Below are 56,622 nucleotides of genomic sequence, written 5' to 3'. Positions count from 1 at the left end.
CGGCATCAACATTATCGATGTCGGCGGCGCGCTGGCGCTGATGCAGCAGGCCTTCGACGATTATCGCACGAACAATCCTAAGGTCGTCTCGCGGATCACCTATGTGAAGGCGCCGGCGCCGGAACTGGCGAGCAAGATCAAGGCGCAGCAGGATGCAGGGCGCTCCGATCTCGACCTCGTGCTGACCGGCTCGGACGGTCTCGCGGCGGGCCTCGAGCAGAAGCTCTGGCTCAAGATCTTTCCGGATTTCGCCGAGAAATTCCCGAAGATCGAGGAGAATTACGAGCCGGCGGCGCTGAACCTGCACAAGGTCCAGGGCGCGGGCTTCGGCACGGTGGTGAACTACTATCCCTCCGGCCCGCTGCTCGAATACATGCCGGCGCGCGTCAAGCAGGTGCCGACCACGGCCGAGGAGCTGCTCGCCTGGGCCAAGGCCAATCCCAACAAGTTCATGTATGCGCGCCCGACCAATTCCGGGCCGGGCCGCACTTTCATGATGGGCCTGCCCTATATCCTCGGCGACAAGGACCCGCAGGACCCGGTCAATGGCTGGGACAAGACCTGGGCCTATCTGCAGGAGATCGGCGAGCATATCGAGTACTACCCGGCCGGCACCGGCGCGACGATGAAGGAGTTCGGCGACGGCTCGCGCGACATCATCATCTCGACCACCGGCTGGGACATCAATCCGCGCGCCCTCGGCATCGTGCCGAAGGAAGCGAAGATCCAGACGCTGAAGGGCTTCCACTGGGTCTCGGACGCCTTCTTCATGTGCGTACCGAAGGGCATCCCGAACGATCGCCTCGCCGTCGTGCTCGACATCATGGCGCATGTGCTGACGCCGAAGATGCAGGCCTATTCCTATGACGAAGGCTATCTCTATCCGGGTCCGGCGGTGAAGAACGTGCCGCTCTCGCTGGCGCCGCAGCGCAGCCAGGAGGTGATCGCGGAGTTCGGCCGGCCCGAATATGCCGACCTCATCGCCAAGAACCCGATCGAACTGCCGCTGAAGCCCGACAAGATGGTCGTCGCCTTCCGCAAATGGGACGAGCTGGTCGGCGCCAAACGCAAGCGCTGATCTGACGCCTCGCTTCCTTCGCTCCGCGCCGCCGCGGAGCGAGAGAAAGGCCCGGAAACCCGCAACGGTGCCGCCACCGGGGAGGGCTTCCGGGCCGATTTGCTTTCAGGCTTCAGCCGACCATCGAAGCGTCGTTCTCGGCCCGCCTCCAGAAGAGCCTGACGCCGCCTTCTGGTGTGCTTTCCAGCCCCGGTACGGCGGCCAGCAGCTTCTGGGTATAGAGGTGCTGCGGATTGTCGAAGATGTCGTCGCGGGGGCCTTCCTCGACGATGCGGCCGTCCTGCATGACGATGACGCGGTCTGCGACCTGCTCGACCACGCCGAGATCATGGCTGATGAACAGGCAGGAGAAGCCATGCTTCTTCTGCAATTCGTCGAAGAGCTCCAGCACCTGCGCGCGCACGGTGACGTCGAGCGCCGAGACCGGCTCGTCGGCGATGACGAAGCTCGGCCGGCGCACGATCGCGCGGGCGATCGCGATGCGCTGGCGCTGGCCGCCCGAGAGCTCGTGCGGATAACGCTCGGCGAAGCCGTCGCCCAGGCCGACCTCGGTCAGAACTTCGGCGACGCGCGCCTTGCGATCGGCCGGGGTCATGTCGGGCACGAGCCGTAGCGGTTCCGCAACGAGCTGGCCGATCGTCATGCGCGGATCGAGCGAGGAATAGGGGTCCTGGAAGACCATCTGGCAGTTCAGCCGGTAGTCCCAGTAGGCGGTCTCGCTCCTGGCGATCGGCTTGCCGTTGAAGCGGATCTCGCCGCCGGCCGGCTTGACGAGGCCCGCGATCGACTGGCCGAGCGTGGTCTTGCCCGAACCCGAGCCGCCGACGACCGCGACGACCTCGCCGGGCTGAACGTCGATGCTGATGCCGTGCAGGGCGCGCTTGACCTCGCCCTTGCGAAAGAAGCCCTGCCGGCCGGGATATTCGACGACGAGGTCGCGGACCGAGACGATTGGCGTCTTCGCTTCCGGCAGCAGGCGCGCCGGCAGGCGATGCGGCATCGCCGAGAGCAGCTTGCGGGTATAGGGGTGCTGCGGCCGGGCGAGGATGTCCTCGCTCAGGCCCTGCTCGACCACGTCGCCCTGGCACATCACGACGATGCGGCTGCAATAGCGCGCGACCATGCCGAGATCATGCGAGATCAGCAGCACCGCGGTGTCGTTGGCCTTCGTCAGCTCGACCATCAGCTCCATGACGTCGCGCTGGACGACGGCGTCGAGCGCGGTGGTCGGCTCGTCGGCGAGCAGCAGGGCCGGCTTCAGCAGCATCACCGAGGCCAGCATGATGCGCTGGCGCATGCCGCCGGAGAACTGGTGCGGATAGGCGGTGAGCGCCCCTTCCGGATCGCGCAGGCCGACGCGCCTGAGCATGTCGAGGATGAGCGCCCGGCGCTGGTTCGCATCGAGTTTGCGGTGCAGCGCCAGCCCCTCGTCGAGCTGGCGCCCGATCAGCATCGAGGGGTTGAGCGAGGTCATCGGCTCCTGGAAGACCATGCCGACCTTGGAGCCGCGCATGGCGCGCAGGTCCTTCGGGCTCATCGCCATCACGTCCTGGCCGTCGAAACGGATCGTGCCGCCCTCGAGTCGGACCGCCGGCGGGATGAAGCCCATCACGGCGCGGGCCGCGAGCGTTTTCCCTGAGCCGGATTCGCCGACGATGCCGACGATCTCGCCCGGGAAGACCTGGAAGGAGACGTCGTTGACGACGGTCCGGCCGGAGCCGCCGATCTTCAAGGTGAGATTGGCGACGTCGAGGAGAGGAGCGACCTTGGTGTTCATCGCGAGCCCCTCATCCGCGGGTCGAGCCTGTCGCGCACGGCGTCGCCGAGCAGGTTGATACCGAGCAGCGTCAGCGAGATGCACAAGCCCGGGAAGATGCCGAGCCAGACGGCCTGGCCGATATAGGGCCGGGAGCCGGCGAGCATATTGCCCCAGGTCGGGGCCGGGGGCGGCACGCCGAGGCCGAGGAAGGAGAGCGCGCTCTCGGCCAGCAGCACATAGCCGAACATCGAGGTCGCCAGCACGGTCAATGGCGCGATGCAGTTCGGCAGGATGTGGCGGGCCATGGTGAAGCCCTCGGAATTGCCCATCACGCGGGAGGCCGCGATGAACTCGCGCTCGCGCAGCGACAAGACCGTGCCGCGCACGACGCGGGCGACCGAGGGCGTATAGGCGATGCCGAGGGCTACGATGATGCCGTATTTGTTGGCGCCGACCACCGCGAGCAGGCCGAGCGCCAAGAGGATGCCGGGGAAGGCGAGCAGCGCATCGTTGAAGGCCATGATGATCCGGTCGGTCCAGCCGCGCATATAGCCGGAGAACAGGCCGATCGTGGTGCCCGCGATGACGGCGAGCGTCACCGTCAGGATCGAGATCCAGACCGAGGTCGCCGCGCCCGCCATCAGGCGCGAGAGCACGTCGCGGCCGAACTCGTCGGTGCCGAGCCAGTGCAGCGCCGACGGCGCGACGAGCTTCTCGCGGAACGAGAGCTTCAGCGGGTCATAGGGCGTCCACAGCGCGCCGATGCAGGCCGTCGCGAGCAGGATGCCGATCAGGGTGCCGCCGACGATCGCATTGGGGGCGGGGAGTTTCATGCGGCGAGCCTTCTTCACGGCGCCGCCGGTGCTCAGAGTGCTGTCACTGCTCATTGCGCCGTCACCGTTCATTGTGCGGTCACCCTTGGATCGAAGACCGGATAGCAGAGGTCGATGACGAGGTTCACCAGCACATAGGTGAAGGCGACGAAGAGCATGCAGCCCTGGATCACGGGGTAGTCGCGGGCGAAGATCGCATCGACCAGCAGGCGGCCGAGCCCGGGGATGGTGAAGACCGTCTCGACCACCGCGATGCCGCCGAGCAAATTGCCGAGCACGAGGCCGATCAGGGTCCAGGTCGGGCCGAAGGCGTTCTTGAAGGCGTGGCGCCAGAGCACGGCGCGCTCCGACAGGCCCTTGGCGCGGGCATGGGTGATGTAGTCGAGCCGGAGCACCTCCAGCGTCGAGGCCCGCGCCATGCGCAGGATCACGCCGATCTCATGCAGGAATAGCGTCATGATCGGCATGACGAGATAAAGGATGCCGGCCCAGGGGTTCTCGGCGATCGAGACATAGCCAACGACCGGCAGCCATTCGAGCTTGAGCCCGAAGAACAGCAGGAGTAGCAGGCCGAGCCAGAAGGTGGGGATCGAGAGCAGGAGCGTCGCGGTGGCGACGAGGCCGAGGTCCAATGCCGAATCCTGCTTCCAGGCGGCGATGACGCCGGCGGGCACCGCGACGCAGCTCGCCAGCAGCACTGCGACGAGCACGATCTGCGCCGAGACCCAGAAGCGCTGCAGGATCAAGGGCAGCACCGCCTGCTGCGAGGAGATCGACTGGCCGAAATCGCCGGTCAGGACATTGCCGATCCAGATGCCGAACTGAACCGGCAGCGACTGGTCGAGCCCCAGCCGCGCCCGAAGATCGGCGAGGCTCGCCGGTGTCGCCAGGTCGCCCAGCATCAACTGGGCGGGGTCGCCCGGGATCAGGCGGATCAGGACGAAGACCGACACCGCAACGATCAGCAGCGTCGGCAGCGCCATGACGATCCGCGTCAGCGCAAAGCGAAACATCGAAGGCCCTCCCAAGCCTCAGGACCGGCCCCGCCGCATGGCGGAGCCGGCAACCGCATCACTTCGTGACGCTGACTTCCCAAAGGCGCAGCTGGGACGCCCAGGGCGTCACGCCGTTCACGCGCTTGTTGTGGGCGATGATGTCCAGGTCGTTATGGGTGAAGATCGTCGGGACCTCGGCGATGAAGCGCTTGTTCAGGTCGTCGAAGATCTTCTGGCGCTCGGCCGTGTCGGTGATCACCATCGACTTCTGGATCAGGGCGAGCGCCTCCGGCTCCTCCCAGATCTTGCGCGGCTGCTTGTCCTTGGGGCCCGAGATCTGCTCATAGCCGAGCGCGGGATCGAAGCGGCTCGAATAGGAGAAGGACTGCATCTGGTAGTTGCCCTTGTTGTAGCGGTCGAGCTGGGTTGCCCACTCAAGGACCTCGATCTCGGCATTGATGCCGGCGGCCTGCATCATCGCCTGCGCGATGACGGCGGTGTTGAAGCTCGGCACGCTGGAGCGCTTATTGGCGAGGATCGTGATCTTCTCGCCCTTATAGCCGGCCTTCTGAAGCAGGGCCTTGGCCGCGGCGGGATCGTATTTGAAACCCTGCTTCTCGACATCGCCGTAGTATTTCGAGGTGGTGTAGACCGGCGAGTTGTTGGGCTTGCCGAGGCCGTTCGAGACATTGGCGACAAGCTCGGGGAAGTCGATCGCGGCGGCGATCGCCTGGCGCAGCGCCTGGTTCTTCATCACCGGATCGCGCGTCTGGATGATCAGGCTGTGCCGGACCGGGTTCGGCGCGATGGCAAGCGTGAGGTTCGGCGCGTTCTTGAGGTCGGGGACGTCCGATTCCGGCATCAGCGCCATGTCGAGCGAGCCCGCGAGCAGGCCGGCCTTCACCGTCGCGGCATCGGGGATGACCATGAAGCGCGCTTCCTTCACCAGGGGGCGTTTCGAGCCGATATAGCCGTCGCGCTTGTCGCCCTTGGGCGAGACATACTGGTCGAAGGCGAGAAGCTGGACCGATTGGCTACGCTTCCAGTCGCCGAGCATGAAGGGGCCGGTGCCGATCGGCTTGTCCCAGCTGCCATCGGCCTTGACCGAGTCCTTGTGGATCACGGCGGTGCCGCCGCAATCGGCGCGGGCGAGCGAGTCGAGGAAGAGGCCGTTCGGCTCGTTGATCTCCATGACGAAGGAGTCGGCGTCCGGAGCGGTGGTCGAGATGACCTTGAGGCCGTTGCGCCCGTCGAAATCGGAGAGGCAGCGCCAGTCCGTCTTCGGATCCATGTAGCGGTTCCAGCTCCACAGCACGTCGGCCGAGGTCATGGTGGCGCCGTTGTGGAACTTCACGCCCTTGCGCAGGCGGAAGGTATAGGTCTTGCCGTCGGGCGAGATCTCGACTGTCTGCGCCAGAAGCGGGCCGACCGAGCCGTCCTCGGCATAGCCGACGAGACCCTCGACCATGTGCATCATGACGGCATCGGTGTTGCCGTCGCGGTTTACGCCCGGATTGGTCGAGCGGATATCGGCGTTGAGCACGGCCGTCAGCGTCTGGGCCTGCAGGGCGCCGGCCGAGAGCGCGAGCGCGGCGGCGGAGGCGAGAAGGCGCTTCATGGTTCTTCCCCTGTTGTGGTTATGGGTGTTCACGCCGCCTTGCGGGCGGCGCGGATGCGGCGAAGCTCGCCGGCGAAGAAATCCTCGACGACCGGCACGACCTTGACGCCGTCATGCGGCGTGTTGGGCACGAGGTCGAAGCGGGCGGCGATGCCATGCTCGGCGAAGTTGTCGCGCAGGCTTGCCAGCCGCTCCGGCCGGTTGGTGCCGGCATGGTTGGCGTCCGGCATCCAGTTGCGGCCGCCCGGCTTGTGCGTGATTTCCCAGGTCTCGAGATCGGCGGCGCCGACGACCATCTGCACCGCGACCTGCTTCATCGCGGCGATGTCGAGCTCCTGGCCGAAAAGCGCGGCGAAGTTGCGCGTGCCGACCCACCAGTCGCGGCTGGGGTCGAGCAGGGTGACCGAGCCGGGCGCGCCGATCGAGACGCCCCAGAGCTTGTTCGGCTGCAGCATCAGGAAGCGATGGGCAAAATGGCCGCCGCCGGAATAGCCGAACAGGCCGAAGCGATCGAAGGCGATGCCATAGCGCTCCGAGACCTCCTCGACGATGGCGAGCAGCACATGGTCGTAACGGAGGTTGCCCTCGCGCATGTACTTGAAGCCATCGCGATAGCCGTCACCCATCACGCCGATCGGGAAGAGCGGCGCCAGGATGATGCAATTGTTCCAGCGGGCGAAGGACGAGAAGGCATCGCGATAGCCGGTAAAGCCGCGGCCGGTGCCATGCATCGCGACGATCAGCTCCGGCTTTTCGCCACCCTGGCCCAGGGTCGGCGGGACATAGAGGCAATAGGGGAAGCGCGGGTCGTGCTTCGAGGAATAGATCGAGGTTGGGCCGTACTCGTAGAGCGCCTTGGCGCGGGCGGCCGCCTCCGCATCGGGCTTGGCGGTCTGTTCTGCCACGGCGTTCACGGGCATTCTCCTATGGCGAAATTATTGGCGCCAATTTTGTTGCATGTTATGGTTCGCTTCGCAACCAACTTCTGTCGCAACGCGCGAATCCTGCTAGAGAACCCCTCATGACGGAGCGGAAACGCAAGAACACCAACACGCGGCGCGCCCTGCTCGCCAATGAGATTGCCCAGGCGATCCGTTTGCGCGCGTTCAGGCCGGGCGAGTGGCTGCGCCAGATCGACCTCGAGGAGCGCTTCCAGGCGACGCGCTTCGACGTGCGCAGCGCGCTCGACGAGCTTGCCGTGCGCAAGACGATCGAGCATGTCCCGAACCGGGGCTATCGCGTCGCCGAGGTCGACATGAAGACCTATGAGGAGATCCTCGCGGCGCGGATCATCCTGGAGAAGGCGACGGCGGAAAGCGTGGTCGCGCGGATCGACGACGCTGCGATCGCGCGGCTGGACGCGCTCGCGGCGCAGTTCTCCGCCGCGGTCACGACCGGCAGCCGGACCGAGCAGAGCGAGATCAACCGCGCCTTCCATCAATTCATGTACTCCTTCTGCGGCAATGCCGTGCTGGAGGAGATGATCTGGGGCCTGCGCGACCGCGGGCGCGGTTCGCAGATCACGGTGTGGAGCTCGCATGAACTGCTCCAGAAGAGCGACCGCGAGCATTACGAGATGATGGCGGCCCTGAAGGCGCGCGATCCGGGGCGGCTGGCGGCCCTGATCGCGACCCATATCATCAAGGGTGCGCCCGTCGGCCCGGCTCCGATCGAGCCGGGCTGAGCGGCCACCGCCTCACTTGGCGATGGCGACCTCCCAGAGGCGCGGCTTGGAGGCGACCCAGGGTGCGAAACCCTGCAGACGCTTCGAAACGACGGCCGTGTCGACCTGATTGTAAAGGAAGATCAGCGGTGCATCGGCCAGCATCATCACATGGAGCTGGTCGAAGATCTTGCGACGCTCGGCCTCGTCGTTGACCAGCGTCGCCTTCTCGATCAGCGCATCGGCCTCGCGATTGTCCCAGACCTTCGAGGGCAGCTTATCCTTCGGACCGGAGAACTGGTTGTAGCTCTGGGCCGGGTCGATGCGGGCTGAGTAGCTGAAGGACATCATCTGGTAGTTGCCCTTCGAGAAACGGTCGAGCTGCGTCGCCCATTCCAGAATCTCGATGTCGGCCTTGATGCCGGCGGCCTGCAGCATGGCCTGCGCCATGATCGCGATCGGATAGCTCGGCACGGTCGAGCGCTTGTTGGCGATCAGCTTGATCGTCTCGCCCTTGTAGCCGGCCTCGGCCAAGAGCTTCTTCACGCGTGCGGGGTCGTGCGTGTAGCGCTTCTTCTGGACCTCGTCGTAATAGGGCGAGGTGACATAGATCGCCGAATTGTTCGTCTTGCCCAGGCCGCCCGAGACGGCGCCGACGATCTCGTCCTGGTCGAGCGCTGCGACGATCGCCTGCCGCATACGGACGTCGCCGAGCAGCGGGTCGCGGCTCTGGAGCAGGATGCCGTGCTTGGTGGCGCTCGGCGCGCTCAGCACCTGCAGGCCGCTCTTCTTCATCTCCGGCACGTCTTCGTCCGGCACATCGGCGACGTCGAGCGCGCCCGACATCATGCCTGCCTTGACGGTCGCACCATCGGCGATCGACAGGAACTTGACCTCGGACACCAGCGGCCGCTTCGAGCCGACATAGCCGTCGCGCTTGTCTCCGGCAGGCGAGGCATAGGCGTCGAAGCGCTTGAGCAGGACGAATTCGCCGCGGCGCCAGTCGGCGAGCTGGAAGGGGCCGGTGCCGATCGGCTTGTCCCAGCTTCCGTCGGGCTTCACCGAATCCTTGTGCAGGATCGCGACCATGGCGCAGTCGGTGCGGGCCATCGTGTCCAGGAAGAGCGCGCTCGGTTTTTCCAGCTTCATCACGAAGGTCGCGGCGTCGGGAGCGGTGGCTTCCGTGACCTTGAGACCGATACGGCCGTCGAATTCCGGCTTGCAGCGCCAGTCGGTCTTCGCGTCCATGTAGCGGTTCCAGCTCCACAGCACGTCGGCGGAGGTCATCTCGGCGCCGTTATGAAACTTCACGCCCTTGCGCAGGTGGAAGGTGTAGGTCAGCCCATCCTCCGAGACGTCGATCTTTTTGGCGAGCAGGGGCGCGACCGTGCCGTTCTCGCGATAGCCGACGAGCCCCTCGACCATATGCAGCACGACGGCATCGGTGTTGTCGTCGCGGTTGACGCCCGGATTGGTCGAGCGGATATCGGCATTGAGCGCGACATTGATGGTCTGTGCCTGTGCCGCGCCGGCCATAAGCGCGAGCGCCATGGCGGCGGCCGAAATGCGGATCATTCCCGTTTCCTCGTTGTCTTGTCGGTCGGGCATGCCCGTCGGGGCATGCCGTGCTGTCGAAGCTCGAAGCGAGGTGCGCGGCCGCTACGGGCCGACGCTGACTTCCCAGGCGCGGGGCAGCGAGCTCAGCGTCGAGACATAGCCCTGGGTCTTGGCGCCCATCGCGCCGCCGACGATGCCGTTATAGAGCATCACCATGGGGACATCGGCGAGGAAGCGCTTGTGCAATTCGTCGAAGATCTTCTGGCGCTCGGCCTTGTCGTTCACGACCATGGACTTGTCGAGCAAGGCCTGCGCCTCCGGATTGTCCCAGAGCTTGCGCGGCTGCTTGTCCTTCGGGCCGGTCATCGACTCGTAGCTCAGGGCGGGGTCCATACGGCCGGAATAGGGGAAGGCCTGGATCGTGTAATTGCCCTTGCTGTAGCGGTCGAGCTGCGTCGCCCATTCCAGCACCTCGATCTCGACGTTGAGACCGACAGCCTGCAGCATCTGTTGGGCGACGACGGCGGCGTCGAAGCTCTCAGGATAGCGCTTGTTGGCGAGCATGACGATCTTCTCGCCCTTGTAGCCGACCTCGGCGATGAGCTTCTTGGCGGCGGCGGGATCGTATTTCCAGCCCTGCTTCTGGACCGGACCGTAATAGGCGGAGAGCGCCGGCACGATCGAGTTGTTGGGCGAGCCGATGCCGTCGGTGACGGCATTGACCAGTTCCTTGGAATCGATCGCGGCGGCGATCGCCTGGCGCAGCTTGACGTTCTGCAGCAGCGGGTCGCGCGTCTGGATAATCAGGCCGACGAGGCCCATGCTGGTGACGACGGAGGTCTTGACCTTGTCGTTCTTCTTGAGCTCGGCGATGTCGGTATTGGCGATGTCCGGGACGACGTCGATATCGCCCTTCAGCAGGGCGGCCTTGGCCGTCGCGTTGTCGGGGATGACGAGGAAGCGGACCTCGTCGACAAGCGGCTTCTTGGCGCCGGTCAGCCCGTCGATCTTGCCGGGCAGCGAGGCATAGTCGGCGAAGCGCTCCAGCTTGATGTATTCGCCGCGCTTCCATTCGGCGAATTTGAACGGGCCGGTGCCGATCGGCTTGTCGAAGGAGCCGTCGGCCTTGACCGAATCCTTGTGCAGGATGCCGGTCATGGCGCAGTCGGTGCGGGCCAGCGCCGAGAGGAAAAGCGCGCTCGGCTTGTCCAGTTCGAAGACGACGGTCTTGTCGTTCGGCGCCGAGACCTTCTCGACCTTGACCTGGCCGCGGCCGTCGAACTCCGAAAGGCAGCGCCAGTCGGTCTTCGGGTCCATGTAGCGGTTCCAGCTCCAGAGCACGTCGGCGGGGGTGAGCGCGGCGCCGTTATGGAACTTCACGCCTTGACGCAGGGTGAAACTGTAGGTCTTGCCGTCCGGGGAGATGTCGATCTTCCCGGCCAGCAGCGGCTTCGGCAGGGCATCCTCGCCATAGGCGACGAGCCCCTCGACCATCTGCACGACGACGCCATCGGTATTGGCGTCGCGATTGACGCCCGGATTGATCGAACGAATGTCGGCGCGCAGCTGGATCTTGAGCGTGCTCGCCCCCGCGGCCTGAATGATGCCGCCGCACAGGAGCGCGGTGGCGAGGGCGGTCTTGGTGGTTCGGCGCATCATGTTCCCCTGTTTTTCTTCGGTTGTGACGCGGGACCTGGATCGGCTTATTCGGCCGCTTCGGCGAGCAGAACAGGATCCTCGGTCAGGCTGTAGCGGGTGAAGACGCGGTTCTCCGCAGGCAGCGGGGCGACCTCCATGATCCCCTTCGCCGGCTGCATGATCACCATCGCGACCGTCGCCGAGAGGTTGCCCTGCTCGTTCGGGCGGGCCGGACGGCAGACGGAATAAGGCGAGAGGAAATCGTCGAAGAGAGCCTGCTTGAGATCGTCGACAGTCAGCTTGCGGCCGGCCTCGTCGAGCAGCTTCTTGACGCGCCAGTCGCGATAGAAGCTCTCCGGTACGCGCGGGATGCTGGTGTTCTTGACCTTGGTCAGCGCGACCTGGCCGACCCAGTGGTTGGCATGCACGATCATGCCGTCTTCCGGGTAGATCGGGAACGCCTCGTCCGGCGCGCATTCGAAATCGATGCCGAAACCCTTCACGGTCGAGAGCATCATGTTGTTCGAGCAGGCCTTGGGGGTCGCGGCCACGGCCTTGATGGCGAAGGCGAGATGCTCCTGCTCCAGCACCTTGCGGCGGATCAGGGCCAGCGGCACGCCTGACTGGGTGAAATCGCGCTCGCATTCCAGATAGTTGGCGGTGATCGAGACGCCGGCCGCGTTCATGCCGCAGCGGGCGAGGCCGCCGGCCTCGACGAAGGTCAGGAAATCCGGGCCGTCGGTGCGGCGCACGCGCAGCACGATCGCGGTCTCAGCGCATTCGGCACGCCAGTCCCAGTTCTGGCCGTGGATCACTTCGCCATTGGCGCTGCGTTCGGGCAGGATGATCGCGCCGGTGCAGCCGTCGTCGAGCTCCTCAGTCGCCTCGACCGGCTTGTTCTTGATCATCCGCGCCTTGGCGATGACCTCGGTGCGGGCATTGACCATGATGATGTCTTCGAGGGCGACGCCGGCGCCATCGGCGATGCCGCGCATCTCCTCGATGTAATGCGCGCCGAAAGCCTCGATCTCGCTGGCGAACTCGCCGATCAGGGCGGATTTGGCCTTGGCATCGTAACCGAGATCGCCGAGCTGGCCGCCATAGAGCTCGATCGAGCGCTTCACGCGCTGCGGCACGGCCGCGCCATGCTGGCGGCCGCGCTCATAGGGCGTGCCGGAGACATCGACGAAGGGGCAGGGCTGGACCATGACGCGTATCTTTCCGATATGCTGGCGGGAGATTGTGCTCTAGTGTATTTCATTATCAACTAAAACAATCAAGGGCCTTCCGATGGCGGCGCCGACCCGGCTGCAACAGGACATCGCCGACCGCATCCTGCAGCTCGTGCGCGACGACGCGCTGGCGGCGGGCGCCTGGCTCAACGAGAACGCGACCGCGCGCCGGCTCGGCGTCTCGCGCACGCCGGTGCGTGCCGCGCTGGATCATCTGGCCGAGCAGGGCGTGGTGCGCCGGCATCTCAACAAGGGCATCGAGCTCATCCAGTTGCCGGCTGCGATCGACAGCGCCCGGACGCCGGAGACGATCGAGCTCGCCATGGTCAGGCTCGCGCATGAACGCGAGAACGGCCTGCTGCCGGACGAGGTTTCGGAACTCGAGGTGATGCGGCGCTACGAGCTTGGCCGGCCCGAGGCGCAGAAGCTGCTCGCCCGCCTCGCCGATCTCGACATGGTCGAGCGCAAGCCCGGCTATGGCTGGCGCTTCCTGCACGAGCCGCGCGACAAGCGCCTGCGCGACGAGAGCTATCGCTTCCGGCTGGTGATCGAGCCGATGTGCATGCTCGAACCCGGCTTCCATCTGGAGTCCGTCTGGATCGCAGAGATGCGGGCGCGCCATCTCGAATATCTGCAAAGCCCGTGGCGCGAGTCTTCGAGCATCGCCTTCTACGAGATGAATGCAGCTTTCCACGAAGGCCTGGCCGCGGCGACGGGCAACCGCTATTTCCACTCGGCCGTGCGTCGCCAGAACCAGCTTCGGCGTCTTTCGAACTATGACTGGGGCCTGGGCTTCGAGCGCGTGCAGGTGAATTGCACGGAGCATCTCGCCATGCTCGACCATCTGGAGACCGGCGAGAACGAGGTGGCTTCCGCGTTGATGCGCAGCCACTTGCTGCGGGCAAGCAAACTCAAGCTGGGAACGCGGCAGGTCGATGAGGCCGACTGAGCCAGCCTCTCCGGTCCCGAGATGGCTGCCTTGCCGCCGGGACGGTTGACCCGGCGTCGATTTAAGCCAGCAATGGCGGCAATCCCGAATCCGACAGGTCCAGTGCCATGACAGTTCATCAGCCTCCGCAAGCCATCGACGCCGCCAAGCTCGACAAGCTGGCCGAGGTCGCCATCCGCGTCGGCCTCAATCTCCAGCCGGGGCAGGATTTGTTCCTGACCGCGCCGGTCGTGGCGCTGCCGTTGGTCAGGCGCATCGCCGAGCATGCCTACAAGGCCGGGGCCGGCATCGTCACGCCGATGTTGGCGGACGAGGAGGTAACGCTCGCGCGCTATCGCTATGCGCCGGATGCCAGCTTCGACAAGGCGCCGGCCTGGCTCTACAAGGGCGTCGCCGAGGCATTCTCCGCCAATACCGCGCGGCTCGCGATCGTCGGCGACAATCCGATGCTGTTGGCGAACGAGGACCCGGCCAAGGTCGGCCGCGCCAGCAAGGCCAATTCGCTGGCGTATCAACCGGCGCTGGAGAAGATCGCCGGCTTCGACATCAACTGGAACATTCTCGCCTATCCCAGCGCGGCCTGGGCGAAACAGGTGTTCCCAGATGATGCCGAGGACGTGGCGGTCGGCAAGCTGGCAGAGGCGATCTTCTCAGCCTCGCGCATCAATCAGGCCGATCCGGTCGCTGCCTGGGCTGCGCACAATGCGGCGCTGCGGGCGCGACGCGACTGGCTGAACGGCCAGCGCTTCGCCTCGCTGCATTTCACCGGGCCGGGGACTGATCTGACCGTGGGCTTGGCCGACGGCCATGACTGGCAGGGCGGCGCCTCGCCGGCCAAGAACGGCATCGTCTGCAATCCCAACATCCCGACCGAGGAGGTCTTCACCACGCCGCATGCGCGCCGGGTCGAGGGCCATGTCTCCAGCACCAAGCCGCTGTCCTATCAGGGCTCGCTGATCGACGAGATCCAGGTTCGCTTCGAGGGCGGGCGGATCGTCGAGGCCAAGGCCTCGCGGGGCGAGGCGGTGCTGAACAAGGTTCTCGATACCGACGAGGGCGCGCGCCGGCTCGGCGAAGTCGCGCTGGTGCCGCATTCCTCGCCGATCTCGAAGAGCGGCATCCTGTTCTACAACACGCTCTTCGACGAGAACGCGTCCTGCCATATCGCGCTCGGGCAGTGCTATTCGAAATGCTTCGTCGACGGCGCGAACCTGACGCCGGAGCAGATCGCGGCGCAGGGCGGCAACAAGAGCCTGATCCATATCGACTGGATGATCGGCTCCGGCGAGGTCGATATCGACGGTGTCCATGAGGACGGCCGCCGCGTGCCGGTGTTCCGGAAGGGTGAGTGGGCCTGAGGATCGTCTCAAACCGGCAGGCCTCTCCGTCATGGTCGGGCTCGTCCCGACCATCCACGTCTTTCCTCGTAACAAGCGGTGTTCAAGGCGTGGATGCTCGCCACAAGGCGAGCATGACGGCGTGTTTCCTTTTTTCAGTCCGCGTTCGCCTGCAGCCAATTCCCCAATGACAGGCGGTAGTGCCCGTCCCGCCCGGTCGTGGCGGGCGCGGCGACCATCGCGTTGAGCACGGCTTCCTGCGTCGCCTCGGCGGCGGCGCGGAAGAGCGTGTCGATACGGTTCTCGTTGAGGGCGCGCAGCGGCACGAGGTCATTCGGCTGGTCGTGGTCGATCGGATCGGCCGTGGTGAAGGCGACGGCGATATCGCCGCTGCCATTGCCCCAGAAGGCGCCGAGCCGGGCGAGGCCGGCGCCGCCACGCCGCGCGATGCGCTGCAATTGCCGCGACTCCAGCGGCACGTCGGTCGCGATGACCAGGATGACCGAGCCACGTTCGGCCTGCGGTTTCGTCTCCGGTGGAACTGGACGCCGGCCATCGGGCAGGACGAGATCGCCGGCATTGCCGAAATTGGCGAGCGCCAGCACGCCGAGCGTGTGTTCGGCGCCGTCGAGGTTGAAGCGTCGTGAGGCTGTGCCGATGCCGCCCTTGAAGCCGAAGGCGCTCATGCCGGTGCCGGCGCCAACCGCGCCTTCTGCTACGGGGCCCGAAGCCGCGGCGTTGAGCGCGGCGAAGGCGTGTTCCTGAGTCAGCGCGCGGGCCCGAATATCGGAGAGATAGCCGTCGTTGCATTCGAGCACGATCGGATTGACCGTGCCGGTCTCGCGGCCGATGTCGGGATTGGCTGCGAGCGCGCGCGTCACCAGCGCATCGAAGCCGGTGCCGACGGCGAGCGTGTTGCCGAGCAGCAGTGGCGTCTCGATCTGGCCGAGCTCGGCGAGCTGCATCAGCCCAGCGCTCTTGCCAAAGCCGTTGATGACGTCGACCGCGGCTCGGACCTTGCGGCGGAAGAGGTTGCCGTCATGCGGCAGCAGCGCCGTGAAGCCGGTCCGGAGGTCGCCTTCGTTCAGGGTGAAATGACCGAGCTTGACGCCAGGCACGTCGGTGATCGCGTTGAGCGGGCCGGGCTGCATGATGCCGCAGGTGAGGCCGAAATCGCGGAGGCGCTGGGGCATGGTGTGATCCGGTGAAGCGAAGCTGATCAGCGCGGCAAGGTGGTGCCGAGCCCCTGCGCGCGGGCCTTCTCGACGGCGAGATGGGCGAGCACGAGATCGGCGAGCGCGACGCCGCGGAAACCGAAGAAAGAGCGGCCGGCGGGTGCCGTCGGGTGCGTGGCGCCCGCGAGCTCCGCCATATCATGGCCGAAGCTGACGGTCGTGACCGGGTTGCCGGCGGCGTCATAGGGCGCGCGCGACTGTTCCAGGCTGTCGGTGGCAAGGACGTTAAAGGCGGGCAATGTCTCCGGCAGCCAGCTCCGGCCTGTATCGACCGCCGCGGCGAAGGCGACGGGCTTCAGGCGGCGTGCGTCGAGGAAGGGCGCCATGCCGGGACCGCCCGGCACCATCGAAATGACAATGTCGCTTTCGGCGAGCAGGGCGTCGGCATCGTCGAGTACCTGCGCCGCGAGGCCCGCCGCGCGTGCGGCTTCCGCAAGGCGCTCGGCCGAGGCGCGGCTGCGGCTCATGGCCAGCGCCGTCGTCAGGCCGGGATAGAGCGCGCGGAAGGCGGAGAGATGGGCATGGGCCTGCAGACCGCAGCCGACGAAGCCGATGGTCATAGGCGCAGGCGGCGCGAGGCGCGAAGCGGCAGCGGCGGTGATCGCCGCAGTGCGGATCAGGGTGATCTCGTCGCCGTCGAGGATCGCGCGCGGCATCCCGGTCGCATAGTCGTTGACGCAGATGAGCGCACTGACGGCGGGCAATGACGAGCCCGCGGCGACCGGCGCCATCGCCACCCATTTCACCGTGGCGATCTGCTGAGCGGAAGACGCTGCCGTCATCGCCTGGAAGCCGTGGCCCGCGCCCAACATGAGCGCAGTCTTCGGGATGCTCCGGTTCAGGCCAGCGGCGTGATCGCGAAAACCCCGCAGCACGGCTTCGCGCGCCTCGTCAGGCGAGATCGCCAGCGCCCGGACATCGGCGCGCGAGAGATAAATCAGGCTGTCGCTCATGCGGCGGTCTCCATGATGGCGGGCAGGCCCGAAGCGGCAAGAAGGCCGGGATACAGCCAAGCCGGACCGGCGTCGAGGCGAGGGGGGTCCCCTTACGGAAGAGGAATCGCGGTCACAGGATTGACATCTTCCTTAACTCGCGTATTTTTCCTTTTATTGCAACTCAAGTTCCAAAAAATGGAACTTTAAGGATAAGTCGCGATGTCGATCCTGTCGTTGGCCGTGGATGTGCTGCGCTGCTTTTCCAGCACGCGCCACGACGTGACGGTGACGGATCTGGTCACGCTGCTCGGCATGCCGAAGAGCAATGCCTCGCGCCTGCTCAGGGCGATGCGCGACGAGGGGCTGCTGGAGACCGTCGGCGAGAGCAAGCGCTATCGGCCCTCGTTGCTGCTCAACCAGGTGGGCCATCTCTACCGTTTTGCCGCTTCTCTGATCGATCGCGCCGATGCCGTCGTCGGCGGCATTTCGGACCGGATCGGGCATACCGGCTATGTCAGCGTCCGGCGCGGCACCGAGATCGTCGCCGTCACAGCTCATCCCGGCCGCCATGCTTTGCGCGTCGTCACCTCGATCGGCGACCGTATCCCCGCCTTCGCCTCCAGCACCGGCCGCGCGCTGCTCGCCCGCCTGCCCGACGACGAGGTCCGCGCGCTCTATCCGGCGGGCTTCACCTCGCCTTCCGAAACCGCGCCGCACGATATCGACGAACTGCTCGGCCGTCTCGCTCGCGTCCGCGACGAGGGTTTCGCCGAATCTCGCGACGAGGCGGTGCGCGGCGTCCGCGCGCTCTCGGTCGCGGTTGGCGATCCCACGACTGGGGACGAGGTCGCGCTCTGCCTGTCCTTCCCGGCCGCCACCGTCGAGCCGGCCGAACGCCTGTCCATCATTCGATCCCTTGGGGAGGGCGCGGCGGAGATCGCGAACCTCACCAAGGACAAGCGCTTCCACCCCCTCAATCTCGCAATCGCGGAGACCGCTTCATGAGCAATCGTTGGCGTATCGGCTTCGACATCGGCGGCACCTTCACCGACTTCATCCTGTACGATTCGCAGGAGCGTTCGGTCCGGCTGCACAAGCGCCTGACCACCCCGCATGACCCGTCGGAAGCGGCGCTGATCGGCCTGGGCGAACTCACCGAGATGGCCGGGATCACGCTGGCGGATGTCGGCGATATCGTCCATGGCACGACGCTGGTCACCAATGCGGTGATCGAGCGCAAGGGCTCCAAGCTCGGCCTGATCACCACCAAGGGTTTTCGCGATATCCTCGAAATGGGGACGGAGCAGCGCTACGACATCTACGACCTATTCCTGACCTTCCCCGATCCGCTGGTCTCGCGGGAACACCGTCTCGAAGTGGCCGAGCGTATCGATCGCGACGGCCAGGTCGTCACCGCGCTCGATGCGGATGCCGTGCGAAAGGCCGCCCGCGAGCTGGAAGCCGCCGGCTGCGAGGCGATCGCGGTCTGCTTCCTCAACAGCTATCGCAACCCGGCGCATGAGCAGGAGGCGGCCCGCATTGTCCGCGAGACCTGTCCGGAGCTGACCGTCTCGCTGTCGAGTGAGGTCGTCGCCGAGATCTGGGAATACCAGCGCTTCGTCACCACGGCGGCCAATGCCTATGTCCAGCCGCTGATGCGCCGCTACCTCCAGCGCCTGGAGCGCGAGCTGGCGGCCCGCGCCTTTACCGGCGCGCTCCGCCTGATGCATTCGGCCGGTGGCCTGGTCTCGCCCGAGACGGCGCGCACCTTCCCGATCCGCCTGCTCGAAAGTGGCCCGGCCGGCGGCGGCCTCGCCACGGCCCTGTTCGGCGAGCTCGCCGGCCATAAGGATGTGATCTCCTTCGACATGGGCGGCACCACCGCCAAGGCCTGCATGATCGAGGACGGCCGCGCCGAGATCGCGCCGATGCTCGAAGCCGGCCGCGTCAACCGCTTCGCCAAGGGCTCGGGCCTGCCGATCAAGGCCCCAGTCATCGACATGATCGAGATCGGCGCCGGTGGCGGCTCGATCGCCGCGATCGACGAGGTTGGCCTGCTCAAGGTCGGCCCGCATTCCGCCGGATCCGATCCTGGCCCGGCCTGCTACGGCATGGGCGGCGTGAAGCCGACCGTGACCGACGCCAATCTCGTGCTCGGCTATTACGATCCCTCGTTCTTCCTGGGCGGGCGCATGGCGCTCGACCTTGAGGCGGCGCGCAAGGCCGTCTCGACGGTGGCCGCGCCGCTCGGCCTCTCGATCGAGGAAGCGGCCTGGGGCATCCACAAGGTCGTGGTCGAGAGCATGGGCGCCGCTGCACGCGTCCATCTCGTCGAGAAGGGCAAGGATCCGCGCCATTACGCCATGGTCGGTTTCGGCGGTGCCGGCCCGGCCCATGCCGTCGACGTAGCCCGCGTGCTCGGCGTCAAGCAGGTCATCATCCCGCCGGCCTCCGGTGCGGCCTCCGCGCTCGGCTTCCTCGCCGCGCCGCTTTCCTTCGACATGGTGCGCTCGCTGCCGGTCGAGTTCTCGGAAGGCTTCGACGCGGCTTCCGTCAATGCCGTGCTGCGCGATCTCGAGGTCGAGGGCCGCAAGCACCTGACCGAGGCCGGCGTGAAGCCCGGCGACGTCACGGTCGAGCGCACGGCCGACATGCGCCTCGTCGGCCAGATGCACGACATCTCGGTGCCACTGCCGGGTGGCACTATCGACGCGTCGAGCCTCGACGCCATCCGCGCGGCGTTCAGCAAGGCTTATTCCGCCCGCTACACCTCGGTCTATGAGGGCGCCCGGCTGGAGGCGATCAACTTCCGTGTCCGCTGCGCCGGCCCGGTGCCGACGCTCTCGCTCTCCGGCGCGGCCGGCGGCGGCGATGCCACCAACAAGGTCAAGGGCACTCGCAAGGCCTGGTTCGAGGGCGGCTGGAGCGAGGCTTCGGTCTATGACCGCTACGCCCTGCGCTCGGGCGATACCGTCAAGGGGCCGGCCATCATCGAGGAGCGCGAATCGACCACGATCGTGCCGCCCGGCGACAGCGTCAGCATCGACGACGTCCTGAACCTCATCGTCCATGTCGCCCAGCCCAATGCGGCCGAGACGACGATCACCGCCGACATGCCGCTGGCCGAGGCCGCGCGCCGGATCGAGGCCGATCCGATCTCGCTGGAGATCATGTGGAGCCGGATGATCAACGTCGTCGAGGAGATGTGGCTCACCGTCTGCCGCACCGCCTTCTCGCTGGTGATCTCGGAAGCGCAGGACTTCGCCTGCGAGCTGCTCGACCCCGAAGGCGAGACGCTGGCGCATTCGCCCCGCGCCATGCCGGTGTTCAACCTGACGCTGCCGCGCGCGGTCAAGGCGTTGCTGGAGCGCTATCCGGCCGAGACGCTGAAGCCCGGCGACGTGCTGATCACCAACGATCCCTGGCTCTGCGCGGGCCATCTCTTCGACATCGCGGTGGTGACGCCGGTCTTCCTCGGCAACCGCGTCGTCGGCCTGATGGGCACGGTCGGCCATGTCTCGGATATCGGCGGCACCAAGGATTCGCTCCGGGCCCGCGAGATCTACGAGGAAGGCTTCCAGATCCCGCCGATGAAGCTCTACGAAGCAGGCCGGATCAACGAAACGCTGGTGCGCCTGCTGGCTGAGAACGTGCGCAACTCCGAGCAGGTGCTCGGCGACCTGCACTCCTTTGTCGCGGCGAACGCCATCGGCGCGGAACGTCTGCAGTCCTTCCTCACCGATTACGGCATGCAGGACCTCAGGGCGCTCGCCCATGTCGTGCAGAGCCGCTCCGAGAAGGCGATGCGCGACGCCATCCGCGCCATTCCGGACGGCATCTATCACGGCACCGCCTCGAACAACCCGCTGGGCACGCCGATGCACTATCCGCTGGCGCTGACGGTGAAGGACGACACGATCCATCTCGACTTTGCCGGCGCGCCGCCGCAGCTGCCGCAGGGCGGTCTCAACTGCACGCTCAACTACACGATGGCGCATGCGACTTATCCGCTGAAATGCATGCTGACGCCGAATGTCCGCGGCAATGCCGGCTGCTACCGCGCCTTCACGGTCGAGGCCCCGAAGGGCTCGATCCTGAACTGCGACAAGCCGCTGGCGGTGAACCTGCGCACCCGCACCGGCTGGTATCTGGCGCCGAACATCTTCCGCGCGCTGTCCAAGGCGGCGCCGAAGCAGGTCCAGGCCTTCACCGGCCTGCCGGTGGCGGCGAGCGTCTATGGCCGCGATGCGGCCGGAGACACCTATTCCGACATGCTCTTCTGCGGCGGCGGCCAGGGCGGCTCGGCCCAGGGCGACGGCAAGTCGGGCCTGCTCTACCCGACCTCGGCGGCGAACACCTCGATCGAGACCTTCGAATCGCGCGTGCCGGTGCTGGTGGTCGAGAAGACCTACCTGACCGACTCCGGTGGCGCCGGCCAGCATCGCGGCGGTCTCGGCCAGCGCGTGCGCTTGCGCAAGCTCTCCGATGACGGCCTGCCGACGCTGGTCTCGCTTTATCCGGAAGGGGTCAACAACCCGATCCCGGGTCTGTTCGGCGGCAAGGCCGGCGGCGGGGCGTCCGGCCGGGTGATCGACGAGCAAGGCCATGTCCTGAAGGACGTCGGCACCGGCGAACTGGTGCAGGTGCGGCAGCCGCATGAGATCGTCGAGCTCGTGCTCGCAGGCGGCGCCGGCTACGGCCCGGCCTCCGAGCGTTCGCGGGACGCGATCGCCCGCGACATTGCGCTCGGGCTGGTCTCTCCCGATGCGGCCAAGCGCGATTACGGCGTGCAGGGAGCGCATGCCACGCAGGACGTCGGCGAGGCCAAGGCCGGCATCCTGGTTGCCTGAGAGGCAAAGGTAACAACGCAAACGCCCGACAGGGGCTAATGAGGGGACTGAGGCATGACCAATCCAACTGAGGGGGTGCCTCAGAAGCACCCCAGCCTGTTCGAGCCGGCGACGCTGCTGCTCATCGCCGTGCTCTGCGTCTTCGGCGCGATCATCGGCATGCAGCTCCTGGTGTCGCTCGGCATCACCGCCAACACCTCGCTGATCGGCGCGCTCGCCGCCATGGCGCTGGCGCGCGTGCCGCTCGCGATTTTCACCCGCTACCGCTCGATCCATGTGCAGAACCTGGCCCAGAGCGCGATCTCGGCCTCGACCTTCGGCGCCGCCAACAGCCTGCTCCTGCCGGTCGGTATTCCCTGGCTGCTCGGCCGGCCGGATCTGGTCTTGCCGATGCTGGCCGGCGCCTTCTTCGCGATGCTGCTCGATGCCTATCTGCTCTACCGGATGTTCGATTCCCGCGTCTTCCCTGCGACGGGTGCCTGGCCTCCGGGCGTCGCAGCCGCCGAGGCGATCAAGGCCGGCGACGAGGGCGGCCGCAAGGCGGTGCTGATGGGCATCGGCTTCGGCACCGGTGTCGTCGCATCCTTCATCAAGATTCCACTGGCCTGGATCGGCTTCGCCGGCTCGACCGCCGTCACCGGCATACCGATGTCGGCCTTCGGCGTGGCTTTCATCGGCAATATCTGGGCGCTGACCATGTTCGGCGTCGGCCTGCTGCTGCGTGGTTATTCCGGCCAGATCTTCAGCGGCCCCACCTTCGAGCACATCATCCCGAAAGGCGACCTGATGGCCGCCTATATCCCGCACGGCTTCATGATCGGCGCGGGCATCGTAGCGCTGCTGCAGGTCGCAGCTCTGCTGTTCCGGCGCGGCGAGGTGAAGCAGCACGCCGAAAGCGGCGGCACCAGCGATGCGGAGGTGCGGCGCGCTCTCGGGTTCGGCACCGTCGGCTATCTCATCATCGCGGTCTTCCTCGCGCTGATCGGCGGGCTGATGAGCGACATGTCGATGGGCATGCTCATCCTGTTCGTGCTCTACGCCGCCTTCGCGGCCTATGTGCATGAGCTGATCGTCGGCCTTGCCGCGATGCATTCCGGCTGGTTCCCGGCCTTCGCAGTGGCGCTGATCACGCTGATCATCGGCATGCTCATCGGCTTCCCGATGCCGGCGCTGGCGCTGCTGGTCGGCTTCTCGGCCGCGACCGGCCCTGCCTTCGCCGATATGGGCTATGACCTGAAGGCCGGCTACCTGCTGCGCGGCCATGGCGCCGACCCCGCTTTCGAGCGCGACGGCCGCCGCCAGCAGCTCTTCGCCGCGATGTTCGCCTTCATCATCGCTGGCGCGGTGGTACTGTTCTCCTACCAGTCCTATTTCGACCAGAACCTCGTCGCCCCCGTGAACAAGGTCTATGCCGCGACGATCAAGGCCGGGGTGGCTGATGGTGTCGCCTGGCAGCTCTTCTATTGGGCGATCCCCGGCGCGATCCTGCAGTTCATCGGCGGGCCGAAGCGGCAGATCGGCGTGCTCTTCGCCACCGGCCTGCTCATCGCCTTCCCGATGGCAGGCTGGGCGGTGCTGGCCGGTATCGTCTGCCGGATCATCTGGGAGAAGCTGCGCGGCGCGAGCGGCGAGGGCGACATGGAGGTCTTCGCGGCCGGCGTCATTGCTGGCGACGCGATCTTCTCCTTCTTCGACTCCGTCTCGAAGAACTTCTGGAAGCACTGAACGAGCTAGGCCTCGGGGTGATCCCCCGAGGCCTTTTACGACCGAGGAGGCATCGCCATGAGCAAGCTGGGCACGCTGACCATCGGCCAGGCGCCACGCGCCGACATCACGCCGATCCTCGACGACGTGCTGGATGCGCGTCTGGCGCGGCGCCATGCCGGCGTGCTCGACGGCCTGAGCCGCACCGAGATCGAGCGCGATTTCGCAACCGAGCCCGGCAAGCCGGTGCTGATCACCAAGCTCCTCGACGGCAGCGCGGTCGTCATCGACCGGGCCCGCACCGAGGCGGCCGCACAAGCCAAGCTCGCGATGCTGGAGGGCGAGGGCTGCTCGACGATCCTGATGCTCTGCACCGGGCATTTCGCCAGGCTGCGGACGGAGAAGGCCCGATTGATCGAACCGGACCGTATTCTGCCGCCAACCGTGGCGGCGCTGGTGCAGGGCGCTCAACTCGGCATCATCGTACCGCTGGCCGAGCAGATCTCGTCGGAGGCCGGGAAATGGGCGCCACTCGGCCGCGCACCGCTTTATATGGCCGCCTCGCCCTATGGCGGAGGCGGGACGTCGGTCGCGGATGCCGCCCGCGATCTTGCCGGACGGGGCTCGCAGTTCCTGCTGATGGACTGCATGGGTTTCGTCGAGCGGCATCGCCGCGAGGCGGCTGAAGCCGGGTTGCCGGTCATCCTCTCCAACAGTCTGATCGCCAAGCTGGTTTCCGAGATCGTTTGACGATCGGCGTAATCTCAAAAGAAAAGGCCGCCCGAGGGCGGCCTTTTCCGCTTGTGGAAGGCGAAAGCCTCACTTCGGCGCGAAGATGCCAAGGCTGCTGGCCGTGATGTCGAAAGAGAGCGTGGCGACCACCGCAGCGCCACACCACTTGGACTGGCCGCTGCCTGTGGCGATGCCACGCGGATCGGCCGTCAGCGCGAAGCATTTGTTCTTCGACAGATCGGTGTCGTGATAGCGAACATCCGCCGTGACGTTCTTCCAGGTGTAGGACACGCCGGCATTCCAGTAGTTGTAATCCGGCAGGTTGGTGGGCGGCACCGTCGACCAGATCGCGAGATTGGTGGTGCCGAGCCAGTAATGGCCGAACTCGCCGGAGACCGAGAGGCCTTCCAGGAAGGGCAGGCTGTACTTGGCGGTCACAGAGGCATAGGTGCCGCTGGCGCCGGTGCCGAGCCAGTCCCAGGCGTAGAAGACATTGGCGCCGAGCGTCAGGCTCTCCGCGAAGGTGTAGGAGACCTTGCCGTAGACCTCGGTGTAATCGGTGTTCTTCGGCGTCCAGAACACGCCGGTGGCGTCGATCAGCTGCTTCTCGCGCGGGTAATAGTACTGCATCACGCCGAGATCGAAGGCGAGGTCGCCGAACTTCGGCCGGATGCCGCCGTAGAAGTCGATTTCAGCAGGAGGGCGCGTGGCGAGATCGACACTGGAACCGTAGACGCCGAGATAGAACAGGTTGTTGTAGATCTGCAGTTCGGCGCCGCCGCCGATGCCCGGCTTGCGGTCGGTCTGCGATATCCCGCGGAAATTGTAGTCGGTCTGGGCCTTCACGTTGACGGCGATGTCGAACCAGGTGATCGCCGGGACGACCGGAACGGTCGGTGCGCTCTTCTTGCTCGGTAGGTCGGAGGCTTGGGCGCCGCCGATGCCGGCCGCCAGGGCCAGGCCGAGAATCGAGGAACGTAAGAGATCGGACATCTGCGGAACCCCTCGCCGCGCGTGGATCGCGCTGTCGATCCATCAGGCGGGCGGGGCTGGTTTTCCGACAAGGCGAGGTTTTGGGCGGGGCGCACAGCCGAAAAGCAAAGGCCCCCGAAACGAGGGCCTTCGCGCCTGCAAAAACGGCAATCCGAATTATCTGCGGTTTGGTGACAATTATATCACGCTCGCGCGGCGCGTTCCGAACGCCTCAGCGCTGTGCCGGTTGGCTGGCATAGGCTGCGGTTGACTGGTCGAGGCTGGAGGTTTTGAGACCGCTGGCGCGCCGCGGCGGCAGCGGGGCGCTGGTGGTCGTCGGCGAGGCCGGAACGACCGATGCGACCGGAGCCGAAGCGGTGGTCATGCCCTGGTCGGCCGTGCCACCGAAGACCGGCATGAAGCTGAGCGCGCGCTGCAGGAACGGCTTGTCCTCGGCAGGGGCCGCGGGAGCGGCCGGGACGACCGGGGTCGAGGAGGCGCTGGCCAGCACCGGCGCCTGCTGGGCATTGCCTGGGGCCACCTTGGCGAGCTGCGTCGCGGCAGGCGCCACCGCCGGGCGCGGTGCCACGGCGGGCTTGGCCTCGGGCGCCACGGGCTCTTCGGCCGGTGCGGCAGCGACGGCGGCGAGGATGGCGTCGTTGTCGGCGGAAGCCGCGCGGATGGTGGCCTTGGCCTTGCCGGCATTGTCGAGCACCACGACGCGCGGGCCGGAAGCGAGCGCGTCCTCGCGGCTGATGCCGACATCGCGCGAGGCCCAGGAGGCAGAGCGGTTCAAGGCATCGGCGCCGTTGGAAGCGAGCGCGCGCTTGAACGATGCGTGCTGGTCGCCGTCGTCATAGATCAGCCTGATGGCGGGCGTGCCCTTGGCGACGAGAGCGGCGACCTGGACATCGTCCTCGCGGCGCTTTTCGGCGACGGCGGCCGGGGCCTGGCCGCCATTGAAGACATAGCGGCCGCCGGCGACGGACACGGACGGCTCGTCCTTCATGACCTCGAAATAGTCGGAGCCTTCCTTGAGGTTCTTCCAGAAAGCGATGTTCGGGTCGAGGCGGTGCTTGGCGAGGTTCTGCGCGGTCATCCGGAAAGGATAGGCCTGCATCTGCACGGCGCGCTGGCCGGCATTCTGCGCCTCGCGCACTAGGGCGTAGATCTCGCCGATCTGGTCGTCCGTCATCGAATAGCAGCCGGCCGAGGAGCAGGCGCCGTGCACCATCAGATGCGCGCCGGTGCGGCCATAGGAGCGATCATAGGCGTTGGGATAGCCCATGTTGAACGAGACATAATAGGACGAATTCGGGTTCATCTGCTGGGGCGTGATGGCATAGAAACCTTCCGGCGCCATGCGATCGCCCTCGCGGACCTTCGGGCCGAGCTGGCCCGACCAGCGGCACATCGGGAACGTCTTCAGCAGAGCGTATTGCCCGTCGGCCTTGCGCTTCCAGACTTCTAGCTCCGACTCCTTCTTGTAGGAGCGGATGATGATCGGCTGGTCCTTGTTCATGCCCTTCTCGGACATGAGGGCATAGGTCGCGCTCGGAATCGGGATATTGTGGCGGGAGGCGCCGCGATAACGGTCTTCCTCGCAGGCAGCCAGCGTCAATGCAACAAAAGCCACGAGCGCGAGTTGCTTGATTGCCACGTCGTCAATCCCATCGAACGGCAGGCCGGGGCGCGACCTGTGACTTCGCAAGACGGCCAAATTGTGCCCGTCGACTCGTTGTAGATGCGTTAGCCTTGAGGGTTCCTTACCATAGGCTCCCCGAGTCTGGCCACATGGTCAACGCGGGGTAAAGGACCCTTGCTTTCGCGGTTGCGAGATGTCTCGCAGTCCCGGATTGCTCAGAGATTGCGGCCGATCGCGAGGAACTTGTCGGCGCGCTTGTTGACGATGTCGTCGGCGCTGAGCCCGGCAAGATCGCCCAGCGCGGCGGAAATGGCATCGCCTGCGCGGTTGATCGCGGCGTGTCCGTCGCGATGGGCGCCGCCGGTCGGCTCTTGCACGATCCGGTCGATGATGCCGAATTTCAGCAGGTCCTGCGCGGTGATCTTCATGCCGGTCGCGGCATCCTGGGCGCGAGCGGTGTCACGCCAGAGGATCGAGGCCGCGCCTTCCGGCGAGATCACCGAATAGATCGCATGTTCCATCATCAGCACGCGGCTGGCGGCGGCGATCGCGATCGCACCGCCCGAGCCGCCCTCGCCGATGACGAGCGCGACGCTGGGGCTGCGCAGGCCGAGCCAGGCTTCGGTCGAGCGGGCGATGGCTTCGGCCTGGCCGCGCTCCTCCGCCTCGATGCCGGGATAGGCGCCGGCGGTGTCGACGAAGCTCAGCACCGGCAGGCCGAAGCGATCGGCGAGCTCGGTCAGGCGCACGGCCTTGCGATAGCCTTCGGGCTTGGGCATGCCGAAATTGTGCCGGATGCGGGTCTCGGTCGAATCGCCCTTCTCCTGGCCGATCACGCAGACGGGCTCGCCCCGGAAGCGGCCGAAGCCGCCAACGATGGCCTCGTCCTCGCCGAAGGCGCGGTCGCCGGCGAGCGGGGTGAATTCCGTAATCAGCCCGGCGCAGTAATCCTTGAAATGCGGGCGCTGCGGATGGCGGGCCACAAGCGTTTTCTGCCAGGGCGTCAGTGCGGCATAGAGCTCCTTCAGCGCCTGGCTGGCGCGGGCGTCGAGCTTGCCGATCTCCTCGGACAGGGAGATGCCGTCGCCGCGAGCCTCGAGGGCCCGCAGCTCGTCCGCCTTCGCCTCCAGCTCGGCGACCGGTTTCTCGAAATCCAGATAGCTACGCATCGTGATCCAGTTCAGGTTCCGCACCGAAAGCGGGCGGAGCGGCGGTTTACAGTGAAACCGGGCTTGAAAAGCGGCGGACCTTGGCCGCGCCCCGGCGAAATTGTCAACCCGTTCGTGGCTTCGCAGGCGGGTTTGCCGCACGCGGCGTAGGTGAGGCTTGCGGCAGCAGGACGGGTCTCAACGCGAAACTGCGTCGCGTCGCGCGCAAGGGCGCGCGCCGGTAGAACTGCTTGGTGGCGTCGATAATATGGACGCCCGCGAAGGGCAGCGAGAGCCCTGCGCCGATCTGCTCCCAGGCCAGCGCCGAGCGCATCAGCAGCCGCCTTTGCAGGGGCGGGACATAGAGCGCCTCGGTCCAATGCTCGGGCGAGAACTCGGCGCCGCGCATCAGGGCGGAAAGCTGGCGGCGGCTGAAGGGGCGGCCCTGTCCGAAGGGCGTGCCGTCCATGCGGGCCCAGAGCCCGCGCCGGTTGGGCACGACCAGAATCATTCGCCCGCCGGGATTGAGCACGCGCGAGACCTCTTCCAGCAGATCGTCGGGGCTTTCCGTCTCTTCCAGCGCATGGACGAGCACGACCCGGTCGATCGAAGCGGTCGGCAAGGGCAGGAGCGTCGGCTCGACCAGGGCAGAAGCGGAGAGGCCAGGCGAAGGCCAGTTCACCACGCCCTGGGCTGCCGGCATGAAGGCGATGGTCCGCTCGGCCTGCATGCCGAGGACCGAGAGATAAGGCGTCGAATAGCCCAGTCCGAGCAGGCGCTGGCGCGCGCAATCCGGCCAGAAACGCAGCATCGCCCGGCCGATGAAGCGCCGGGCCACATGGCCGAGCGGGCTCGCATAGAAGGCGCGCAGGTCGACGACGTCGAGAGGCATGGCGCCTGAAATGGAACGCGCAAGGCCCGAACGCAAGGGCTGTCTTGTGGCAGGACCGGGTTGATCGATGGCCGGGCATGGCCCATGCAGGAGCCTATGACCGCCTGCCGTTCCGGTGGGCCGACCCTGCCGGAGGAAGCCATGCCGCTCGACCTTCACGTCTTCCGCACGCTCAACGACAATGCCGGCGCGTTGCTGCGCGACCCCGCCAGCGGCGCCTGCGCCGCCATCGACGTGCCCGATGCCGGTGAGACCCTCGCCGCCGCAAAGGCAAAGGGCTGGACGATCAGCGACATCTTCATCACCCATGCCCATCACGACCATACGCAGGGCGTGGCCGAGGTGAAGCAGGCGACCGGCGCCCATGTCGTCGGCCCGGCCGATGCGCGGACCAGCGCGCCACTCGATCGGGTTCTCGGCGAGGGCGACACGGTTACCTTCGGCGGCGAGAGCTTCGAGATCTGGCATACGCCAGGCCATTCCGACGGACACCTCAGCTTCGTTGGCCGGGGCGCCAAGCTCGCGCTGGTCGGCGACGTCGTCTTCGTCATGGGCTGCGGGCGCGTCCAGCCCGGTCAGATGGACCGGATGTGGACCTCGCTCTCGCGCCTGATGGCGCTGCCGGGCGATATCCGCCTGCTCGGAGGCCATGACTACACGCTCTCCAATGCCCGCTTCGCGCGTTCGGTCGATTCCGCGAACGAGGCGCTCAAGGCGCGCTTCGCCGAGGCGGAGGAGGCCAAGGCCGAGGGGCGTTTCTGGGCGTTGACCACAGTCGCCGAGGAAAAGGCGACCAATCCGTTCTTCCGGGCGGCCGAGCCGGCGCTGGCGAAGGCGGTGGGCCTACCCGGCGCTGCGCCGGGCGCAGTCTTCGCGGCCTTGCGCGAAGCCAAGAACCGGTTCTGACGATGACGATGCGGCTGGACGGGCTGACGGCGGCGGAGGTCATCCGTCTGCTCGACCTCAAGCCCCATCCGGAGGGCGGTCATTACCGCGAGACGTTTCGCGATGTAGCCGGATCGGAGGACAGGGGGTTCTCGACCGCGATCTATTATCTGCTCGATACCGGCGAGACTTCGGAATGGCACCGCGTCGATGCCGCCGAGATCTGGCATCATTATGCCGGCGCGCCGCTGGTGATCACGGTTTCGCCCAACGGCCACGACGCTTCGGCGCATCATTTCGGCACCGAGCTTGCAGCCGGCCAGCGCCCGCAATTCGTGGTGCCGGCCGGTTGGTGGCAGAGCGCGACCTCGCTCGGCGCCTGGACGCTGGTCGGCTGCACGGTTGCGCCGGGTTTCGAATTCAAGGGCTTCGAGATGGCGCCGCCGGGCTGGCGGCCGACACCGCGCAAGCCCTCAGGGGGATAGGATGCTGACGAAGACGGACGATAGCGAACTGGTGCTCGGCTGCGAGCGGCGCATCATCAATGCCTGGCCGGCGCTGTCGACGCTGATCGTCGGCGACTGGGTGCTGCGCTTCGCCAACGGCTATTCGGGCCGAGGCAATTCGGCGACGCCACTCAGTTTCGGAGCCGAGCTCGACGCGACGATGCTTGACCTGATCGAGGAGCTTTATCGCGCCGACGGGCTGGTGCCCGCGATCCGGCTGACACCGCTGGTGGCAGATGCGACCCGCGCGGCAGTGCTGGAGCGCGGCTATCGCGTCAAGGACAAGTCCTTTGGCCAGATCGCGCCGCTTTCCGGCTTTGCACCTTCCGAAGAGGCGGAGTTACAGATCGAGGCGCGGCCAAGCCAGGAATGGACCGCCGGGGTTGCCGCCCTCCAGAGCGGCAACAAGACCCATGCCGGCAATCTCGCGGCTATCATCGAGAAGGTCCGGCTGCCCGCCGCCTTCGCGGCCTGGTTGGTCGAGGGCGAGGCGGTCGCCTTCGGGATGAGCGTCGCCGAGCGCGGCATGGCCGAGATCGGCCTGATCTGCGTCCATCCCGATCATCGCGGCCATGGCTATGGCCGCAAGATCGTGCGGGGCCTGATGGGCTGGGCCGCAGCGATGGGCTGCCACAGCGCCTATCTGCAGGTCGAGCAGAGCAACGCGGTCGCGATCAACCTCTATGGCAGCCTCGGCTTTCGCGAGCTCTACCAGTACGAGACGCGCATTCTCGACTGACGCGCTTCAGCGCGTCAGCAGGGCCGTGCCGTAAAGGCCGATGGCGAAGAGGGTGTGGCTGACAAAGTTCAGCAACCGGATCTGGTTCGCGTTCAGCTTTTTGGCGGCGGCGACGCCCATGCCCATGCCGGGCTGCAGGATGAACCAGCCGCAGCCAATCGTCGCCCAGCCGACGATCAGCGCAGGCAGGAAGGTCGGATTGCGGGCCCAGCCGGCCCCGGCAATCGCCAGCACGATCGCGGCGAAGGCGATGCCGACGAGATAATGGCAGATCCATCCGATCGCGAGCTCGCCGGCGACGGGCTCGGATTTGGCGATGTCGTCATGCCAAATGCGGCCGCGCGGCAGATGGGCGAACCAGCGGCCCGGCATAGCCCAGTTGGGCTTGGGGAAGCCGAAAAGGCGCAGGAACTGAGCCCAGATATCGGTGAGCGCGGTTGCGCCGATACCGATAACGATCATCCGCAAGATCAGATCCGACACGTTTCGTTCCCCAGGCCGCATCGATATGACGCGATGTCTGTTGGAGCGGTGATCGCGGCACCGGTCAACCGCCGTGGTGAGCCGGTCGCGCTGCATGCGGCGCATCGCCTTGGCCGGGGAACCACAGCAGGCTCCGGCGGGTTGCCTCCGCTGATCCGCATCGACCGAGAGGGACCAGATGGCCACGGCAACCGCCGAGACCTCGCGCAATTCCGGCAAGGCCGCGACCGGGCCGCATGGCGCCGCCGAGCTGCCTTCCGTCACAGTTACCAGCTACAATCTGGAGGTCCGCGACGATGACGGCTTCGTCGGCGACAAGGCGAGCCGCGGCGCCTTTATCGAGCATCTCGACGCGCTGCGCAGCCATCTCAAGCGCAATGGCGACGACCCGCTGAAGGGCAAGACCGCCGAGATCAGCAAGAAGGAGCTCGATGCTCTGCTGAAGGAGGGCGACGCGGCCGAGGCCGCGCTGGTGCTCAGCGCCGTCGAAGGCTTCGCGCAGTCGCTCGCCTTCGTCATCCGCCGTTTCACTCGGCTCAAGAGCTGGGCCGAGATCGAGCGGATCGTCGTGGGCGGCGGCTTTCGTGAGAGCCGGGTGGGCGAGCTTGCGATCGCGCGTGCCGCCATCATCCTGCGAACCGATGGGCGCGACCTTGATCTCGTGCCGATCAGCCATCATCCCGACGAGGCGGGTTTGGTCGGCAGCGCCCATCTCGCGCCGAAATGGATCTTCGAGGCCTATGACAGCCTCGTCGCCGTCGATATCGGCGGCTCGAACATCCGCGCCGGCATCGTCGAACTCCGGCAGAACAAGGCGCCGGACCTCAGCAAGGCGCGGGTCTGGAAATCGGAGCTCTGGCGCCATGCCGATGAGGAACCGAGCCGCGACGAGGCGATCGAGCGGCTAGGCCGGATGCTGCGCGAGCAGATCGGCAACGCCGAGAAGGAGGGCTTGCGGGTCGCGCCCTTCATCGGTGTCGGCTGTCCCGGCCTGATCCAGCCCGACGGGGCGATCGATCGTGGCGCGCAGAACCTGCCGGGTAACTGGGAAAGCAGCCGCTTCAACCTTGTCGACAGCATCCGCGACCTCGTGCCGGAGATCGGCGAACACCAGACCGAGGTCGTGATGCACAATGACGCCGTGATCCAGGGTTTGAGCGAAATGCCGGCCATGCAGGATGTCGAGAACTGGGCCGTGCTGACGATCGGCACTGGCCTCGGCAACGCGAGCTATCGCAATCGCGCCCAGGCGAAGGGCAAGGAGCGAGGCTGAGGCCCGGAGCGATGCGCTCGCCATCTTCAGGTCGTGTTTTGCGGTGAAGAGGCGGCGGGGCCTGCCTCCCCGCCCCGATCCATCTGCAAGCCCGGGAGCCTTCCGTGCCGGTTGAAATCCGCACTTCATCTTGCCTTGTAGGCACGGCTGTGCCGAGGGTCGAGCCGGAGCCGAATCATCTGGACGGACAGGGCCGCATCCCCATGACAGCGCGCAGGGCGCAATCGTCTTTCCGGAGCCTGCGGGGTTTCCTGGCAGCCTGCCTGATCCTCGCCGTGATGGCGCTGATCACGGTTGGCTCGTCGTTTGCCCAGACGGCGCCCGAGCCGGGCAGCCTTCGTGCCCGGCTGGACAGCGTCCGCGCCGATCTCGCCCAGATCGAGACGACGCTAGCCTCGCCCAATCCCGGCGACGCCGAATTGCAGCGGCAGCGCCTGCGCCTCCAGCCCTCGCTCGACCAGTTGCGCCTGATCATCGACGAGCAGGCGCCTAAGGTCGACCAGGCGAAGCTCCGGCTCGACCAGCTCGGCCCCAAGCCGGAAGCCAGCGCGCCGGCCGAAAGCGCCGAGATCGTCCGTGACCGCGAGGCACGGGCCAAGGCTTTCGCCGATGCCGACGAGACGCTGAAGCTCGCCAAGGCGTCGCTGCTCCAGGCCGAGCAATTGCAGAGCAGCATCGGCGACAAGCGCCGCGAGATCTTCGCCAAGGAATTGTTTGCCGCCGGTCCGTCCGTGGCGAATCCGGAAGTCTGGACGAATGCGCTCGCGACGGCGCCGGAAGATCTGCGTGCCTCCGGCTACATCTTCGGCGGCTGGCTCGAGGGGGTGAGCGAGGCCTTTTCGGGGACGCGGGGCTCGATCGTCGCGCTCGCCCTGATGGGCGCGATCCTGCTCTACTGGGCGCGGGCGCGCTATCTGCCCCGCTTCAAGGCGCGCTTCAGCAACACGCAGGATACCGGGAACCTGCACTGCCTCTATATCGCGCTTGCCCATATCGTCGCCGGCGCCGCGCCCCCGGCGCTGGCGAGCTGGCTGCTCTACAAGGCCCTGAACACGACCGGTCTGCTGCCGCCACGCATTCAGCCGGTGATCTGGGCGGTCATCGTGGGCCTCGCGTTCTTCGCCTTCGTGCAGGCGCTGGCCGATGCGCTGTTCGCGCCGTCGAGCCCGCAGCGGCGCCTCGTCAAGGTGATGGATACGACGTCGCGCAGCGTCGTCTGGATCGCGAGCTCGCTCGCGGCCGTCATGTCCGTCGGCAAGGTCTTCGAGGCCTGGCTGCAGGCCATCGCCGCCGGCCTTGCCATCTCCATCATCGTCAAGGCGTTCTTCGCCATCCTGTTCGCGCTCGCTCTGATCGCCGGGCTTTATCAGATCCGGGACGATGACGAGGTCGAGCAGGAGGCCTGTCTCGGCCCCTATGTCCCGGTAGACGGCGCGAGCCTGGGGCCGGTGCGCATCCTCGGCTGGATCATCGGCTTCGCCATTATCGCCTCGGCGCTCAGCGGCTATGTCATCTTCGCCGCCTTCCTGGCCGAGCAGACGCTCTGGATCGGCATCGTCGCCTGCCTGTTCCTGCTGGCCTTCCAGTTCATCGACCTGGGCGTCCCGGTGCTGCTCAGCGGCAAAGGGCGCTTTGCGCTCACGCTGAAGGCCGGCATGGGCCTGCGGACCGCAACGCTGGAGAAGATCTCGGTCATCGCCGTCGGCGTGCTGAAGCTGCTGCTGATCGCCGTGACATTGCTGTTGGTTCTGGCGCCCTGGGGCCTGGAATCGAACGATTTCCTGGTTTCGCTGCGCGCCGCCTTCTTCGGCTTCCAGGTCGGCGGCGTCACGGTCTCGCTCTCGACCATCGTCGTCGGCGCGGCCGTCTTTGCGATGGGCATCGGCGCGACGCGGGCGATGCAGCGCTGGCTCGAGCATCAGTTCCTGCCGACGACCGCGCTCGACCCCGGCCTGCGCAACTCGATCACCACCGCGGCCGGCTATATCGGCTATATCGCGGCGGCGGCGATCACGGTCACGGCCGTGGGTTTGAGCCTGGAGCGCCTGACGCTGGTCGCCTCGGCGCTCTCGGTCGGTATCGGTTTCGGCCTGCAATCGGTGGTGTCGAATTTCGTGTCGGGCCTGATCCTGCTCTGGGAGCGGCCGATCCGCGTCGGCGACCAGGTGCTGGTCGGCGACATCGAAGGCATCGTCAAGCGCATCAATGTCCGCTCGACGGAGATCGCGACCTTCGACCGGGCGACGGTGATCGTCCCGAATTCGAACCTGATCTCCGGCGTGGTGCGCAACCGTGTCCGCAACGACCGGACGGGGCGCGTGCTGATAGCACTGACCGTGCCGCGCACGCTCGATGCCGGCCAGGTGCGGACGATGCTCTCGGAGGTCGCCTCGAACCATGGCGACGTCCTGCAGAAGCCACCGCCGGCGGTAATGTTCAAGAAGCTCGGCACCACGACGATGGATTTCGAGCTGATCTGCGTCGTTGGCGACGTCGAGATCACCGGTCGCGTCAACAGCGACCTGAATTTCGCGATCTACAAGCGCCTCGCCGAGATGGAACCGGCAGCCGCCGTGCCGGAGCTGATGGTGCGCGGGCTCGAGGGCGTGGAGCATTCGCTCGGCAGCATCGCCGAGGCGGTCGGGCGCCGCGACGGCGCGGGCAGCCGCGTGAAGCGGGAAGTACCGAAGCCTGCGGCAGCATCTCCCGCGCGCCGCGCGCACAAGCCGCTCGTGGCGGAGGAGCCCGAGGAGGAAGAGACCGGGGCGGCGAAGCCCGCTCCCGCCCCGGCTCCCGAGCCCACCAAGGATGACAGCAAGGAATGATCGGATGCCCAGCTTTCTGCGCCGCGCCGCAGCTTCGCGCGCGATGACCTGCCCGGCCGCGCTTGCCGGCGCTCTCGCGCTCCTTGGTGTCGCCGGTTGCACCGAGCCGCAACGGCAGGCCCAGCCTGCCTTCTATCGCGATCTCGGCTCGGCTTCGGCGCAGGTCGACACGGAGCAGGCGCGGGCGATGATCTCGGCCTACCGGCTCAATGCCGGGCTCGGCCCGCTCGTGCTCGATCCGGCGCTGGTCGAAGCCGCTCAACGCGAAGCCACCGCCATGGCCGGCTCGGACAAGCCGGCGCAGGCCGATGCGGTCAAGGCGCGTCTCGCCCGGGAAGGGCAGCCGGGTGCCGAAGCCAATCTTTCCGCCGGCTACCGCCGTCTGGCCGAGGCCTTCTCCGGCTGGCGGGATTCGCCCCAGCACGATCGCGTCATGAAAGATGCGAAGGCCAAGCGGATGGGCATCGCCACGGCCTATGCGCCGGGCTCGAAATACCAAGTCTACTGGGCGCTGATCGTCGCGCCCTAAGCGTCGATGGAGCGCTCTCCCTCCAGAGAAATATGCTCGGATCGGTGGAGCTTAATGGTGTTTGTCAAGGATTGGTTGTAGCGTTAATAAAATCTCAATCACAACAACCTATCGTTGCAGTGTCTCGGATGACCCCGCAGTGGGGCGCTCTGGAGGGCTGCACATGCTACGCCGTCCGCTTCCGTACTTCTTACTTGCTGCCGGTTTGTTGGCGCCGCGAGCGGCAAGCGCTCAAGCTGCTGGACTTGTTGATCTTTGCACCGGATTGAGTGTCGATATTCCGGTTCTCCAGCCGGTCTCCGGCGCGGCCTCGGGCCTCCTGTCCGGGCTTCTGGATCCGATTTTGAACGGGATCGTAGGAGATGTAAATGTCAACCTACGTGATGTTCTCAGCGGCCGAAATATCGGCCTGACAGTGCGCGATCAGAACGGCAACCTCGTGACCGCGCCGGGAAACTGCAAAATCAAAGCGGACAGCGTCACGGTCGCTTCGCCCGGGGGGATCGCCATCGGTGGTGGTGAGATCAGCGGACTTGGCGGCACGGCAAGCCCCAAGGCCAGCGCGGCGGACCCTAACGCTATCGCCTTCGGAAACGGGGCCGCGACATCGGGCGCAGCGACGGGCGCGGTCGCGATCGGCCTGCGCAGTTCGGTAACTGCTGCCGATGGCGTCGCGATGGGGCGCGACAGTTCGGTTTCGGCGGAGGGAGGCATTGCGCTCGGCGCCGGATCGATTGCGCTGCGAACCGGTCTGGCCGGTGGAGCTGAGGCTTTCAGCGGGGTCGCCGTGGCTTCGACGCAAGGCGCACTCTCGATCGGCTCGGCCGGAAACGAGCGGCAGATCACCAATGTCGCCGGAGGCACGCAGGATACGGACGCGGTCAACCTGCGCCAGCTGCGTTCCGTCGCGAATAATACGGCTTCGGCGCTCGGGGGCGGGGCGAGTTTCGATGCGAACGGCACCTTCACTGGACCCAACTATGCCTTGCGAGGGGGTATCTACACCACCGTCGGTGCGGCGCTGACCGCGCTCGACCAGCAGAACGGCGTGATCGCGGGAAATAATACGAGCGGTTACGCGTTGGCCTCCGCTGCCGGCAGCGATGCGATGGCGGCCGGCTATGGCGCACGGGCAGACGGTCTGCGCGCGACGGCCATCGGCACACGGGCACAGGCGAGCGGCGAGGAGAGCGTTGCGATCGGTGCCGGCGCGGTCGCGACGCGCGCCCGGCAGGTGGCTATCGGCACGGCGACCAGCACTTATACGCTGCCCGGCCTGAGCACGGCCGCGAGCCGCGCGGCGCAATCCGGGCCGACGCAGGTCGTGACGACGGATGCGGCCGGCAACCTCGCGGCCATCCCTGTCGATCTCGCCGGTCTCGATCAGCGCATCAACGGGGTCGCCGCCTATGCGCGGGAAGGGCGGCGCGAGGCCCGGCAGGGCGTCGCGGCGGCAATGGCGATGACCGCGGCGGCAATGCCGTCACGCCCCGGCAAGACGAGCTGGAGCGGCAATACTGCGACGTACAAGGGCGAATGGGCGGCTGGTTTCGCTGTGGCGCATCGGCTTGACGTCGCTATCCCCGTTGCGATCAATGCCGGCGTCAGCCTGACGGGCAACAATTTCGGCGGTGCACGCCTGGGGGTAAGCGGCGAGTTCTGAACGATTGAACGGATGCGGAGGCAAGCGGCTCCCGTCAGATCCTGTCAGCGGCCGTTCCTCCAGCCTCTTACCGCTAGCATGAAGCCCCGCTAGCTTGCGCCTCATGCCTCCACGCCCACGCAAACCGATCTCCCTTTCCGTCGAACAGGCCCGCCGGCTCTGGCTGCAGGCCCAGCGGCTCGACCGGCGCGATCCTTTCGGCGCGGGGCCGGAAGCCGCGCGCGCCGCTGTCGAGCATCTCGGCTATGTGCAGATCGACACGATCAACGTGATCGAGCGCTGCCACCACCACATACTCTATGCCCGCATCCCCGCCTATCGCCGGGCCGATCTCGCCCATCTGCAATCGGTCGGGAAGAGCGTCTTCGAATACTGGACGCATGCGCTGGCCTATGTCCCAACCCGCGACATCCGCTATTTCCTGCCGGCGATGAAAGCGCATCGCGAGGATCCGAAGCGCTGGCCGGCGGTAGGCGCGCGCGAGGAGACGCGCAAGCTCATACGCCGCATCCGCAAGGACGGCGCGCTGACGATCCGCGATATCGAGGAAGAGCTGATCGAGAAGGCGCATCTCTGGGCCAGCAAGAAGCCGTCCAAGGGCCTGCTGGAGCGCGCCTTCTACGATGGCGAGCTGGCGATCGCGGCGCGCTCCGGCATGGTCAAGACTTATGAGCTGTTCGACCGGCACTTCCAGTGGGAGAAGAAGCCGACGCCTGCGAGCGATCGGCAGATTACAGCCTATCTGCTCGACCGGGCACTGACGGCGCAGGGATTGGTCAGCCTCGATTCCATCTGCCATCTCGACGCGCCCTCGAAGAAGGCGGTGGCCGAACTGATCACAGCCCGCGTCAAGCGCAAGGAGCTGGTGCCGGTGGCCGTGGACGGTGCCGGCAAGGCGCAGCATTGGGCTCGACCGACAGCGCTGGAGCCGTTGTCAGCGCCGGATGAGACGCTGATCCATATCCTCTCGCCCTTCGACCCTCTGATGATCCAGCGCAAGCGGGCGAAGCTCCTGCTCGACTACGCCCATGTCTTCGAGGCCTATTTGCCAAAGGAGAAGCGCGTCTACGGCTATTTCGGCCTGCCGGTGCTGGCCGGCGAGCGCGTCGTGGCGGTGCTCGACCTCAAGACGGACCGGGCCGCCGGCAAGCTGCTGATACAGCAATGGACCTGGCTCGACGGTTGCGAGGCGCCAGCGCTCAAGGCGGCGGTCGAGGAGGAATTGCAGCGTTTCGAGCGTTTCCAGCTCGGGCTGGACGAGGCCGCGGCGGAACCTATGCCCGAGATCACAAAAATGCCGGCTTGATCGTCGCTTTTGCCCGGCGACGGAGCGGGGCAACGCCGGATGACGAGGACAGTGCGATCGACGGCGCCTGCCGGCGACAGGGCCGTGGCCTGAACCATGGCGATCGCGCTTCCGGCCCGGTTCGCGAGACCCACTCCCGGTTTGCCGGTCGCCGCAATCCTGCACGCTGCGCTGCTGGCCTGGCTGGCCTCCTTCGCGATCCAGAGCTTCGAGAGCGCTCCGATCGTCGAGCAGAGCGTCGAGGTCGAGCTGCAGACGCAGGAGGAATTCGAGGCGCTGACCCGGCCGCAGCCGCCGCCGGCCATTGCCACTCCCGCTCCTGCGCCGCCGGTGCTGCCCGAGTTGCTTCCGAAATCGAATGAGCCTGCGCCTTCACCGCAACCGCCCGCTCCGAGGCCGCCGCCAACGCCTGCCGAGGCCGACGGCATGATCCATCCGCCGCGGATGCTGTCGCAACGGGTGCTGGCCGATCCGCGCAGCCGCGAGACCGTTGCGCTGCTGCCCAGGCTCGCGCCGGAGGAGCGCGTCGAACAGCTCTGCGGCCTGGAGGCGATGGGCCAGATCCATGACTGGCAGCGCGATTTCGAACCGGACCGGGTCACCGCCTATGCACTGTCAGGCACGAGGCTTTCAGGACGGGTGCTGACGGCGGAGGGCGCGGCTTTCCGCAGCCAGCGGCGCTGGTACGGCCTGCGCTTCGCCTGCACCGTCTCGGCCGATCTGAAACGTGTGACGGCCTTCGCCTTCCATGTCGGCGAGCCGATCCCGCAAGAGCGTTGGGAAGTCCTCGGTCTGCCAGCCGTGCACTGAGCTTGAGCTTAGGCGCCGAGCAGATCGATCAGCGGCGGGATCAGCGGCTCGTCGGCGGGCGGCATGGCGAGATCGCGCAATCTGCCGGGACGCACCCATTTCAGCGCCTGGCCCTCGCGGGACGTCGCCATACCTTCCCAGCGCCGGCAGATATAGAGCGGCATCAGCAGGTGGAATTCGGGATAGGCGTAGCTGGCGAAGGTCAGGGGCGCGAGGCAATCTTCCTTCACGGTGATGCCGAGTTCTTCGGAAAGCTCGCGGATCAGTGCCGGCTCCGGCCGCTCGCCGGGCTCCAGCTTGCCTCCCGGAAACTCCCACAGGCCCACGAGCGCCTTGCCTTCGGGCCGTTGCGTGACGAGGACGCGATTGTCGGCATCGATCAGGGCACAGGCAACGACTAGGAGCAGCTTCACGAGGGTGTCTCAGTTACCGGAGAGGATGACCTGGACGGGCTCGGTTTCCTTGCCCGTCAGCGTGACGCTGTCATAGACCGAGCCGCCTTCGCGGGTGAAGGCGGTTTCCTCGCCCCAGATCACCTGCGTTGTCAGGAAATAGGTCCCTGGCGCGACCTTGTCGAAGGCGAAGCGGCCATTGGCCTCGGCCTTGGTCGTGCGGGTATATTCGGAATAGCCGGGGTCGACACTGTCGTCGCGCGGATAGGCACTGTGGGGCACGTATTTGGCCTTGCCGTAGAAATTGGCGAAGCGCTCGCGGGCGAAGGCGGTGTCGGGAATGAGGCGTACGACTTGGCCGGCCGCGTTGACCACCACGCCGCTCGGCTTGGTGCGGAAGGCGTGGCCGGTGATGATTCCGGTGCCTGATTTCTTGATGAAGGCTGCCTCCTCGGCGGAGAAGGCCACGGTCGCGGGCTTGCGATCGACACAACCCGCCATGACGGCGCCGGCCAGCACGGCCGCCGCGATAGTCCCGATCCTCATGAGGCCCCCACCTTGCGCGGCGTCGTCGTGACGAGGAAGACGCCGGCCAGGATGATGCAGCCGCCGAGGATTTGCCGCAACTCCAGAGCTTCGTGCAGGACAATGACGCCAAGAATCACCGCGACCGTCGGCACGAGATAGCCGGTCATGGCCGCGCGCGTCGGGCCTGCCGCCCGAATCAGGCGCATGAAGACCGTGACCGGGATCGCGGTCGCCAGCACGCCGAGCGCCAGCATGGTCGGGAGATGGTTGAGCACGGGCAGGAAAGCCGTGGGGCCGAGGAAGGTGAGGGCGAGCGTCGTGGCGATCGTGCCCGAGAACATCTGCTGCCCCAGTGCCAGCCGTGCCGGTTCGCCGGTCGCGGCCGGCACGGAGCGGACATAGAGATTGGCGGCGGTGTAGCTCAGCGCCGCGCCGACCATGGCCAGCACGCTGAGCGCCGTGCCGCCGCCTTCAAACAAGCGCGGGCCGATCAGCATGGCGACGCCGGCCATGCCGAGCAGGATGCCGCCGACACGGCGCCGGGTCAGCCTCTCCTCGGCGAAGAAGAAATGGGCACCGAGCGCGGTGACGAGCGGGCTCGCCGCCTGGATCATCGCGCCGGGGCCGCTGGGGAGCTGCGTCAGCGCATAGGCGACGAGCACGTTGGGCAGCCAGCCATTGGTGGTGCCGAGCACGAGCCAGGGAACGATCTCGGCCCGGCGCGGCAGCGGATTCTGCCGGCGCCACAGGCTCCAGAGCGACAGGGCAGCCGCGCCGAGCAGGCCTCGCCCGGCCGCGATGGCAAGAGCCGGAACCTGCCCGCTCATCAGCTTGATGAACAGGTAGCTCGAGCCCCAGAGCAGGGCGCAGATCGCGAGATTGACGGCGATGAAACTACGGCTTGGGTCCGCGGAAACCTCAGGAGCGGTAGTCGCCATTGATCTCGACATAGGCTTTGGTCAGGTCGCAGGTCCAGACCGTGGCCTTGCCGCGCCCCAGCCCGAGATCGGCGGTGATGACGATGTTGTCGCCCTTCATGTAGTCGGAAACCGCGACCTCGTCATAGGACGGGGCACGCGCGCCCTGCTTCGCCACGACGATGTCGCCGAAGCCGATATCGAGCCTGTCGCGATCGGCCGGTTCGCCGGCCTTGCCGACGGCCATGACGACGCGCCCCCAATTGGCGTCCTCGCCGGCGATGGCGGTCTTGACCAGCGGGGAATTGGCGATCGAGAGCGCGACGCGCTTGGCCGAGCGGGCGGAGGCTGCGCCGGTGACGCGCACCTCGACGAATTTGCGGGCGCCTTCACCGTCCTTGCAGACGAGGTGGGCGAGCTCCAGCAGGATCGAATTCAACGCGCGCTTGAAGCCGGACAGGCGGGCGTCGTTGATCTCGGTGATCGCCGGCACGCCGCGAGCGGCAGCCTTGCCGGTGGCGAACAGCATCAGCGTGTCCGAGGTCGAGGTGTCGCTGTCGACGGTGACAGCATTGAACGAGCCCTTCACGCCCTTGGAGAGCAGGGCCTGCAGCACGGGGGCGGCGATCGGGGCATCGGTGAAGACGAAGGAGAGCATCGTCGCCATGTCCGGCGCGATCATGCCGGCGCCCTTGGCGATGCCGGCGATGACCACTTCCTTGCCGTCGATCTTGGCCTTGCGGGTCAGGGCCTTCGGGAAAGTGTCTGTGGTCATGATCGCGCGGGCGGCGTCGATCCAGGGGCCGTCGGCCGCGCGCTTGGCGCATTCGTCGAGAACGCCCTTGAACTTGGTCGCATCGAGCGGCTCGCCGATCACGCCGGTCGAGGCGATGAAGACCTCCTGAGGCCTGCAGCCGGCAGCCTTCGCCGCGATCTCGGCGGTGAGCTTGACGGAATCACGGCCTTTCAGGCCGGTGAAGGCGTTGGCATTGCCGGAATTGACGACGACGGCGCGGGCCGAACCCTGCTTCAGGTTCTCGCGGCACCAGTCGACCGGAGCGGAGGGGCATTTCGAGCGGGTAAAGACGCCCGCGACCTGCGTGCCCTCGTCGAGCAGCGCGAACCAGACGTCCTGGCGGCCCTTGTAGCGGATGCCGGCCTCGGCGGTGGCGAAGCGCACGCCCGGCACCGCTGGAACCTTGGGCTGGCGCTTCGGCGCGAGCGGGGAAACGGGGACATCCTTGCCGGCCATCGGGCTTCCTCCAGTTGGGGAGGCTGATCTGCCGCAGAGACGGTCAGAAGACAAGAGCGGCGGCCAAAGCAAATAACGGTTGCAACCCGCTTATCGATATTGCAACTTATGGTTGCATGATGAGCATGCGCAAGGAGGCACCATGGCGGATACTCTGCTGACGCCCGAGATTGCACGGGCACAGAAGAAGCTGGAAGAAACCATTGGCAACGCCGTTACTCCTCTCGGAAAAGAGAGCAAGGCTGTTCTGCCGAAGGGATGCAGCTGGCAATGCTGGGTCGAAATCGGGCCAGACGGACGGCCCGTGGTCAAATGCGGAATCAAATGCGATTGAGGATCTAGAAGCTATGCCGGCCGCGCTGCGGCCGGCATAGGACGACTGTCTCAGTTCTTCTTCGGCTCGGCCGGCTTGGCGGCGTCCGGAGCCGGGGGGGCAGGTGCTGCCGGCTTGTCGAGACGCTCGACCTTGGCCTTCTCACGCATGGCGAGAACGAGATCCTGCTGGGCCTTGCGCTCGAGATACTGGTCGATCTGCGGCTTGACGGCCGCGAAATCCGGCAGCGGCTTGGTGCGCTTGTCCTCGAGCTTTATGACGTGCCAGCCGAACTGGCTCTTCACCGGCTCGGAAATCTCGCCCTTCTTCAGCTTGAACGCGGCTTCGGCGAATTCCGGCACCATGCGGTCCTTGGTGAACCAGCCGAGATCGCCGCCCTCCTTGCCGGAGCCCGGGTCCTTGGAGAGCTCGGCCGCAACCTTGGCGAAATCTTCGCCCTTCTTCAGCCGCTCGACCGCAGCCTTGGCCTGCGCCTCGTCCTCGACGAGGATATGGCGGGCATGGGCCTCTTCCTCGGGCGCCATCGCCTTGGTGGTGTCATCGAAGAGCTTCTTGGCGGCTTCGGGGGTGACGGCCTTCTTGCCCTCGCGGGTCAGGTATTCGTCGAGCAGCACCTTCTCGCGGTAATAGGCGAGGCGGGCGGCGAAATCGGGGGTGTCGCCGATCTTGGCGTCGGCCGCGGCCTTGGCGCCGAGCTTGAGGTCGACGAGATAGTTGATCACCTCGTCGCGCTTGCGCTCCTCGGGGAGCTGGGCGAGGCGCTCGCCGAGATCCTCGGTCGCGAGCTGGACGTCCTTCTCGGTGATCGCGATGCCGTCGACCTTGGCGACGACCTTGTCGGCCTGGGCGAAGGCCGGGCCCGCCAGCAGCGCGAAGCCGAGAACGGCAATGAAACGGGCTGAATTCATGAATGACGGCCTTTCGTCGAAAACCGAGGCGGTTTGGCGGTGCACTGCCAGTTGAACGCGGCAAAGGCAAGGCGGTTCGGACGATCGCGGCAGCCGATCACGCAGCTTTGCACCGGCCCCGTTGCCGCAGCGTCGCATGATATCAGGCGTGGGCTCTTGGAAGCGGAACGGAAAAACCCCACATCGGGAGCCGAATTCACTTGCTGTTTCGCTGCCGATAGGACGAAACGCACGCTGGACCCTGCCCGCGCTCGCGTCTAAACACGCGGTCGCATTTCGAGAATACCGAACCTCCGGTTCGCGCGCGACAAGCGATACGCGCCGGCCGGGGGCTCAACGCATCACCTGAAAGGCCCAACATGCTTGGCGCGCTCGCAAAGAAACTCTTCGGCTCGTCGAATGACCGCCGCGTCAAGGGCTACCAGCCCCGCGTCGCCGCGATCAACGCCCTGGAGAAAGAGCTCTCGGCGCTGAGCGACGAGGCTCTGAAGGCGCGCACCGAAGAGTTCAAGAAGCAGATCGCCGAGGGCAAGAAGCTCGACGACCTGCTGGTCCCCGCCTTCGCCACGGTGCGCGAGGCCGCCAAGCGCGTGCTCGGCCAGCGCCCCTATGACGTCCAGCTGATCGGCGGCATGGTGCTGCACGAGGGCGCCATCGCCGAGATGAAGACCGGCGAAGGCAAGACGCTGGTCGCGACCTTGCCGACCTATCTCAACGCCCTCGAAGGCAAGGGCGTCCATGTCGTCACCGTCAACGACTACCTCGCCCGGCGCGACGCCGAGTGGATGGCGAAGCTCTACAACTTCCTCGGCCTGACCGTCGGCATCATCGTGCACGGCCTCGACGACGAGGAGCGCCAGCGTGCCTATGCCTGCGACATCACCTATGGCACGAACAACGAGTTCGGCTTCGACTATCTCCGCGACAACATGAAATACGACGTCGCGCAGATGAGCCAGCGCGGCCACCATTTCGCGATCGTCGACGAGGTCGACTCGATCCTGGTCGACGAAGCGCGTACGCCGCTGATCATCTCCGGCCCGCTCGACGACAAGTCGGACCTCTATGTCGCGATCGACAAGGTGCTGCCGGGCCTGATCCCGACCGACTACGAGGTCGACGAGAAGCAGCGCACGGTGGCGCTGACCGAAGCCGGCAACGAGCATATCGAGGAATTGCTGCGGGAGGCCGGCATCCTGACCGAGGGCGATCTCTACGACGCCCACAACGTCACGCTGGTCCATCACGTCAATCAGGCGCTGCGGGCCCACACGCTGTTCACCCGCGACAAGGACTATATCGTCCGCAACGACGAAGTGGTGATCATCGACGAGTTCACCGGCCGCATGATGCCGGGCCGACGCTATTCGGAAGGCCTGCATCAGGCGCTGGAAGCTAAGGAGCACGTCACGGTCCAGCCCGAGAACGCGACGCTGGCCTCGATCACCTTCCAGAACTATTTCCGCCTCTACGCCAAGCTCGCCGGCATGACCGGCACGGCGGCGACCGAGGCCGACGAGTTCTTCCAGATCTACAAGCTCGAGGTCGTCGAGATTCCGACCAACGTTCCCGTCGCCCGCAAGGACGAGGACGACGAAGTCTACCGGACCTTCGAGGAGAAGGTGCGCGGCGTCATCCGCGAGATCCAGTCGGCGCAGGAGAACGGCCAGCCCGTGTTGGTCGGCACCACCTCGATCGAGCGCTCGGAGCTGATCGCGGAGATGCTGGAGAAGGCGGGCTACAAGCTGCTCGACTTCACCAACCCGACGGCGCTGGAACCGGTCTACGAGGCCGCCCGTCAGGGCAAGACGACCAAGGCCTTCGCCGTGCTGAACGCTCGCTTCCATGAGCAGGAAGCCTATATCGTCGCGCAGGCCGGCGTGCCCGGCGCGATCACCATCGCCACCAACATGGCCGGCCGCGGCACCGACATCCAGCTCGGCGGCAATGCCGACATGCGGATCAACCACGATCTCGCCGGGATGGAGGAAGGTCCGGAGCGCGACGCCAAGGCCGCCGCTATCCGCGCCGAGGTCGCCGAATTCAAGCAGCGTGTGCTCAAGTCCGGCGGGCTCTACATCGTCGGCACCGAGCGCCATGAGAGCCGGCGCATCGACAACCAGCTGCGCGGCCGCGCGGGCCGCCAGGGCGATCCCGGCCGCTCCAAGTTCTTCCTGTCGCTGCAGGACGACCTGATGCGCATCTTCGGCTCCGACCGGATGGACGGCATGCTGACCAAGCTCGGCCTCAAGGAGGACGAGGCGATCGTCCATCCCTGGATCAACAAGGCGGTCGAGAAGGCTCAGGGCAAGGTCGAGGCGCGCAATTTCGACATCCGCAAGAACATCCTGAAATACGACGACGTCATGAACGACCAGCGCAAGGTCGTGTTCGAGCAGCGCCGCGACTTCATGCGCCAGGCGAGCGTGCGCGAGACGATCGACGACATGCGCCATGGCGTGGTCGAGGACGTCGTCGCCCGCCACATTCCGGAAGAGGCCTATCCCGAGCAGTGGGACAGCGCCGGCCTCAAGCAGGAGGTGATCCAGCATCTCAACCTCGATCTGCCGATCGAGGACTGGGCCAAGGAAGAGGGCATCGCCGACAGCGAGATCCGCGAGCGCATCCGCAAGCTCGCCGACGAGGATTATGCCGGCCGTATCGAACGGAACAGCGAAGAAGTCATGACCTATGTCGAGAAGCAGGTTCTGCTGCAGTCGCTCGACCATCTCTGGCGCGAGCATCTGGTCACGCTCGACCATCTGCGCCAGGTCATCGGCTGGCGTGGCCTCGCCCAGCGCGACCCGCTGCAGGAATACAAGCAGGAGGCCTTCGAGCTGTTCGACGGGCTGATCGGCCATCTGCGCCAGCAGGTCACCGGCCATCTCTCGCGCATCGAGGTCCGCTTCGACCAGCCCGAGGATCAGGCGCCGGCGCAGGTTCAGGACGGCGCGAACTCCGGCTTCGGCGATTACGGCGCGACCGGCGTGCAGTTTGCGGCGACGGATGCCGATACGGCCGTGCTCGACCGCAATCCCACGGATCCCGAGACCTGGGGCAAGGTCGGCCGCAACGAGCCCTGTCCTTGCGGCTCGGGCAAGAAGTTCAAGCACTGCCACGGCCAGTTCGTCTGAAGCTTAGCTGCCTTGACGCCTTCCGATGCCCGGCCCTGTGCCGGGCATCTTCGTTTTGGGCAGGCCCGGCCCGTCCTGCGCCGGATCGACGCAGGAATTGTTCGGGTCGCATTTACGCCTCGGTAACACTCTCCTTTCCAAGTTGGCCGCGATGAAAGGAGATGAGACCATGTTCAAGACAGCGCTTTCGGCCGCCTGCCTCGTCATCTTGGCGGGGACGGGCGTACAGGCGGCGGGGCCCACATCCCTGGGTCAGTTCGGCGAATGGAATGCGGCGACTTACGCAAAGGATGATCTGGCACGTTGCTTCATCATGAGTAAACCCTCTTCCGAGGAGCCGTCTAATTTACGTCATGGAGAAGTTTTCTTCTTCGTGCAGACGGGAGAAAAAGCCTCGGCGACGGAATCGAGCTTCCAGACCGGCTATGACTTCGCGCGGAACTCGGTCGTCACCGTCACGATCGGCGATGACAGCTTCCGCATGCTGACCGAGGGCAGCAATGCCTGGCTGGAGCGGCTGGAGCGGGAGCCGGCACTGCTCGCGGCGATGCGCGCGGGCAGCACCATGACTCTCGAAGCGCGTTCGCTGCGCGGCAATGTCACGACCTATACGTTCTCGCTTGCGGGCGTGACGGCGGCCTCGCGGATGCTGGCGCGCTGCAATACGGACGCGACGCAGAGCTGACATCGATTTCGGGCGAGCCGCCCCCGGCATGGCTCGCCCGTTTGATGCCCCCGCTTGCAACCGGCCCACGCAAACGCCAGTTTGAGGATTGGATGGGCAGGACGGCGCATCGGCGTCGCAGGGGGACGAGATGGATTTGTCGGGCTTCAACATCGCCGTGATCGTCATCGTGGCGCTGGTCATCCTGACGATCGCACGCGGCGTTCGCACCGTTCCACAGGGTTTCAACTACACCGTCGAGCGCTTCGGCCGCTATTCGCGGACGCTGAGCGCGGGCCTTGGGCTGATCGTGCCCTATATCGACCGCATCGGGCACAAGGTGAATGTCATGGAGCAGGTGCTCGACATTCCCTCGCAGGAGGCGATCACCAAGGATAATGCCGGTGTCAGGATCGACGCCGTCGCCTTCTTCCAGGTGCTCGACGCCGCCAAGGCCAGCTACGAGGTCGCCTCGCTGCACGACGCCCTGATGCTCCTGACCATGACCAATATCCGCACCGTCGTCGGTTCGATGGATCTGGATCAGCTCCTGTCGCATCGAGACGAGATCAACGAGCGGCTGCTGCGCGTCATGGACGCCGCCGCCTCGCCCTGGGGCGTCAAGGTCACCCGCATCGAGATCCGCGACATCCTGCCGCCGGCCGATATCGCCGGCGCGATGAACCGGCAGATGAAGGCTGAGCGCGAGAAGCGCGCCGCCGTGTTGGAGGCAGAAGGTCTGCGCCAGTCCGAAATCCTCAAGGCCGAGGGCCAGAAGCAGGCGCAGATCCTCGCCGCCGAAGGCCGCAAGGAAGCGGCGTTGCGCGATGCCGAGGCCCGCGAGCGGCTGGCCCAGGCGGAAGCGGCCGCCACCGCCATGGTCTCGGAGGCGATCAGCAAGGGCGACATTCAGGCCGCCAACTTTCTCATCGCCGAGCGCTATACGGATGCGCTGAAATCGATCGCTTCCAGCCATAACAGCAAGGTCGTGATCGTGCCGATCGAGGCTGCGTCGCTTGCCGGCACGGTCGGCGGCATCGCGCAGCTCACCAAGGCCGTGTTCGGCGAGGATGCACCGGCCCTGCGCCGCGGCGGGGCCGGCTCAGTGCCGGTTTCGGGGCGTGCGAGCGACTGAGGCCCACGATGATGCCCGATTGGCTTGCGACACATAATGGCTGGCTCTGGGCCATTCTCGGCCTGCTGCTGATCGGCGGCGAGATGCTGGCGCCCGGTGTCTTCCTGATCTGGCTGGGGTTGGCCGCGCTCATCACCGGCGCGGTGGTCGGCCTCTTCAGCCTCGGCTGGCAGGCGGCCTGCATCGTCTTCGCGATCTTCGCCGTCGCCTGCGTTGCCGCCGGCCGCATGCTGACACGCCGTAAGAGCGAGGAACCCGATGCCGCAACTGGGCTCAACGATCGCGGTCGCCAACTCATCGGCAAGGTCTTCCGGTTGGAGACGACAATGGCGGGCGGCGAGGGGCGCGTGCGCGTCGGCGATTCGTCCTGGCGGATCACCGGCCCGGAACTGCTGGCCGGAACCGAGGTCAAGGTCGTCAGGGTCGAAGGCTCGACGCTGGTCGTCGAGAAGGCCTGAGGCCGCCATGAGAATTTCGCATCGGCCGCGGCGATTTTAGCGGCTGAGCTGCGTCTAGGGCGTTGGCCTCCGGCGTTGTGAGGACTATAGCAACCGCTCCTCCGTGAGCGCATCGTCATGACCAGCCCCAGCGAACGCCTTTCCCTTCCGAAGGACCGCATCAAGGTCCTGCTGCTGGAAGGTATCAACGATTCCGCCGTCGAGCTGTTGCAGCAGGCCGGCTATAGCAATCTCGAACGGCTGCCCAAGGCGCTCGACCGCGACGGCCTGCTCAAGGCGATCCAGGGCGTGCATGTGCTCGGCATTCGCTCGCGCACGCAGCTCACGCCGGAGATCTTCGCCGGGGCCGACCGGCTCTTCGCCGTCGGCTGCTTCTCGGTCGGCACTAATCAGGTCGATCTGGAGGCGGCGCGGCTGCGCGGCGTGCCGGTCTTCAACGCGCCGTTCTCGAACACGCGCAGCGTCGCTGAGCTTACCATCGGCGAGATCGTGATGCTGCTCCGGCGCATTCCGGACCGCTCACGCGATGCGCATCAGGGCGGCTGGGACAAATCGGCCAACGGCTCCTTCGAGGTGCGCGGCAAGACGCTCGGCATCGTCGGCTACGGCAATATCGGCAGCCAGCTCTCGACGCTGGCCGAGGCGATGGGCATGCGCGTGATCTATTACGATCACACCGATCGCCTGCGCCACGGCAATACCGAACCGACGAAGAGCCTGAAAGCTCTCCTCGGCGCGGCCGATGTCGTCTCGCTGCATGTGCCGGAGACGGCGCAGACCGCGGGCATGATCGGCGCGGCGCAGATCGCGGCGATGAAGAAGGGCGCTTATCTCATCAACAATTCGCGTGGCACGGTGGTCGATCTCGACGCGGTCGCGGCGGCGCTGAAGAGCGGCCATCTGGCGGGTGCGGCCGTGGACGTCTTCCCGGTCGAACCGGCTTCCAATGCCGAGCGCTTCGTCACGCCGCTGCAGGGTCTCTCCAACGTGATCCTGACGCCGCATATCGGCGGCTCGACCGAGGAGGCGCAGGAGCGCATCGGCGCCGAGGTCGCCCGCAAGCTCGTCGATTATTCCGATGTCGGCTCCACGGTCGGTGCGGTCAATTTCCCGCAGGTCCAGTTGCCGGCCCGCGCGATCGGCACGCGCTTCATCCATGTCCAGCGCAACGTGCCGGGCATGCTGCGGCGGCTGAACGACGTCTTCGCCAGCCGGCAGGTCAATATCGCCGCGCAGAACTACCAGACCGATGGCGAGGTCGGCTATGTCGTGATGGAGGCGGACGGCGTCTCAAGCGCCGAGGCGCGCGACATCCTGAAGGACATCCGCGCGCTCGACGGCACGATCCGCGCCCGCCTTCTGCACCAGCGCGACTGAGCCTCAGGCCGGCTTCTTGGTCTTGGCGCCGGGCTTGATCGGCGTCTGGGCTGCGACGGGGTCGCTGGCTGGGAAAGTGTCCTTCAGCGCCCGGTTGAGCTCGGCGTCCTTGCCGTGCTTGCGCTCGGCTTCGCGCTGCTCCTTCTGTTCCTGGCGCAGGCTTTCCTTGGCGGGATTGGCGGTGGCGGTCATGGTCGTTCCCTTCGGCATGGATGTCTCCAACTAGGAACGCAGCTGTGCCGAGCCCGTTCCGCCAGAACGCCAGCGCAGGCACGCCATGACGATGCTGGCTATCCTCTGGACCGGATCGCCCAGCCTTCCCATCTGGTGAGGCTACGTCGTCCCGCCGGCCTTGGCCCGGCGCCAGAGCAACCCGCAGTCCTTCGAACTACAGATTGCTCTAGGTTTTTATTTTATCGCATTTTCTTCACGCGAACCGGTTTCCACTTCGCTTGAAAATGCTTCAACCAGCAGGGGCCGTCATGGTCGCGATCTCCGTCCTCGATCTCGTTCCCGTCGTCGAAGGGGAGGGGCCGCGTGACGCCCTGCTGAAATCCACCGACCTGATCCGCCATGCCGAACGGCTCGGCTACACCCGTTACTGGGTAGCCGAGCATCACAACATGGTCGGCATCGCCAGTGCCGCGACCTCAGTGGTCATCGGCCAGCTCGCGGCGGCGACCAGCACCATCCGGGTCGGCGCCGGCGGCATCATGCTGCCGAACCATTCTCCGCTGGTCATCGCCGAGCAGTTCGGTACGCTGGAGGCGCTTTTTCCGGGGCGGATCGATCTCGGCCTCGGCCGCGCGCCCGGCACCGACCAGCTGACGCTGAGGGCGCTGCGCCGCAGCCCGATGTCATCCGACAGCTTCCCGCAGGACGTGCTCGAATTGCAGGCGCTGTTCGCGCCGGCGGGACCCAATCAGGCGATCCGCGCTGTGCCGGGCGAGGGGCTTGAGGTTCCGCTCTGGATTCTCGGGTCGAGCCTGTTCGGCGCGCAGCTCGCGGCCGAGCTCGGACTGCCCTACAGCTTTGCCTCGCATTTCGCGCCGGATGCGCTGATGCAGGCGCTCGCCGTCTATCGCGAGCGCTTCAAGCCGTCCGAACAGCTCGCGGCGCCGCATGCGATGCCGGGCATCAATGTCGTCGCCGCCGATACGGACGAGGAAGCGCGCTATCTCGCGACCTCGCTGCAGCAGCGTTTCGTCGGTATGGTGAGAGGCGCGCGCGGCAAGCTCCAGCCCCCGATCGACGATATCGAGCAGTACTGGTCGCCGGCCGAGAAGGCGCATGTCTCGGGGATGCTGCGCTATGCCTTCATCGGCTCGCCGGCGACGTTGCAACGCACGTTAGGCGCCTTTGTGCGTGAGACCCAGGCGGACGAGATTATGGTCACCGCGCCGATCTTCGATCACGAGCAGCGCAAACGCTCCTACGAGCTCGTCGCGGAAATCGCGGCGGACTTGAAAAGGTAGGAGGCTTCTTCTGCTGATAGGCGCCGCAGCGAGCGATCTGGGGTAAAGTCATCTTGTTAATAATGGGTCGCATTTGCATATATAATGCAAATGCGAGTGATTTTCTTTTAGCTGTTTTTGCAATTGGCCGGCGGCATTGCTATGGCAAGGCATGACCGAGACCGACCGGCGCATTGCCGTTTTCGAGAGCCAGCTGAAGGGAGCCGGGCTGCGCATGACGCAGCAGCGGCGTTTGATCCTGCGCGTGCTGGCCGAAGCCGACGATCATCCCGATGCGAAGGGCATCTTCACCCGGGCCTTCGCGCATGATCCGACCCTGTCGCTCTCGACCGTCTACCGGACGATGAAGGTGCTGGAATCACAGGGCGCGATCGAGCGCCACGCCTTCGAGGACGGCATCTCGCGCTACGAGCATGCCGACCAGGAGCATCACGACCACCTGATCGATGTCGATTCGGGCGAGGTGATCGAGTTCTCCTCGGATGCGATCGAGGAATTGCAGCGGCGGATCGCGGCGGAGCTCGGCTATGAGCTCGTGCGCCATCGCCTGGAGCTCTATGGCCGCAAGAAACAGCCGGCGCGCCGCGGTGGCAGGAAGACCTCCTGACCTGCTGCGTCAGCCGTCGACGACGTCGTTGTACTCTGGATGCTTGGCGAGCCAGCCCTGCAAAAATTCGCAGCGGACCACGGCCTTGCGCCCGCTCGCCCGGAGCAATTCGAAGACGCCCTTCGCCAGCCTTGAGCCGACGCCCTGCCCGGCGAATTGCTGGGGCACTTCGGTATGGACCAGCACCAGCCGCTCGCCGTCGCGACGATAGGCGACGAGCGCGGTGCCGCCGTCGAGCGCAAGTTCGAAACGGTTCTGTTCGGGCTTCTCGACGACGTCCATGGCGCAGGCTCCGTCAATTCACCCCTGCGCTTCGGCGCGCCAGGGGTAGCTCCAGGTCTCTGTGAGCGTCTTGCCGCCGCTCCTGAGGAATGCGCGCATTTCGGCGAGCTGGCCAGGCTCGACCACGACGTCGACGAAGGCGCGGAAGCCGTCGGTCTTGCGGTTCGGCACGATGAAGGCGCGGTCGATCCGGCCATAGGCGATCGAGGGCACGATCTCGACCTTCTCCGGCTGCTTCAGGTAGTAGTCGAGATCGCCCCCGGCGAAGTCGATGATGAAGCGGCGCGAGCCCTCGGTGACCGGCTCGCCCGAGCCCAGCGCCTTGGGCTTGGCCTGGTAGGTGTTGATGACGCGCCCGCCTGGATGCAGGTCGCTGGAATCGAGCATCGCGATCAGCTTGTAGCCGAAGGAGAACTCCTTGCCCGGCTCCAGCGGTGTCTTCGGCGCCCACAGCGCTACGATATTGTCGTTGGTTTCGTCGGTCGTCGGCATCTCGATCAGTTCGACGACGCCTTCGCCCCAGTCGCCCTGCGGCTCGATCCAGTAGGAGGGACGGAGTTCGTAGGAGAGATCGAGATCCTGGTAATGCTCGAAGGCGCGGTCGCGCTGCATCAGGCCGAAGCCGCGAATATTGCGCTCGACGAAGGAGGAGACGGCCTGCTGTCTGGGGTTGCGCAGCGGGCGCCAGATCCATTCGCCGCTGCCGGAATGGATCATCAGCCCGTCGGAATCGTGCAATTCGCTGCGGAAGTCGTCGAAGAAGCGGCGATCGTTCTCGCCGGTGAAGAACATCGAGGTCAGTGGCGCAAGGCCGAGCTTCTCGATGGGCGCGCGCGGATAGAGCGTCGCCGCCACTTCCATGACGGTGTCGAGGTCAGGATAGATGGTGAAACGATAGGCGCCGGTGACGGCCGGCGAATCGAGCAGGGTGTGGATGACGATGCGCTCGGCATTGGCTGCCGGCTGCTCGACCCAGAACTCGCGGAAGACCGGGAATTCCTCGGTAGTGGTGCCCGCTCCGATCGAGAGGCCGCGGGCCGAGAGACCGTAGCGCTGGCCGCGGCCGAGCACCCGGAAATAGCTCGCGCCGATGAAGGAGATCAGCTCGTCGAAGACGCGGGGGTCGTTGAGTGGGTAATGCAGGCGGAAGCCGGCGAAGCCGAGATTGACCGGCAGCGGCTTGTCGAACTTGACCTTGCCGTAGTCGAACAGGTTCGCGGCATAGGGGACGGGCGTCGGTACGCCATCGCGCACGACATTCACCGTGACCGGGCGGGTGAAGAGGAAGCCCGGATGGAACATCTGCATGCGGAAGGGCGAGCCGTTCTGCGCCAGCAGCGCACGCTCGGGCCGGAAACGGATGTCGCGCCAGGAATCGTAGTCGAGCTTGGCCAGTGCTTCCGGCAGGGGCGGGATCGGCTCATAGGGAACGGCAGCGATCTCGCGGGCGCGGCGCTGCACGTCCTCGAAGCCGAAGCGCGGCTGCGGCGCCGCGTTCTGCTGGGGAGGAGGCGGCTGCGGGCCCTGCTGCTGCGGCTGGGGCTGCTGCGCCAGAAGGACGGAGGGCGCCACCGAGAGGCAGAGCGCGGCTGAAAGTCCGCCCAGGACGCGGCGGCGATCTGTCGTGGTCATGGGTGGTCCGTCTTCCCCGTCGCCTCGGCTTGGCAAAATAGGCGGCTACCGAGAGTTAAGGCCATGAAATGAGGCTGGTCTAGGGCCTGCGTATGGCATCCGGCATTGACAGGAGATGAAGATGTCGCAACCTTCGTGACTGGCCGGATGCGGCCAGCCGCTCGCGCCCGAAAGGGCAAGGTGAACGCATCCATCCAAGTCCCTGTCCTGATCCCGATCGACTCGTGGACGGATATCGGCAAGGCGAGCCCCGATCCCAACCGTCCGCAGCGAAAAGGATCACGACGATGCGTAGCTTTCGCGATGCGAAGCTGATGGCCAAGAGCCTGCGCGAGACCATGGCCTCCCGGCAGGTGCCGCTTTCCCATTCCGAGACCCTTGAGATCGTGGCGCGCCAGTTCGGCTATGACGACTGGAACGTGCTGGCGGCGAAGATCGGCGAGGCTGCGCCCGAGAAGCCGGCGGAGACGGTGCGCCTGCAGATGGGCATCCCGATCCTCAGGATCTTCGACGAGGCGAAGGCCAAGGAATTCTATCTCGACTTCCTCGGCTTCACGATGGACTGGGACCATCGCTTCGGGCCGAACATGCCGCTCTATATGCAGGTCTCGCGCTCCGGCCTGCAGCTCCATCTCTCGGAGCATCACGGCGATGCCAGCCCCGGCTCGACCGTCTTCGTCTGGATGAACGGTATCGACGCCCTTCACGCCGAGCTGATCGGCAAACGCTACACCTACTCGAAACCAGGCATCGAGGAGGACGGGCCGGGCGGCCGGACGCTGCAAGTGCCCGACCCGTTCGGCAACAGAATCCGCTTCTGCGAGAAACGTGACTAACCCCTAGCCGGCGAAGGGCTTTTTGCCGTTAACCCGTTCCCGAACGGACGCGGATCGGCCCTGCAAAAAAATGCGGCCCCGGGCGCATAAAACACTTGTGGTCCGGGGCAAGCGTCCGTATATCGCGTTCACCCAATTCGCACGTGCCTGTGGCCGCGTGCTGGTCGGTGGGCATCCGGACAAGAGGCCGGACAGCCGCCAGGGGTTGGAGGACGGATGGAGGGGATGGACATCCCTCAAATCACGCCTCCCGGTTTCCGCAAGGACGCCGTTCCCCGACACAGACCGGCAGCCGGAGGCAAAACCGGCGAACCCCGAATCTCCACGGGGGACGCAGCTTAAAGCAACGACGGAGCGGGCTTTTTTGGTCTCGCCGGCTTTCCACAGGCCGGCACCGAAGAGGCTTGTCCTTCATTGCCGGCCGTGCGGGGTCTTCCCCAATCGAACGGTGTTTCGGGTCCGGACGGCTCGTCCGCTGTAGCAGGCGTCTCCACAGCGCCGCGCGACAGCGACGATTCACTCCGGCGATACATCGCATCGACGCCGCTTGCGTCGCAGGGGAGTCGCGTCTCATGACCGACCGCATCCGTGAGTTTCTTCGTACCCGCCGCGAGGACGGGCCCTGCGTCGTCATCGACACCGATGTCGTGCGCGAGAACTATCATGCCTTCGCCCGTGCGCTGCCCGACACCCGCGTCTTCTACGCGGTGAAGGCCAACCCGGCGCCGGAGGTGCTCGCCCTGCTCGCCAAGCTCGGCTCCTGCTTCGATTGCGCCTCGGTCGTCGAGATCGAGCTCGCGCTCGCGGCCGGCGCCACGGCCGATCGCATCTCCTTCGGCAACACGATCAAGAAGGAGCGCGACGTCGTGCGCGCCATGGAGCTCGGCGTGCGCCTGTTCG

Annotated in this window: 49 protein-coding genes and 1 pseudogene (1 of these 50 only partly in view); 27 read left to right on the top strand and 23 right to left on the bottom strand. The window is 66.2% G+C overall.

Annotated features, from left to right (window positions below):
• Positions 1–1,078, top strand: partial view of an extracellular solute-binding protein gene (locus Q0Q36_RS02085; RefSeq protein ID WP_293795185.1) — the 3' portion only. The gene continues 116 nt to the left of window position 1, outside the view; 1,078 of the gene's 1,194 nt are visible here — the last part of the coding sequence; its start codon lies beyond the left edge, outside the window; the stop codon is at positions 1,076–1,078.
• Positions 1,079–1,190: 112 nt separating this feature from the next.
• Here the strand turns inward: Q0Q36_RS02085 and Q0Q36_RS02080 are convergent, their stop codons facing one another.
• The 5 genes from Q0Q36_RS02080 to Q0Q36_RS02060 form a co-directional block, all read right to left on the bottom strand.
• Positions 1,191–2,855 (bottom strand): ABC transporter ATP-binding protein, encoded by a 1,665-nt coding sequence (locus Q0Q36_RS02080; RefSeq protein ID WP_293795184.1) that lies wholly within the window; start codon positions 2,853–2,855, stop codon positions 1,191–1,193.
• Positions 2,852–3,670 (bottom strand): ABC transporter permease, encoded by an 819-nt coding sequence (locus Q0Q36_RS02075; protein ID WP_293795183.1) that lies wholly within the window; start codon positions 3,668–3,670, stop codon positions 2,852–2,854. The genes Q0Q36_RS02080 and Q0Q36_RS02075 overlap by 4 nt, the downstream gene beginning before the upstream one ends.
• Before the next feature lie 68 nt (positions 3,671–3,738).
• Positions 3,739–4,683: an ABC transporter permease gene (locus tag Q0Q36_RS02070; RefSeq protein WP_293795182.1), complete on the bottom strand. Its 945-nt coding sequence runs from the start codon at positions 4,681–4,683 to the stop codon at positions 3,739–3,741.
• A 58-nt stretch (positions 4,684–4,741) separates the two neighbouring features.
• Positions 4,742–6,283: an ABC transporter substrate-binding protein gene (locus Q0Q36_RS02065; RefSeq protein ID WP_293795181.1), complete on the bottom strand. Its 1,542-nt coding sequence runs from the start codon at positions 6,281–6,283 to the stop codon at positions 4,742–4,744.
• Positions 6,284–6,312: 29 nt separating this feature from the next.
• Complete coding sequence (locus tag Q0Q36_RS02060; RefSeq protein ID WP_293795180.1) at positions 6,313–7,197, bottom strand: alpha/beta hydrolase; 885 nt, start codon at positions 7,195–7,197, stop codon at positions 6,313–6,315.
• A gap of 107 nt (positions 7,198–7,304) precedes the next feature.
• Here Q0Q36_RS02060 and Q0Q36_RS02055 point away from each other — a divergent pair, with 107 nt between their 5' ends.
• Complete coding sequence (locus Q0Q36_RS02055; RefSeq protein WP_293795179.1) at positions 7,305–7,967, top strand: GntR family transcriptional regulator; 663 nt, start codon at positions 7,305–7,307, stop codon at positions 7,965–7,967.
• A gap of 12 nt (positions 7,968–7,979) precedes the next feature.
• Here Q0Q36_RS02055 and Q0Q36_RS02050 read toward each other — a convergent pair whose 3' ends face one another.
• From Q0Q36_RS02050 to Q0Q36_RS02040, 3 genes are all read right to left on the bottom strand, one after another.
• Positions 7,980–9,521 (bottom strand): ABC transporter substrate-binding protein, encoded by a 1,542-nt coding sequence (locus Q0Q36_RS02050; RefSeq protein WP_293795178.1) that lies wholly within the window; start codon positions 9,519–9,521, stop codon positions 7,980–7,982.
• An 84-nt stretch (positions 9,522–9,605) separates the two neighbouring features.
• The gene (locus Q0Q36_RS02045) at positions 9,606–11,162 is read right to left on the bottom strand and encodes an ABC transporter substrate-binding protein (protein ID WP_293795177.1); all 1,557 of its coding nucleotides are present in this window, start codon (positions 11,160–11,162) and stop codon (positions 9,606–9,608) included.
• 44 nt (positions 11,163–11,206) lie between these two features.
• The gene (locus Q0Q36_RS02040) at positions 11,207–12,349 is read right to left on the bottom strand and encodes a C45 family peptidase (RefSeq protein WP_293795176.1); all 1,143 of its coding nucleotides are present in this window, start codon (positions 12,347–12,349) and stop codon (positions 11,207–11,209) included.
• An 82-nt stretch (positions 12,350–12,431) separates the two neighbouring features.
• Between Q0Q36_RS02040 and Q0Q36_RS02035 the strand changes: the two genes are divergently transcribed.
• Positions 12,432–13,322, top strand: coding sequence for a GntR family transcriptional regulator (locus tag Q0Q36_RS02035; RefSeq protein WP_293795175.1), 891 nt, complete (start codon positions 12,432–12,434; stop codon positions 13,320–13,322).
• 107 nt (positions 13,323–13,429) lie between these two features.
• The gene (locus Q0Q36_RS02030) at positions 13,430–14,680 is read left to right on the top strand and encodes an aminopeptidase (RefSeq protein WP_293795174.1); all 1,251 of its coding nucleotides are present in this window, start codon (positions 13,430–13,432) and stop codon (positions 14,678–14,680) included.
• Between the two features lie 134 nt (positions 14,681–14,814).
• Here the strand turns inward: Q0Q36_RS02030 and Q0Q36_RS02025 are convergent, their stop codons facing one another.
• Both Q0Q36_RS02025 and Q0Q36_RS02020 read right to left on the bottom strand, forming a co-directional pair.
• Positions 14,815–15,852: a P1 family peptidase gene (locus Q0Q36_RS02025; protein WP_293795173.1), complete on the bottom strand. Its 1,038-nt coding sequence runs from the start codon at positions 15,850–15,852 to the stop codon at positions 14,815–14,817.
• A gap of 26 nt (positions 15,853–15,878) precedes the next feature.
• Positions 15,879–16,847 (bottom strand): hypothetical protein, encoded by a 969-nt coding sequence (locus Q0Q36_RS02020; RefSeq protein ID WP_293795172.1) that lies wholly within the window; start codon positions 16,845–16,847, stop codon positions 15,879–15,881.
• Positions 16,848–17,048: 201 nt separating this feature from the next.
• On the opposite strand from Q0Q36_RS02020, the gene Q0Q36_RS02015 reads away from it, so the two are divergent.
• From Q0Q36_RS02015 to Q0Q36_RS02000, 4 genes are read left to right on the top strand one after another with little or no spacing between them, the layout of a single operon-like run.
• On the top strand, positions 17,049–17,834 hold the full coding sequence (locus Q0Q36_RS02015) for an IclR family transcriptional regulator (protein WP_293795171.1): 786 nt from the start codon (positions 17,049–17,051) through the stop codon (positions 17,832–17,834).
• Positions 17,831–21,679 (top strand): hydantoinase B/oxoprolinase family protein, encoded by a 3,849-nt coding sequence (locus tag Q0Q36_RS02010; RefSeq protein ID WP_293795170.1) that lies wholly within the window; start codon positions 17,831–17,833, stop codon positions 21,677–21,679. The genes Q0Q36_RS02015 and Q0Q36_RS02010 overlap by 4 nt, the downstream gene beginning before the upstream one ends.
• Positions 21,680–21,733: 54 nt before the next feature.
• Positions 21,734–23,404: an OPT/YSL family transporter gene (locus Q0Q36_RS02005; protein ID WP_293795169.1), complete on the top strand. Its 1,671-nt coding sequence runs from the start codon at positions 21,734–21,736 to the stop codon at positions 23,402–23,404.
• Positions 23,405–23,461: 57 nt separating this feature from the next.
• Positions 23,462–24,133: an AroM family protein gene (locus Q0Q36_RS02000; protein WP_293795168.1), complete on the top strand. Its 672-nt coding sequence runs from the start codon at positions 23,462–23,464 to the stop codon at positions 24,131–24,133.
• A gap of 69 nt (positions 24,134–24,202) precedes the next feature.
• On the opposite strand, the gene Q0Q36_RS01995 is transcribed toward Q0Q36_RS02000, so the two are convergent.
• The 4 genes from Q0Q36_RS01995 to Q0Q36_RS01980 form a co-directional block, all read right to left on the bottom strand.
• A complete protein-coding gene (locus Q0Q36_RS01995; protein WP_293795167.1) occupies positions 24,203–25,108 on the bottom strand; it encodes a TorF family putative porin in 906 nt (301 codons plus the stop codon).
• 211 nt (positions 25,109–25,319) lie between these two features.
• On the bottom strand, positions 25,320–26,747 hold the full coding sequence (locus Q0Q36_RS01990) for a murein L,D-transpeptidase family protein (RefSeq protein ID WP_293795166.1): 1,428 nt from the start codon (positions 26,745–26,747) through the stop codon (positions 25,320–25,322).
• A gap of 200 nt (positions 26,748–26,947) precedes the next feature.
• Positions 26,948–27,901 (bottom strand): acetyl-CoA carboxylase carboxyltransferase subunit alpha, encoded by a 954-nt coding sequence (locus tag Q0Q36_RS01985; RefSeq protein ID WP_293795164.1) that lies wholly within the window; start codon positions 27,899–27,901, stop codon positions 26,948–26,950.
• A gap of 103 nt (positions 27,902–28,004) precedes the next feature.
• Positions 28,005–28,772, bottom strand: a complete 768-nt coding sequence (locus Q0Q36_RS01980) for a class I SAM-dependent methyltransferase (protein WP_293795163.1) — start codon at positions 28,770–28,772, stop codon at positions 28,005–28,007.
• 141 nt (positions 28,773–28,913) lie between these two features.
• Between Q0Q36_RS01980 and gloB the strand changes: the two genes are divergently transcribed.
• From gloB to Q0Q36_RS01965, 3 genes are read left to right on the top strand one after another with little or no spacing between them, the layout of a single operon-like run.
• Positions 28,914–29,678 (top strand): hydroxyacylglutathione hydrolase, encoded by a 765-nt coding sequence (gene gloB, locus Q0Q36_RS01975; RefSeq protein WP_293795310.1) that lies wholly within the window; start codon positions 28,914–28,916, stop codon positions 29,676–29,678.
• A 2-nt stretch (positions 29,679–29,680) separates the two neighbouring features.
• Positions 29,681–30,142: a cupin domain-containing protein gene (locus tag Q0Q36_RS01970; protein WP_293795161.1), complete on the top strand. Its 462-nt coding sequence runs from the start codon at positions 29,681–29,683 to the stop codon at positions 30,140–30,142.
• A 1-nt stretch (position 30,143) separates the two neighbouring features.
• Entirely contained in the window at positions 30,144–30,902 is a 759-nt protein-coding gene (locus Q0Q36_RS01965) for a GNAT family N-acetyltransferase (protein WP_293795159.1), read from the top strand.
• Between the two features lie 6 nt (positions 30,903–30,908).
• On the opposite strand, the gene Q0Q36_RS01960 is transcribed toward Q0Q36_RS01965, so the two are convergent.
• Positions 30,909–31,385 carry a DUF2938 domain-containing protein gene (locus Q0Q36_RS01960; protein ID WP_293795157.1) on the bottom strand — a complete coding sequence of 159 codons (477 nt, stop codon included), beginning with the start codon at positions 31,383–31,385 and terminating at the stop codon, positions 30,909–30,911.
• 178 nt (positions 31,386–31,563) lie between these two features.
• Between Q0Q36_RS01960 and Q0Q36_RS01955 the strand changes: the two genes are divergently transcribed.
• The 6 genes from Q0Q36_RS01955 (at position 31,564) to Q0Q36_RS01930 (ending at position 39,791) form a co-directional block, all read left to right on the top strand.
• Positions 31,564–32,658 carry an ROK family protein gene (locus tag Q0Q36_RS01955; protein ID WP_293795155.1) on the top strand — a complete coding sequence of 365 codons (1,095 nt, stop codon included), beginning with the start codon at positions 31,564–31,566 and terminating at the stop codon, positions 32,656–32,658.
• Positions 32,659–32,861: 203 nt separating this feature from the next.
• Positions 32,862–35,483 (top strand): DUF3772 domain-containing protein, encoded by a 2,622-nt coding sequence (locus Q0Q36_RS01950; protein WP_293795153.1) that lies wholly within the window; start codon positions 32,862–32,864, stop codon positions 35,481–35,483.
• A gap of 4 nt (positions 35,484–35,487) precedes the next feature.
• The gene (locus Q0Q36_RS01945; protein WP_293795151.1) at positions 35,488–36,012 is read left to right on the top strand and encodes a CAP domain-containing protein; all 525 of its coding nucleotides are present in this window, start codon (positions 35,488–35,490) and stop codon (positions 36,010–36,012) included.
• A 163-nt stretch (positions 36,013–36,175) separates the two neighbouring features.
• Positions 36,176–37,675 (top strand): hypothetical protein, encoded by a 1,500-nt coding sequence (locus tag Q0Q36_RS01940; RefSeq protein WP_293795150.1) that lies wholly within the window; start codon positions 36,176–36,178, stop codon positions 37,673–37,675.
• Between the two features lie 103 nt (positions 37,676–37,778).
• Positions 37,779–38,981, top strand: a complete 1,203-nt coding sequence (locus tag Q0Q36_RS01935) for a crosslink repair DNA glycosylase YcaQ family protein (RefSeq protein WP_293795149.1) — start codon at positions 37,779–37,781, stop codon at positions 38,979–38,981.
• A gap of 96 nt (positions 38,982–39,077) precedes the next feature.
• Positions 39,078–39,791: a DUF930 domain-containing protein gene (locus tag Q0Q36_RS01930; RefSeq protein ID WP_293795148.1), complete on the top strand. Its 714-nt coding sequence runs from the start codon at positions 39,078–39,080 to the stop codon at positions 39,789–39,791.
• An 8-nt stretch (positions 39,792–39,799) separates the two neighbouring features.
• Here the strand turns inward: Q0Q36_RS01930 and Q0Q36_RS01925 are convergent, their stop codons facing one another.
• The 4 genes from Q0Q36_RS01925 to argJ are packed head-to-tail and all read right to left on the bottom strand — an operon-like array spanning position 39,800 to position 42,880.
• Positions 39,800–40,204, bottom strand: a complete 405-nt coding sequence (locus tag Q0Q36_RS01925; RefSeq protein WP_293795146.1) for a (deoxy)nucleoside triphosphate pyrophosphohydrolase — start codon at positions 40,202–40,204, stop codon at positions 39,800–39,802.
• A 9-nt stretch (positions 40,205–40,213) separates the two neighbouring features.
• Positions 40,214–40,729 (bottom strand): carboxypeptidase regulatory-like domain-containing protein, encoded by a 516-nt coding sequence (locus Q0Q36_RS01920; protein ID WP_293795144.1) that lies wholly within the window; start codon positions 40,727–40,729, stop codon positions 40,214–40,216.
• Positions 40,726–41,649 (bottom strand): DMT family transporter, encoded by a 924-nt coding sequence (locus tag Q0Q36_RS01915; protein WP_293795142.1) that lies wholly within the window; start codon positions 41,647–41,649, stop codon positions 40,726–40,728. Before Q0Q36_RS01915 ends, Q0Q36_RS01920 begins: the two co-directional genes overlap by 4 nt.
• Positions 41,630–42,880, bottom strand: coding sequence for a bifunctional glutamate N-acetyltransferase/amino-acid acetyltransferase ArgJ (argJ, locus tag Q0Q36_RS01910; protein WP_293795140.1), 1,251 nt, complete (start codon positions 42,878–42,880; stop codon positions 41,630–41,632). The genes Q0Q36_RS01915 and argJ overlap by 20 nt, the downstream gene beginning before the upstream one ends.
• Before the next feature lie 142 nt (positions 42,881–43,022).
• Here argJ and Q0Q36_RS01905 point away from each other — a divergent pair, with 142 nt between their 5' ends.
• Positions 43,023–43,214, top strand: coding sequence for a hypothetical protein (locus Q0Q36_RS01905; protein WP_293795138.1), 192 nt, complete (start codon positions 43,023–43,025; stop codon positions 43,212–43,214).
• 50 nt (positions 43,215–43,264) lie between these two features.
• Here Q0Q36_RS01905 and Q0Q36_RS01900 read toward each other — a convergent pair whose 3' ends face one another.
• The gene (locus tag Q0Q36_RS01900; protein WP_293795136.1) at positions 43,265–44,122 is read right to left on the bottom strand and encodes a peptidylprolyl isomerase; all 858 of its coding nucleotides are present in this window, start codon (positions 44,120–44,122) and stop codon (positions 43,265–43,267) included.
• A gap of 359 nt (positions 44,123–44,481) precedes the next feature.
• On the opposite strand from Q0Q36_RS01900, the gene secA reads away from it, so the two are divergent.
• The 5 genes from secA (at position 44,482) to serA (ending at position 50,890) form a co-directional block, all read left to right on the top strand.
• Complete coding sequence (gene secA / locus Q0Q36_RS01895; protein ID WP_293795134.1) at positions 44,482–47,256, top strand: preprotein translocase subunit SecA; 2,775 nt, start codon at positions 44,482–44,484, stop codon at positions 47,254–47,256.
• 169 nt (positions 47,257–47,425) lie between these two features.
• Entirely contained in the window at positions 47,426–47,941 is a 516-nt protein-coding gene (locus Q0Q36_RS01890; protein ID WP_293795132.1) for an invasion associated locus B family protein, read from the top strand.
• A 130-nt stretch (positions 47,942–48,071) separates the two neighbouring features.
• Entirely contained in the window at positions 48,072–49,055 is a 984-nt protein-coding gene (locus Q0Q36_RS01885) for an SPFH domain-containing protein (RefSeq protein ID WP_293795130.1), read from the top strand.
• Positions 49,056–49,063: 8 nt separating this feature from the next.
• Entirely contained in the window at positions 49,064–49,513 is a 450-nt protein-coding gene (locus Q0Q36_RS01880) for an NfeD family protein (RefSeq protein WP_293795128.1), read from the top strand.
• A gap of 117 nt (positions 49,514–49,630) precedes the next feature.
• A complete protein-coding gene (gene serA / locus Q0Q36_RS01875; protein WP_265056841.1) occupies positions 49,631–50,890 on the top strand; it encodes a phosphoglycerate dehydrogenase in 1,260 nt (419 codons plus the stop codon).
• Between the two features lie 3 nt (positions 50,891–50,893).
• On the opposite strand, the gene Q0Q36_RS01870 is transcribed toward serA, so the two are convergent.
• Positions 50,894–51,100, bottom strand: a complete 207-nt coding sequence (locus Q0Q36_RS01870) for a hypothetical protein (RefSeq protein WP_293795123.1) — start codon at positions 51,098–51,100, stop codon at positions 50,894–50,896.
• Between the two features lie 272 nt (positions 51,101–51,372).
• Between Q0Q36_RS01870 and Q0Q36_RS01865 the strand changes: the two genes are divergently transcribed.
• Together Q0Q36_RS01865 and Q0Q36_RS01860 are read left to right on the top strand one after the other, a co-directional pair.
• The gene (locus tag Q0Q36_RS01865; RefSeq protein WP_293795121.1) at positions 51,373–52,365 is read left to right on the top strand and encodes an LLM class flavin-dependent oxidoreductase; all 993 of its coding nucleotides are present in this window, start codon (positions 51,373–51,375) and stop codon (positions 52,363–52,365) included.
• 151 nt (positions 52,366–52,516) lie between these two features.
• Positions 52,517–52,972: a Fur family transcriptional regulator gene (locus Q0Q36_RS01860; RefSeq protein WP_257733573.1), complete on the top strand. Its 456-nt coding sequence runs from the start codon at positions 52,517–52,519 to the stop codon at positions 52,970–52,972.
• A 9-nt stretch (positions 52,973–52,981) separates the two neighbouring features.
• Here the strand turns inward: Q0Q36_RS01860 and Q0Q36_RS01855 are convergent, their stop codons facing one another.
• Both Q0Q36_RS01855 and Q0Q36_RS01850 read right to left on the bottom strand, forming a co-directional pair.
• Positions 52,982–53,254, bottom strand: coding sequence for a GNAT family N-acetyltransferase (locus Q0Q36_RS01855; protein ID WP_293795119.1), 273 nt, complete (start codon positions 53,252–53,254; stop codon positions 52,982–52,984).
• Positions 53,255–53,272: 18 nt separating this feature from the next.
• Complete coding sequence (locus Q0Q36_RS01850) at positions 53,273–54,886, bottom strand: glucan biosynthesis protein (RefSeq protein WP_293795118.1); 1,614 nt, start codon at positions 54,884–54,886, stop codon at positions 53,273–53,275.
• A 287-nt stretch (positions 54,887–55,173) separates the two neighbouring features.
• Between Q0Q36_RS01850 and Q0Q36_RS01845 the strand changes: the two genes are divergently transcribed.
• Both Q0Q36_RS01845 and Q0Q36_RS01840 read left to right on the top strand, forming a co-directional pair.
• Positions 55,174–55,722: a glyoxalase superfamily protein gene (locus Q0Q36_RS01845; RefSeq protein WP_293795117.1), complete on the top strand. Its 549-nt coding sequence runs from the start codon at positions 55,174–55,176 to the stop codon at positions 55,720–55,722.
• 572 nt (positions 55,723–56,294) lie between these two features.
• Positions 56,295–56,622 (top strand): annotated as a pseudogene (locus tag Q0Q36_RS01840) (ornithine decarboxylase); the annotation flags it as partial.

This window comes from uncultured Allobosea sp. (assembly GCF_945957345.1).
In the GTDB taxonomy this organism is placed as follows: Bacteria; Pseudomonadota; Alphaproteobacteria; order Rhizobiales; family Beijerinckiaceae; genus Allobosea.
The sequence above is the reverse complement of the archived record's forward strand: the minus strand, read 5'-3'. Positions and strand labels throughout refer to the sequence as shown.

Bases quoted from the DNA above. Each gene is read 5' to 3' on its own strand.
- Q0Q36_RS02080 (WP_293795184.1), bottom strand. From the start codon at position 2,855: ATGAACACCAAGGTCGCTCCTCTCCTCGACGTCGCCAATCTCACCTTG.
- Q0Q36_RS02075 (WP_293795183.1), bottom strand. From the start codon at position 3,670: ATGAAACTCCCCGCCCCCAATGCGATCGTCGGCGGCACCCTGATCGGC.
- Q0Q36_RS02070 (WP_293795182.1), bottom strand. From the start codon at position 4,683: ATGTTTCGCTTTGCGCTGACGCGGATCGTCATGGCGCTGCCGACGCTG.
- Q0Q36_RS02065 (WP_293795181.1), bottom strand. From the start codon at position 6,283: ATGAAGCGCCTTCTCGCCTCCGCCGCCGCGCTCGCGCTCTCGGCCGGC.
- Q0Q36_RS02055 (WP_293795179.1), top strand. From the start codon at position 7,305: ATGACGGAGCGGAAACGCAAGAACACCAACACGCGGCGCGCCCTGCTC.
- Q0Q36_RS02050 (WP_293795178.1), bottom strand. From the start codon at position 9,521: ATGATCCGCATTTCGGCCGCCGCCATGGCGCTCGCGCTTATGGCCGGC.
- Q0Q36_RS02045 (WP_293795177.1), bottom strand. From the start codon at position 11,162: ATGATGCGCCGAACCACCAAGACCGCCCTCGCCACCGCGCTCCTGTGC.
- Q0Q36_RS02040 (WP_293795176.1), bottom strand. From the start codon at position 12,349: ATGGTCCAGCCCTGCCCCTTCGTCGATGTCTCCGGCACGCCCTATGAG.
- Q0Q36_RS02035 (WP_293795175.1), top strand. From the start codon at position 12,432: ATGGCGGCGCCGACCCGGCTGCAACAGGACATCGCCGACCGCATCCTG.
- Q0Q36_RS02030 (WP_293795174.1), top strand. From the start codon at position 13,430: ATGACAGTTCATCAGCCTCCGCAAGCCATCGACGCCGCCAAGCTCGAC.
- Q0Q36_RS02025 (WP_293795173.1), bottom strand. From the start codon at position 15,852: ATGCCCCAGCGCCTCCGCGATTTCGGCCTCACCTGCGGCATCATGCAG.
- Q0Q36_RS02020 (WP_293795172.1), bottom strand. From the start codon at position 16,847: ATGAGCGACAGCCTGATTTATCTCTCGCGCGCCGATGTCCGGGCGCTG.
- Q0Q36_RS02015 (WP_293795171.1), top strand. From the start codon at position 17,049: ATGTCGATCCTGTCGTTGGCCGTGGATGTGCTGCGCTGCTTTTCCAGC.
- Q0Q36_RS02010 (WP_293795170.1), top strand. From the start codon at position 17,831: ATGAGCAATCGTTGGCGTATCGGCTTCGACATCGGCGGCACCTTCACC.
- Q0Q36_RS02005 (WP_293795169.1), top strand. From the start codon at position 21,734: ATGACCAATCCAACTGAGGGGGTGCCTCAGAAGCACCCCAGCCTGTTC.
- Q0Q36_RS02000 (WP_293795168.1), top strand. From the start codon at position 23,462: ATGAGCAAGCTGGGCACGCTGACCATCGGCCAGGCGCCACGCGCCGAC.
- Q0Q36_RS01995 (WP_293795167.1), bottom strand. From the start codon at position 25,108: ATGTCCGATCTCTTACGTTCCTCGATTCTCGGCCTGGCCCTGGCGGCC.
- Q0Q36_RS01985 (WP_293795164.1), bottom strand. From the start codon at position 27,901: ATGCGTAGCTATCTGGATTTCGAGAAACCGGTCGCCGAGCTGGAGGCG.
- Q0Q36_RS01980 (WP_293795163.1), bottom strand. From the start codon at position 28,772: ATGCCTCTCGACGTCGTCGACCTGCGCGCCTTCTATGCGAGCCCGCTC.
- gloB (WP_293795310.1), top strand. From the start codon at position 28,914: ATGCCGCTCGACCTTCACGTCTTCCGCACGCTCAACGACAATGCCGGC.
- Q0Q36_RS01970 (WP_293795161.1), top strand. From the start codon at position 29,681: ATGACGATGCGGCTGGACGGGCTGACGGCGGCGGAGGTCATCCGTCTG.
- Q0Q36_RS01965 (WP_293795159.1), top strand. From the start codon at position 30,144: ATGCTGACGAAGACGGACGATAGCGAACTGGTGCTCGGCTGCGAGCGG.
- Q0Q36_RS01955 (WP_293795155.1), top strand. From the start codon at position 31,564: ATGGCCACGGCAACCGCCGAGACCTCGCGCAATTCCGGCAAGGCCGCG.
- Q0Q36_RS01950 (WP_293795153.1), top strand. From the start codon at position 32,862: ATGACAGCGCGCAGGGCGCAATCGTCTTTCCGGAGCCTGCGGGGTTTC.
- Q0Q36_RS01945 (WP_293795151.1), top strand. From the start codon at position 35,488: ATGCCCAGCTTTCTGCGCCGCGCCGCAGCTTCGCGCGCGATGACCTGC.
- Q0Q36_RS01940 (WP_293795150.1), top strand. From the start codon at position 36,176: ATGCTACGCCGTCCGCTTCCGTACTTCTTACTTGCTGCCGGTTTGTTG.
- Q0Q36_RS01935 (WP_293795149.1), top strand. From the start codon at position 37,779: ATGCCTCCACGCCCACGCAAACCGATCTCCCTTTCCGTCGAACAGGCC.
- Q0Q36_RS01930 (WP_293795148.1), top strand. From the start codon at position 39,078: ATGGCGATCGCGCTTCCGGCCCGGTTCGCGAGACCCACTCCCGGTTTG.
- Q0Q36_RS01920 (WP_293795144.1), bottom strand. From the start codon at position 40,729: ATGAGGATCGGGACTATCGCGGCGGCCGTGCTGGCCGGCGCCGTCATG.
- Q0Q36_RS01915 (WP_293795142.1), bottom strand. From the start codon at position 41,649: ATGGCGACTACCGCTCCTGAGGTTTCCGCGGACCCAAGCCGTAGTTTC.
- argJ (WP_293795140.1), bottom strand. From the start codon at position 42,880: ATGGCCGGCAAGGATGTCCCCGTTTCCCCGCTCGCGCCGAAGCGCCAG.
- Q0Q36_RS01905 (WP_293795138.1), top strand. From the start codon at position 43,023: ATGGCGGATACTCTGCTGACGCCCGAGATTGCACGGGCACAGAAGAAG.
- Q0Q36_RS01900 (WP_293795136.1), bottom strand. From the start codon at position 44,122: ATGAATTCAGCCCGTTTCATTGCCGTTCTCGGCTTCGCGCTGCTGGCG.
- secA (WP_293795134.1), top strand. From the start codon at position 44,482: ATGCTTGGCGCGCTCGCAAAGAAACTCTTCGGCTCGTCGAATGACCGC.
- Q0Q36_RS01890 (WP_293795132.1), top strand. From the start codon at position 47,426: ATGTTCAAGACAGCGCTTTCGGCCGCCTGCCTCGTCATCTTGGCGGGG.
- Q0Q36_RS01885 (WP_293795130.1), top strand. From the start codon at position 48,072: ATGGATTTGTCGGGCTTCAACATCGCCGTGATCGTCATCGTGGCGCTG.
- Q0Q36_RS01880 (WP_293795128.1), top strand. From the start codon at position 49,064: ATGATGCCCGATTGGCTTGCGACACATAATGGCTGGCTCTGGGCCATT.
- serA (WP_265056841.1), top strand. From the start codon at position 49,631: ATGACCAGCCCCAGCGAACGCCTTTCCCTTCCGAAGGACCGCATCAAG.
- Q0Q36_RS01870 (WP_293795123.1), bottom strand. From the start codon at position 51,100: ATGCCGAAGGGAACGACCATGACCGCCACCGCCAATCCCGCCAAGGAA.
- Q0Q36_RS01865 (WP_293795121.1), top strand. From the start codon at position 51,373: ATGGTCGCGATCTCCGTCCTCGATCTCGTTCCCGTCGTCGAAGGGGAG.
- Q0Q36_RS01860 (WP_257733573.1), top strand. From the start codon at position 52,517: ATGACCGAGACCGACCGGCGCATTGCCGTTTTCGAGAGCCAGCTGAAG.
- Q0Q36_RS01855 (WP_293795119.1), bottom strand. From the start codon at position 53,254: ATGGACGTCGTCGAGAAGCCCGAACAGAACCGTTTCGAACTTGCGCTC.
- Q0Q36_RS01850 (WP_293795118.1), bottom strand. From the start codon at position 54,886: ATGACCACGACAGATCGCCGCCGCGTCCTGGGCGGACTTTCAGCCGCG.
- Q0Q36_RS01845 (WP_293795117.1), top strand. From the start codon at position 55,174: ATGCGTAGCTTTCGCGATGCGAAGCTGATGGCCAAGAGCCTGCGCGAG.